This window comes from Kitasatospora setae KM-6054 (assembly GCF_000269985.1).
GTDB classification, from domain to species: domain Bacteria; phylum Actinomycetota; class Actinomycetes; order Streptomycetales; family Streptomycetaceae; genus Kitasatospora; species Kitasatospora setae.
This window is the reverse complement of record NC_016109.1, coordinates 3609779-3666250: the sequence shown is the minus strand read 5'-3', so window position 1 is coordinate 3666250 and position 56472 is coordinate 3609779. Positions and strand designations below refer to the sequence as shown.

At 70.8% G+C, this 56472-nt stretch carries 55 protein-coding genes and 3 tRNA genes (2 of these 58 only partly in view); 31 read left to right on the top strand and 27 right to left on the bottom strand.

Features of this window, described 5'->3' with window-relative positions; genetic code table 11:
- A protein-coding gene (gene dapF / locus KSE_RS16125) for a diaminopimelate epimerase (RefSeq protein WP_014136379.1) crosses the window boundary here: on the top strand, nucleotides 1-577 show its 3' portion. The gene continues 422 nt to the left of window position 1, outside the view; only the last 577 of its 999 coding nucleotides appear in the window; the start codon falls outside the window, past its left edge; the stop codon is at nucleotides 575-577.
- A gap of 52 nt (nucleotides 578-629) precedes the next feature.
- Nucleotides 630-1715: a fatty acid desaturase gene (locus KSE_RS16120; protein ID WP_014136378.1), complete on the top strand. Its 1086-nt coding sequence runs from the start codon at nucleotides 630-632 to the stop codon at nucleotides 1713-1715.
- 52 nt (nucleotides 1716-1767) lie between these two features.
- Here the strand turns inward: KSE_RS16120 and KSE_RS42155 are convergent, their stop codons facing one another.
- Nucleotides 1768-2628, bottom strand: a complete 861-nt coding sequence (locus KSE_RS42155) for a helix-turn-helix domain-containing protein (protein WP_014136377.1) — start codon at nucleotides 2626-2628, stop codon at nucleotides 1768-1770.
- Between the two features lie 271 nt (nucleotides 2629-2899).
- Between KSE_RS42155 and dapF (KSE_RS16110) the strand changes: the two genes are divergently transcribed.
- The 3 genes from dapF (KSE_RS16110) to KSE_RS16095 all read left to right on the top strand — a co-directional run bounded on the left by dapF (KSE_RS16110) (nucleotide 2900) and on the right by KSE_RS16095 (nucleotide 10061).
- Nucleotides 2900-3775 carry a diaminopimelate epimerase gene (dapF, locus tag KSE_RS16110; RefSeq protein WP_014136376.1) on the top strand — a complete coding sequence of 292 codons (876 nt, stop codon included), beginning with the start codon at nucleotides 2900-2902 and terminating at the stop codon, nucleotides 3773-3775.
- A 199-nt stretch (nucleotides 3776-3974) separates the two neighbouring features.
- Nucleotides 3975-7214 (top strand): DEAD/DEAH box helicase, encoded by a 3240-nt coding sequence (locus KSE_RS44745; RefSeq protein WP_033257743.1) that lies wholly within the window; start codon nucleotides 3975-3977, stop codon nucleotides 7212-7214.
- Nucleotides 7215-7307: 93 nt separating this feature from the next.
- On the top strand, nucleotides 7308-10061 hold the full coding sequence (locus KSE_RS16095; protein ID WP_014136374.1) for a hypothetical protein: 2754 nt from the start codon (nucleotides 7308-7310) through the stop codon (nucleotides 10059-10061).
- A 65-nt stretch (nucleotides 10062-10126) separates the two neighbouring features.
- On the opposite strand, the gene KSE_RS38495 is transcribed toward KSE_RS16095, so the two are convergent.
- The gene (locus KSE_RS38495; protein WP_014136373.1) at nucleotides 10127-11299 is read right to left on the bottom strand and encodes a hypothetical protein; all 1173 of its coding nucleotides are present in this window, start codon (nucleotides 11297-11299) and stop codon (nucleotides 10127-10129) included.
- A gap of 386 nt (nucleotides 11300-11685) precedes the next feature.
- Here KSE_RS38495 and KSE_RS16085 point away from each other — a divergent pair, with 386 nt between their 5' ends.
- The 6 genes from KSE_RS16085 (at nucleotide 11686) to KSE_RS16060 (ending at nucleotide 15549) form a co-directional block, all read left to right on the top strand.
- On the top strand, nucleotides 11686-11997 hold the full coding sequence (locus tag KSE_RS16085; RefSeq protein ID WP_033257742.1) for a hypothetical protein: 312 nt from the start codon (nucleotides 11686-11688) through the stop codon (nucleotides 11995-11997).
- A gap of 83 nt (nucleotides 11998-12080) precedes the next feature.
- On the top strand, nucleotides 12081-12989 hold the full coding sequence (locus KSE_RS16080) for a hypothetical protein (RefSeq protein WP_014136371.1): 909 nt from the start codon (nucleotides 12081-12083) through the stop codon (nucleotides 12987-12989).
- 178 nt (nucleotides 12990-13167) lie between these two features.
- Nucleotides 13168-13560, top strand: a complete 393-nt coding sequence (locus KSE_RS16075; RefSeq protein ID WP_407927470.1) for a YccF domain-containing protein — start codon at nucleotides 13168-13170, stop codon at nucleotides 13558-13560.
- 110 nt (nucleotides 13561-13670) lie between these two features.
- The gene (locus tag KSE_RS16070) at nucleotides 13671-13991 is read left to right on the top strand and encodes a YccF domain-containing protein (RefSeq protein WP_014136369.1); all 321 of its coding nucleotides are present in this window, start codon (nucleotides 13671-13673) and stop codon (nucleotides 13989-13991) included.
- A 31-nt stretch (nucleotides 13992-14022) separates the two neighbouring features.
- A complete protein-coding gene (locus tag KSE_RS16065) occupies nucleotides 14023-14664 on the top strand; it encodes an LbetaH domain-containing protein (RefSeq protein WP_014136368.1) in 642 nt (213 codons plus the stop codon).
- Between the two features lie 117 nt (nucleotides 14665-14781).
- On the top strand, nucleotides 14782-15549 hold the full coding sequence (locus KSE_RS16060) for a phosphotransferase (RefSeq protein WP_014136367.1): 768 nt from the start codon (nucleotides 14782-14784) through the stop codon (nucleotides 15547-15549).
- Here KSE_RS16060 and mug read toward each other — a convergent pair.
- Nucleotides 15546-16136: a G/U mismatch-specific DNA glycosylase gene (mug, locus tag KSE_RS16055; RefSeq protein WP_014136366.1), complete on the bottom strand. Its 591-nt coding sequence runs from the start codon at nucleotides 16134-16136 to the stop codon at nucleotides 15546-15548. The genes KSE_RS16060 and mug overlap by 4 nt on opposite strands.
- Nucleotides 16137-16325: 189 nt before the next feature.
- On the opposite strand from mug, the gene KSE_RS38490 reads away from it, so the two are divergent.
- The 3 genes from KSE_RS38490 to KSE_RS16040 all read left to right on the top strand — a co-directional run bounded on the left by KSE_RS38490 (nucleotide 16326) and on the right by KSE_RS16040 (nucleotide 19229).
- Entirely contained in the window at nucleotides 16326-16760 is a 435-nt protein-coding gene (locus KSE_RS38490; RefSeq protein WP_014136365.1) for a hypothetical protein, read from the top strand.
- Between the two features lie 514 nt (nucleotides 16761-17274).
- On the top strand, nucleotides 17275-18213 hold the full coding sequence (locus KSE_RS16045; RefSeq protein ID WP_014136364.1) for a hypothetical protein: 939 nt from the start codon (nucleotides 17275-17277) through the stop codon (nucleotides 18211-18213).
- Between the two features lie 32 nt (nucleotides 18214-18245).
- Nucleotides 18246-19229: a hypothetical protein gene (locus KSE_RS16040; protein WP_014136363.1), complete on the top strand. Its 984-nt coding sequence runs from the start codon at nucleotides 18246-18248 to the stop codon at nucleotides 19227-19229.
- 567 nt (nucleotides 19230-19796) lie between these two features.
- Here the strand turns inward: KSE_RS16040 and KSE_RS16035 are convergent.
- Nucleotides 19797-21461: a hypothetical protein gene (locus tag KSE_RS16035; RefSeq protein ID WP_014136362.1), complete on the bottom strand. Its 1665-nt coding sequence runs from the start codon at nucleotides 21459-21461 to the stop codon at nucleotides 19797-19799.
- Nucleotides 21462-21609: 148 nt separating this feature from the next.
- Between KSE_RS16035 and KSE_RS16030 the strand changes: the two genes are divergently transcribed.
- Nucleotides 21610-23406, top strand: coding sequence for a hypothetical protein (locus tag KSE_RS16030; protein ID WP_148283106.1), 1797 nt, complete (start codon nucleotides 21610-21612; stop codon nucleotides 23404-23406).
- A 79-nt stretch (nucleotides 23407-23485) separates the two neighbouring features.
- Nucleotides 23486-24301, top strand: a complete 816-nt coding sequence (locus KSE_RS16025) for a hypothetical protein (protein WP_041293893.1) — start codon at nucleotides 23486-23488, stop codon at nucleotides 24299-24301.
- A 103-nt stretch (nucleotides 24302-24404) separates the two neighbouring features.
- On the opposite strand, the gene KSE_RS16020 is transcribed toward KSE_RS16025, so the two are convergent.
- The 10 genes from KSE_RS16020 to KSE_RS15975 all read right to left on the bottom strand — a co-directional run bounded on the left by KSE_RS16020 (nucleotide 24405) and on the right by KSE_RS15975 (nucleotide 32740).
- Nucleotides 24405-24878 carry an NUDIX domain-containing protein gene (locus tag KSE_RS16020; RefSeq protein ID WP_014136359.1) on the bottom strand — a complete coding sequence of 158 codons (474 nt, stop codon included), beginning with the start codon at nucleotides 24876-24878 and terminating at the stop codon, nucleotides 24405-24407.
- 148 nt (nucleotides 24879-25026) lie between these two features.
- Complete coding sequence (locus KSE_RS16015) at nucleotides 25027-25503, bottom strand: NUDIX domain-containing protein (protein WP_014136358.1); 477 nt, start codon at nucleotides 25501-25503, stop codon at nucleotides 25027-25029.
- Complete coding sequence (locus tag KSE_RS16010) at nucleotides 25500-26279, bottom strand: phosphotransferase (RefSeq protein WP_014136357.1); 780 nt, start codon at nucleotides 26277-26279, stop codon at nucleotides 25500-25502. Before KSE_RS16010 ends, KSE_RS16015 begins: the two co-directional genes overlap by 4 nt.
- Nucleotides 26276-27076, bottom strand: coding sequence for a class I SAM-dependent methyltransferase (locus KSE_RS16005; protein ID WP_014136356.1), 801 nt, complete (start codon nucleotides 27074-27076; stop codon nucleotides 26276-26278). The genes KSE_RS16010 and KSE_RS16005 overlap by 4 nt, the downstream gene beginning before the upstream one ends.
- Nucleotides 27077-27113: 37 nt before the next feature.
- Complete coding sequence (locus tag KSE_RS16000) at nucleotides 27114-27623, bottom strand: P-loop NTPase family protein (RefSeq protein WP_014136355.1); 510 nt, start codon at nucleotides 27621-27623, stop codon at nucleotides 27114-27116.
- A 78-nt stretch (nucleotides 27624-27701) separates the two neighbouring features.
- Nucleotides 27702-28757: a glycosyltransferase family protein gene (locus KSE_RS15995; protein ID WP_014136354.1), complete on the bottom strand. Its 1056-nt coding sequence runs from the start codon at nucleotides 28755-28757 to the stop codon at nucleotides 27702-27704.
- Entirely contained in the window at nucleotides 28754-30472 is a 1719-nt protein-coding gene (locus tag KSE_RS15990; RefSeq protein WP_231873176.1) for a carbamoyltransferase family protein, read from the bottom strand. Before KSE_RS15990 ends, KSE_RS15995 begins: the two co-directional genes overlap by 4 nt.
- Nucleotides 30473-30477: 5 nt before the next feature.
- Complete coding sequence (locus KSE_RS15985) at nucleotides 30478-31446, bottom strand: thymidylate synthase (protein ID WP_014136352.1); 969 nt, start codon at nucleotides 31444-31446, stop codon at nucleotides 30478-30480.
- A 34-nt stretch (nucleotides 31447-31480) separates the two neighbouring features.
- Nucleotides 31481-32473 (bottom strand): NAD-dependent epimerase/dehydratase family protein, encoded by a 993-nt coding sequence (locus tag KSE_RS15980; protein ID WP_014136351.1) that lies wholly within the window; start codon nucleotides 32471-32473, stop codon nucleotides 31481-31483.
- A gap of 54 nt (nucleotides 32474-32527) precedes the next feature.
- Nucleotides 32528-32740, bottom strand: a complete 213-nt coding sequence (locus tag KSE_RS15975) for a hypothetical protein (RefSeq protein WP_033257737.1) — start codon at nucleotides 32738-32740, stop codon at nucleotides 32528-32530.
- Between the two features lie 307 nt (nucleotides 32741-33047).
- Here KSE_RS15975 and KSE_RS15970 point away from each other — a divergent pair, with 307 nt between their 5' ends.
- Together KSE_RS15970 and KSE_RS15965 are read left to right on the top strand one after the other, a co-directional pair.
- Entirely contained in the window at nucleotides 33048-34379 is a 1332-nt protein-coding gene (locus KSE_RS15970) for a hypothetical protein (RefSeq protein WP_014136349.1), read from the top strand.
- 31 nt (nucleotides 34380-34410) lie between these two features.
- Entirely contained in the window at nucleotides 34411-35496 is a 1086-nt protein-coding gene (locus KSE_RS15965; protein WP_014136348.1) for a UDP-N-acetylmuramate dehydrogenase, read from the top strand.
- 69 nt (nucleotides 35497-35565) lie between these two features.
- On the opposite strand, the gene KSE_RS15960 is transcribed toward KSE_RS15965, so the two are convergent.
- The 6 genes from KSE_RS15960 to KSE_RS15935 all read right to left on the bottom strand — a co-directional run bounded on the left by KSE_RS15960 (nucleotide 35566) and on the right by KSE_RS15935 (nucleotide 41172).
- Nucleotides 35566-36498, bottom strand: coding sequence for a hypothetical protein (locus tag KSE_RS15960; RefSeq protein ID WP_014136347.1), 933 nt, complete (start codon nucleotides 36496-36498; stop codon nucleotides 35566-35568).
- 349 nt (nucleotides 36499-36847) lie between these two features.
- Nucleotides 36848-37144 carry a hypothetical protein gene (locus tag KSE_RS15955; RefSeq protein WP_014136346.1) on the bottom strand — a complete coding sequence of 99 codons (297 nt, stop codon included), beginning with the start codon at nucleotides 37142-37144 and terminating at the stop codon, nucleotides 36848-36850.
- Between the two features lie 162 nt (nucleotides 37145-37306).
- Nucleotides 37307-37867 (bottom strand): plasmid mobilization protein, encoded by a 561-nt coding sequence (locus KSE_RS46345; RefSeq protein WP_014136345.1) that lies wholly within the window; start codon nucleotides 37865-37867, stop codon nucleotides 37307-37309.
- A 271-nt stretch (nucleotides 37868-38138) separates the two neighbouring features.
- Nucleotides 38139-39182, bottom strand: a complete 1044-nt coding sequence (locus KSE_RS15945; RefSeq protein ID WP_014136344.1) for a DUF2637 domain-containing protein — start codon at nucleotides 39180-39182, stop codon at nucleotides 38139-38141.
- Nucleotides 39183-39452: 270 nt separating this feature from the next.
- A complete protein-coding gene (locus KSE_RS15940) occupies nucleotides 39453-40667 on the bottom strand; it encodes a DUF3631 domain-containing protein (protein WP_014136343.1) in 1215 nt (404 codons plus the stop codon).
- A gap of 292 nt (nucleotides 40668-40959) precedes the next feature.
- Entirely contained in the window at nucleotides 40960-41172 is a 213-nt protein-coding gene (locus tag KSE_RS15935; RefSeq protein ID WP_014136342.1) for a helix-turn-helix transcriptional regulator, read from the bottom strand.
- A gap of 599 nt (nucleotides 41173-41771) precedes the next feature.
- On the opposite strand from KSE_RS15935, the gene KSE_RS15930 reads away from it, so the two are divergent.
- Entirely contained in the window at nucleotides 41772-43091 is a 1320-nt protein-coding gene (locus KSE_RS15930; protein WP_014136341.1) for a tyrosine-type recombinase/integrase, read from the top strand.
- A gap of 7 nt (nucleotides 43092-43098) precedes the next feature.
- Here KSE_RS15930 and KSE_RS38485 read toward each other — a convergent pair whose 3' ends face one another.
- Nucleotides 43099-43719 carry a hypothetical protein gene (locus KSE_RS38485; RefSeq protein WP_158413057.1) on the bottom strand — a complete coding sequence of 207 codons (621 nt, stop codon included), beginning with the start codon at nucleotides 43717-43719 and terminating at the stop codon, nucleotides 43099-43101.
- Nucleotides 43720-43726: 7 nt separating this feature from the next.
- Between KSE_RS38485 and KSE_RS15920 the strand changes: the two genes are divergently transcribed.
- Both KSE_RS15920 and KSE_RS15915 read left to right on the top strand, forming a co-directional pair.
- The gene (locus KSE_RS15920; RefSeq protein WP_014137296.1) at nucleotides 43727-44026 is read left to right on the top strand and encodes an IS3 family transposase; all 300 of its coding nucleotides are present in this window, start codon (nucleotides 43727-43729) and stop codon (nucleotides 44024-44026) included.
- Nucleotides 44023-44895 (top strand): IS3 family transposase, encoded by an 873-nt coding sequence (locus KSE_RS15915; protein WP_014136338.1) that lies wholly within the window; start codon nucleotides 44023-44025, stop codon nucleotides 44893-44895. Before KSE_RS15920 ends, KSE_RS15915 begins: the two co-directional genes overlap by 4 nt.
- A 37-nt stretch (nucleotides 44896-44932) precedes the next feature.
- Here the strand turns inward: KSE_RS15915 and KSE_RS15910 are convergent, their stop codons facing one another.
- A complete protein-coding gene (locus tag KSE_RS15910; protein WP_148283104.1) occupies nucleotides 44933-46540 on the bottom strand; it encodes a hypothetical protein in 1608 nt (535 codons plus the stop codon).
- Nucleotides 46541-46790: 250 nt separating this feature from the next.
- Nucleotides 46791-47279, bottom strand: coding sequence for a YajQ family cyclic di-GMP-binding protein (locus KSE_RS15905; protein ID WP_014136336.1), 489 nt, complete (start codon nucleotides 47277-47279; stop codon nucleotides 46791-46793).
- A 214-nt stretch (nucleotides 47280-47493) separates the two neighbouring features.
- Here KSE_RS15905 and KSE_RS15900 point away from each other — a divergent pair.
- Nucleotides 47494-47574: transfer RNA gene (locus tag KSE_RS15900), tRNA-Tyr, on the top strand.
- Nucleotides 47575-47649: 75 nt separating this feature from the next.
- Here the strand turns inward: KSE_RS15900 and KSE_RS15895 are convergent.
- On the bottom strand, nucleotides 47650-48903 hold the full coding sequence (locus KSE_RS15895; protein WP_014136335.1) for an amidohydrolase family protein: 1254 nt from the start codon (nucleotides 48901-48903) through the stop codon (nucleotides 47650-47652).
- 263 nt (nucleotides 48904-49166) lie between these two features.
- Here KSE_RS15895 and KSE_RS15890 point away from each other — a divergent pair.
- The 9 genes from KSE_RS15890 (at nucleotide 49167) to KSE_RS15855 (ending at nucleotide 54381) form a co-directional block, all read left to right on the top strand.
- Nucleotides 49167-49239, top strand: a tRNA-Thr gene (locus KSE_RS15890).
- Between the two features lie 42 nt (nucleotides 49240-49281).
- Nucleotides 49282-49354, top strand: a tRNA-Met gene (locus tag KSE_RS15885).
- 83 nt (nucleotides 49355-49437) lie between these two features.
- Nucleotides 49438-49602, top strand: a complete 165-nt coding sequence (gene rpmG, locus KSE_RS40020) for a 50S ribosomal protein L33 (RefSeq protein ID WP_006604855.1) — start codon at nucleotides 49438-49440, stop codon at nucleotides 49600-49602.
- Between the two features lie 101 nt (nucleotides 49603-49703).
- Nucleotides 49704-50162 (top strand): MaoC family dehydratase N-terminal domain-containing protein, encoded by a 459-nt coding sequence (locus KSE_RS15880; RefSeq protein WP_014136334.1) that lies wholly within the window; start codon nucleotides 49704-49706, stop codon nucleotides 50160-50162.
- Complete coding sequence (locus KSE_RS15875) at nucleotides 50159-50587, top strand: MaoC family dehydratase (RefSeq protein ID WP_014136333.1); 429 nt, start codon at nucleotides 50159-50161, stop codon at nucleotides 50585-50587. Before KSE_RS15880 ends, KSE_RS15875 begins: the two co-directional genes overlap by 4 nt.
- Nucleotides 50588-50768: 181 nt before the next feature.
- Nucleotides 50769-51356, top strand: a complete 588-nt coding sequence (locus KSE_RS15870) for a TetR/AcrR family transcriptional regulator (RefSeq protein ID WP_014136332.1) — start codon at nucleotides 50769-50771, stop codon at nucleotides 51354-51356.
- An 81-nt stretch (nucleotides 51357-51437) separates the two neighbouring features.
- The gene (locus KSE_RS15865; protein WP_014136331.1) at nucleotides 51438-52844 is read left to right on the top strand and encodes a DHA2 family efflux MFS transporter permease subunit; all 1407 of its coding nucleotides are present in this window, start codon (nucleotides 51438-51440) and stop codon (nucleotides 52842-52844) included.
- Between the two features lie 60 nt (nucleotides 52845-52904).
- Nucleotides 52905-53300, top strand: a complete 396-nt coding sequence (locus tag KSE_RS15860; RefSeq protein ID WP_014136330.1) for an antibiotic biosynthesis monooxygenase — start codon at nucleotides 52905-52907, stop codon at nucleotides 53298-53300.
- 52 nt (nucleotides 53301-53352) lie between these two features.
- Nucleotides 53353-54381 (top strand): UDP-N-acetylmuramate dehydrogenase, encoded by a 1029-nt coding sequence (locus KSE_RS15855; protein ID WP_202523861.1) that lies wholly within the window; start codon nucleotides 53353-53355, stop codon nucleotides 54379-54381.
- A 78-nt stretch (nucleotides 54382-54459) separates the two neighbouring features.
- Here the strand turns inward: KSE_RS15855 and KSE_RS15850 are convergent, their stop codons facing one another.
- The 3 genes from KSE_RS15850 to KSE_RS15840 form a co-directional block, all read right to left on the bottom strand.
- Nucleotides 54460-54654: a DUF1272 domain-containing protein gene (locus tag KSE_RS15850; protein WP_014136328.1), complete on the bottom strand. Its 195-nt coding sequence runs from the start codon at nucleotides 54652-54654 to the stop codon at nucleotides 54460-54462.
- A gap of 148 nt (nucleotides 54655-54802) precedes the next feature.
- Entirely contained in the window at nucleotides 54803-55831 is a 1029-nt protein-coding gene (locus tag KSE_RS15845) for an adenosine deaminase (RefSeq protein ID WP_014136327.1), read from the bottom strand.
- A gap of 93 nt (nucleotides 55832-55924) precedes the next feature.
- Nucleotides 55925-56472, bottom strand: partial view of a pyridoxal phosphate-dependent aminotransferase gene (locus tag KSE_RS15840; protein WP_014136326.1) — the 3' end only. The gene runs 691 nt beyond the window's last position; 548 of the gene's 1239 nt are visible here — the last part of the coding sequence; the start codon falls outside the window, past its right edge; its stop codon occupies nucleotides 55925-55927.

Below are 56472 nucleotides of genomic sequence, written 5' to 3'. Positions count from 1 at the left end.
CTCCCCGTTCGTCGGCCAGCTCTTGCCGGCCTACCACCCCGCGCTGCGGACGACCGCGGTGGCGATGCCGAACTCGCACCTGGTCAGCGTCGTGGACTCCTACGACCGGGCCGACCTGGTGGCGACCGGCAGCCGCGTCGCCGACCTGACCTCGGCGTTCCCGATCGGGGCGAACGTCTCCTTCGTCCAGCCCCTCGCCGACGGCGAGGTGTTCGTGCGCACCTTCGAGCGCGGCGCCGGGCTGACCCCCTCGTGCGGCTCCGGGAACTCCGCCTCCCGGGCGGTCCTCTCCCGCCTCGGCCTCGCCGAGCCCGGCCAGGCGGTGGTGATTCGCAACGTCGGCGGTCCGGCCCGGGTGTGGCTGCAGGAGAAGGCCGGGCAGTGGCAGCCCGTCCTCGAAGGCAACGCCACCGTCGTCTACGAAGTCGAGCTGGACTCCTCCGCGCTGCTGGACGACGCCCCGCTGGACCTCGTCCCCGGTCAGGCCGAACTCGCGGAAATCGCCGCGTTCGATCTGCTGTACAAGGACAATCTGAAGGCGTTGGAGGCCGCCGGGGTCGGCACGTCCGAGATCTAGGCGTCCGCCGACTCCGTTCCGGCCGGGCCGGAGCGAGGGGGAGGGGAATCCGATGGACGTCCAGGGCTGCCTGCTGCTGATCGCGGGGGCGATCGTGCTGCGCCAAGCCGACCGCTGGTGGTTCACCCCCGCACGGGGGGCCCGGGGGCGGGCCGGCACCCGCCGGGGCCTGATGGAGATCCAGCGGGAGCGGGCCAACGACGCCACCCCGGTCCTGCTGCTGGCCGGGCACGGGGCGGAGATCGCCGGCTGGTGGATGCTGGCCGGTGCGGCCGGGCCCACCGGATGGGTCGTGGCGGCGGTGGCGGTGGCGGTGAAGGCGCGCCACCTCCAGGAGGTCAGCCACTTCGCCGTCCACGGAGTCCTGACCCGTACCCCGAGGCTGGGCACGTTGCTCGCCGAGGCGTGCGTCCACCTGCCGATGGGCCTGGGCCCGGTGGAGGACCGCCGCCGCCGGCACGTGCGCGAGCACCACCCCAACGCCACCGTGGCCGGGCGCGACCCGAACTTGGCGGACCTGGAGCGGGCGGGGCTGCGTCCGGGGGTGGGCCGGGCCCGCTACGCCGCGGGCATCGTCTTCCCGCTCACCCCGGCGGGGGCCGCCGCCACCTGCCGTTCGATCGCGGCGAACCTGGCGCCCGGTGCGTACGGGTGGGGGCGGGCCGCTGCGTTCGTCGCAGTTCCGACCGCCGCCTGCCTGCTGGGCGGGTGGCCGGGGGCGGTCTTCGGGTACGTGCTCCCGCGGCTGCTCCTGTACCCGCAGCTGGCGTGGCTGTCACTGATCGTGGAACACCGCTGGTTCGACGCCGCACCGTCCACCGGTGGGCCGGTCGCGGTGGAGGCCGGGCGCTGTCTGCGGCTGTACCCTACCGGCCCGGCGGCGGCACTGTTCGCACGCGCCACCTGGCTGCCCTACGGCGACCTGTTCCACTTCGCGCACTCGGCGCACCCGGCGGTCAGGTGGAACTACCTGCCCGCGCTGGAACGGGTGCTGGGCATGCCGGAGGCCACGCCGTCCGGGCTGCTGGCCGGCCGCGGGGCGGTGGTCGCCCGGCACTGGCGGGCGCTGGCGTCGGCCGACTCGTCCGGGGCGCCGGGCACCCTACCGGGTGCGCGGGGAGTGCCGAGCGGGGTGTGAGCGCTGTCGGCAGCGGTCGGGCGGTGGCGGGTGCCGGGCCGGGAGCCCGTGCTCAGGTCTCCTTGGCGACCTGGTCGATGAACCGGAGGGACTCCTGCTGCCCCAGCGCGCGCCGACGGATCCGCTGGTAGGCGTCGGCGAGCTGGCGGACCTCGCGCTCGCCGTGCAGGAGGAGGTTGCCGGCCGGGGAGTCGACGTAGGCGACCGTCGGCTGGTCGCCGATGTCGAAGAGCGAGAAGGCGCCGGACAGGCCCGCGTGCGCACCGCTCGCGAACGGCAGGACCAGGACGGTGACGTTGGACAGGGCCTGGACGGTGGCGATGATCGCCCGCAACTGCTCACGCATGATCTTGGGACTGCCGACCGGCCGCCGCAGGGCGGCTTCGTCGAGGACGACCTCCAGGTTCAGCGGGTTCTCCGGCTTGTGGAGGACCTCGGGGCGGCGGCCGCGGAGGGCGACCAGGCGTTCGACCGCCGCCGGGCTGTGGAAGCCGGAGCCTTCGAGCAGAGCCCGGGTGTAGTCGGCGGTCTGCAGCAGGCTGTGGACGAGGAGCGTCTCGGGGGCGCGCTCACGGTGGGCGGCGGTCTGCATCCCGAGCACGGAGTCCAGTCCGGAGGGCATGACGTCCTCGTACGGGGCCCACCAGGCGGTGGTCTCGGATTCACTCAGCAGGCGTAGGAGGTCGTCCACGGCGGTCTCGTCGGTCACGCCGAACAGGACGGCGAGCCGCCGCAACTCGACGGGCTTGAGGACGGCCCCGGTCAGCTTGCCGTTCTCCAACCGGGAGATCCGGGAGTCGGAGCAGTCCAGGTGCTCGGCGACCTGGTGCATGGTCAGCCCTGCGGCACGGCGCAGCCTGCGCAACTCGTTGCCCAGCAGCAGGCGGGCCTCGAGCGGGTTGGTCAGACTCACTCGGCGGACTCCTTGGACGGGCTTTCCCTTGCGTGATGCAAGCGCGTGACGCAAGTCTGCCCGATAGGGGTTGGGGCCTGCCATGGGGTCCTTCCAGCGTTTGTCCTGCATCCGGGGGGAGAATCGCGACCACAGGCCCGCGCACTTGCGTGACGCACTTGCGTGGAACTTGCGTGAGGGACACTGTAGAGCCCGGCGCCCGCTCCGCGCAGGAGCCGACACCGGCCGACCGGCTCTCCCCGCCCCGCACGCAGAAAGCCCCGAGAACCACGTGACCCGCACCCTGACCTTCACCAAGGGCCATGGCACCGAGAACGACTTCCTCCTCGTGCCGGACCCTGACGCCGAACTCGGACTCACCCCCGCCGACGTCATCGCCCTCTGCGACCGGCAGGCCGGCATCGGCGCCGACGGCCTCCTGCTCGTGACCCGCTCCGCCGCCCACCCGGACGCCGCGGATATGGCCGACGAGGCCGAATGGTTCATGGACTACCGCAACCCGGACGGCACCACAGCCCAGATGTGCGGCAACGGCATCCGGCTCTTCGCCCGCTACCTCCTGGAAACCGGCCGCGCCCGGCCCGGTACCGTCCCCATCGCCACCCGCTCCGGTGTTCGGCAGGTCCACATCCCCGGCGGCGACCCCGACGGCCATCCCACCGTGGCCATGGGACGTCCCGCGTTCCCCGGGCCCGACGGCATCAAGGTCACCGCCAACGGCCGCACCTGGCCCGCACTCCACGTCGACGTCGGCAACCCCCATGCCGTCGTCCAGGTCGACGACCTCGCCGACCCCGGAGACCTGCGCACCCCGCCCACCGTCGAACCGGCCGGCGCCTACCCCGAGGGCGTCACCGTCGACTTCGTCACCACCCGGGGACCGGCCCACCTGGCCCTGCGCGTCCACGAACGCGGCGCCGGCGAGACCCGCTCCTGCGGCACGGGCGCCGTCGCCGCCGTCGCCGCCGTTCTCCACCGGGAACCCGGGGTGCCCACGGGCAGGTACACCGTCGACGTGGCCGGAGGCAGCCTGGCGGTCGACGTCGCCCCGGACGGTGACATGCACCTCTCCGGCCCCGCCGTCCTCGTCGCCACCGGCACCGGCTACCCCAACCGCATGGGCCGTCGGGAGGCCCCGCAGTCCTGACTTCCCCTGCGGGGCGAGTCCCACCCGGTCCCGTTCGGCGTCCATCGCGGGCTCCTCGCCGGGACCGTCACCGACCTCGCCCGCGGCACCCTCAGCGCACCGATCGGGGAGGGCCGACCACCCCGGCTCCGAGCGGGGAGGCTCCCTCCCCGCGCTGGCGCGGTTCGCATACGGTGGTGCCGACGATTCGGGAGGCGGCATGGCAGCCGGGGGCAAGCGGTCGGCGGCAGTGGTGGAGTTCTGGCGCGCGGTGGAGCTGTTCAGCGCCCAGACCGTGCCGGCGCCGAACGACCGGGAGCGGATCTACGACCTCGACGGTGCGGGGCGGCTCCCCTGGGAAGCGGGGCACCGGCTTCGGCAGGTTCCGCTGCCGGCGGGGTTCGTCTGGCAGCACGTGGTCTACGGCGGGCTCTTCCCGTTGGCGAAGGTCCGCGACACCCTGATGAAGGTGTTCGGCCGGGACCCCGAGAGCCACGACGGCAGGTTGGACAGCCAGAGCGCGCTGTTCGCCCTCACGGTCGACGACCGGGGGACGGTGGTGTCGGACTCACCGGTCATCTCGACCTGCGGCTGGGCGGTGGGCCGGGCCCTGACCCGGAACGTGGACCTCTTCGGCTGGCTGGTCGGCTTCGAGACGGACGAGGCGGCATGGCGGGCCCGCGCCGCCGAGCTGGGACACCCGCCCGAGGACGGAGAACTGCTGGAGCCAGAAGCTGACCCGGAGGAGGATCCGGAGGGCACCGACCGCAAGGTCGTCGACGCGGCGGACCTGCTGGCGTTCGTCACCGGCCTCTCCCGGGCCTGGGGCGTCGAGCAGGGCCTCGAACCCGCGGGGCTGAGGGTGCGCAGCGTCCAGGTCCGCAGGGACCGGGCCCAGGACGCCGACCAGCAGGACTTCCTCAACAGCTTCATCGCCGCGGACCTCGCGCGGGTCGCGGCTTCCCTCGAAGCGCGCCCTCCGGGCCGGGCCCTGGCCGAGTACCTGACCCCGCTGGGTGAGCGCAACCAGGACCTGCGGATCGATCTCCGCGAGCGTCCGCAGGTTGCCCTGGAGAGGGTCGAGCCCGGACGCTCCCCGGCGGGCCGCTGGCCGGCCGCAGCCAAGCACCCGCTGGCCCTCAGCCAGCAGTTCGCGGTCAACACGATCCACGCCGAACTCGTCCGTGAGGGCGGCGTGTTCTCGGTGAACGGCCCGCCCGGGACCGGCAAGACCACCATGCTGCGCGACGCGATCGCCGACCGGATCGTCGAACGAGCGCGGGCCCTCGCCGACCTGCGCATGCCGTCCGACGCCTTCCTGAAGACCCCGCTGAAGTGGAAGAGCGGCGAGCACACCCGCACGGTGTACCCGCTGCGGCCCGAACTGACGGGCTTCGAGATGGTGGTGGCCTCGGCCAACAACGGTGCGGTGGAGAACATCTCCAAGGAGATCCCCGCGCGCGCCGCGCTGGCACCGAAGTGGCGCGACGAGGTGGACTACTTCGCCGAGCAGGGCACCCGGCTGCTCAAGGGCACACCGGCCTGGGGCACGGTGGCCGCCCACCTGGGCAACAAGACCAACCGGATCGCCTTCGTCAACCGCCTGTGGCACGGCAAGTACCTGCCCGACGACCAGACCCTGCCCCAGGGGCCGGACCTGCCGCCGGTGAAGGGCAAGGGCTGGCAGGAGACCGGCCACGGGCTGTCCCACCTCCTCTCCTCCTACCGGAAGGAGTCGCAGACGGGGGTCTGGAGGAACGCGAAGGAGCGCTTCGTCCGGGCACTGGCCGAGGTGGACCGCCTCGTCGCGGAGCGCGCCGCCTGCGCCGCCGCGCTCGACGGCGCACCGGCCGCCCTCCACCAGGTCGAACAGGCGGAGCAGCAGACCACGGCCGCGGCCGGGCTCCTGGACCAGTGGCGGCAGGAACAGCGCGCGGCCGACAGCGAAGCGCGCGGTGCCCAGGAGCACCTCGGCGAGGTGGCGGGGCTCCGGCAGGCCCACCACGCGCGGCGCCCGGGGCTGGTGGACACCGTGCTCACCCTGGGGCGCGCGGTGCGCGACTGGCAGGGCCTCGACCGGCAGCACGGCGAACGCGAACAGCGGGCCCTGGAACAGGCCGACGCCGCGCGCGCACGACAGCAGCGGGCCACGACCGAAGCGGCCCGGGCGGAGAACGCGTACAGGCAGTCGGCGCGAGCCCTGGAAACGGTTCGGGTGCACGAGGCCGGGCTGCGGGAGGCGGTCGACCGGGGCCCCGCACGCTGGGGCGCGCACGTGCCCGATCCGGCGGACACGAGGGAGGAGGCTCGCGAACTGTCCTCGCCCTGGGCCGACGAGGAGATCTCCGAAGCCCGCACCGAGGTCTTCCTGGCCGCGCTCGACCTGCACAAGGCGCTCGTGCGGTGCACGGCCCGGACGCTGTGGGGCAACCTGCGCGCCGCGATGGACGTCGTGACGGGATCGGTCCCCGCGTCCGTCCCGGAACAGGCCCGCCTGGCGGCCTGGCAGAACCTGTTCCTGGTGGTGCCGGTGCTGTCCACCACCTTCGCCTCCCTCGACCGGGTGTTCACCGGCCTCGGACAGGACTCCCTCGGCTGGCTGTTCATCGACGAAGCCGGCCAGGCCAGCCCGCAGATGGCGGTCGGCGGCCTGTGGCGCGCCCGCCGGGCCGTCGTGGTCGGCGACCCGCTGCAACTGGAGCCCGTCGTCACCGTCCCGTTCACCGCGCAACAGGCACTGCGCCGGCAGTGCGGCGCCGGCGAGGAGTGGATCCCGGGCTGGACCTCCGTCCAGCAGGTGGCCGACCGGGTCACCCGCTACGGCACCACGCTGCCCGCCGAACTCCCCGACGGATCGACGGAGGTGTGGGTCGGCGCCCCGCTGCGGGTGCACCGCCGCTGCGAGAACCCGATGTTCACGGTCAGCAACGCCATCGCGTACGACGGCCTGATGGTCAACGGCACCCACTACCCCGACCCGTACGCCTACCTGCCGCACAGCTCCTGGGTGCACGTCGGCTCCGCGCACTCCGAAGGGCACTGGGTCCCGGACGAGGGACTCGCGCTGCACAGCATGTTCGAGAAGCTCCGGGACCACGGGATCGACCTCGACCAGGAGGCGTACGTCATCAGCCCGTTCCGGGCCGTCGTCGCCGGGGCCCGCCGGACGAGTCGGCCGTTCATGAAGGCCGACCGGGTCGGCACTGTCCACACCACCCAGGGCAAGGAGGCGAACGTCGTCATCCTGGTCCTCGGCACCGACCCCCGGTCCCCTGGCGCTCGGACGTGGGCGGCCAAGCGGCCCAACCTGCTGAACGTGGCGGTCAGCCGGGCCAAACGGCGGCTGTTCGTCATCGGCAACCACGAACTCTGGACCCAGGAGCGGTTCTTCACCGACCTCGGTGAACTCCTGCCCCGGTACGACTGGAGCGCAAAGCCGACCGGCGCCTCCGGAAGCTGAGCTCTGCCGAACCGCTTTCGGCTCAGCTCTCGCGACCGTCCCGGTAGTCGAGGACGATGTATTGCTGTCGGACGGGTGGGTCACACTGAGCGGATGAGTCTGGAAGCCGAACCGCCGGACCCCGAGCGGATCCACCACCGACCTCCGACCCCGGGTACCGAGAAGGCCCTCTACGGCACCGCACTCACTTGCGGTGTCCCTTCGTGCGGTGAGCCGCTGTACCGACGCATCCCGGACACGGGGAAGTTCCTGCTCAACAGCCGCGTGGCCCACATCAACGCACGGAGCGAGGGCGGCCCCCGGTGGGACAGGACCATGAGCGAGGAAGCCAACCGCAGTTACGAGAACCTGATCCTGATGTGCGAGCGGCACGCTTCCGAGATCGACACCACGCCGGGCCGCTATCCGCAGGAGCAACTGCTCGAATGGAAGCAGCGTCAGAGCGAGGAGTCCGAGCGGGCGGTGGCGGCCCTCTCGGCGACGAACGGGGCGGGGCTGGAGGGGAGTCCGGCGTTCCTGTCACTCGGTGAACTCATCGAGCGCCTGCAGAAGATGGTGCCTTCCTCCGTCAGCTCGCGGTCCCGGGCCGAGGCGTTGGAGATCGCGAGCCGGGAGTCGCGCGGCCGGAGCCTGGTGCGGCTGCGCAGTACGCCCGCTGAACGCAAGGACGCTGTCCTGGGATGGAAGGCGGGGCAGGCCGACCCGGTGGTGGAGGTCCCCGACGGCACGTTGCGGGTGCTGGTGGCTCCTATGGGGGCGGGCAAGAGCGAGACGGCGGAACGTTGGTGGGATCAGGGGCTGACCCATGCTTGGACGGACGACGAGGTGGCGATTCCGCTCTGGTGGCAGGCGGGAGAGGTCGGATCGTCGCTGTTCGTGAGACTGCGGGAGGCGTTGGGGGGCGATCCGGCGGGGCCGTGCCGGATCGTGCTCGACGACCTGGACACCCTGGACTTCCAGGAAGCCGATCGGCTGCTGGACGAAGCCCGGCGGTTGGTGCTGAATTGGCCGCAGGTCAGTGTGTTGGCGACCACGCGTCCGGGAGCCGGCACGGTGTCGGAGGAGGAACGCCTCGCCGTCGAGCCGTGGCCGGTTCAACGGGGACTGGACCTGCTGAGAGTGGTCATCGACGACGGACACATCGGATTCGGCGGGTCCGAGACGAGGCAATTCCTCACCAGTCCTCTCCAGGTCCACGCCCTGGCCAGTAGGCTCCGGGCAGGCCGCAACGCGCAGGTTTCCACCAGCGAGCTGCTGGCCGGCCTGGTGGACAGCATCCTCGAACGCGAACGCCCGGACACGTCCGCCGAGACGTGGGACGGTCTGGCCAGGCTCGCGGTGCGCCTCCTCGACTCCCGGAAACCGGTGCGGGCAGCCTCCTTCGCGGCGCACCAGCTGCTGTGGAAACTGGAGGACACCGGGCTGGTCGTCCGAGAGAACGGCTTCCTGCGCTTCGCGCTGCCGCTGTTCGAACAGCACTTCGGTGCCCAAGCGCTGAAGAACGGCGACGTGCGGTTCGACGCCGTGGCGGGGATGGGGCGCTTCCCGCGTTGGCGGTACGCCATCGCCTTCGCGGTGGAGACCTCGACGCCGGAAGCGGCGGACGGACACATGTCCCTACTCGCTCAGGCCAATCCCGCCGCAGCATCATGGGTGCTGGGGCAGCTCATGGAGGAGGAAACCGAGGAGTCCTTCTTCACGGAGGGGCCGGAAACGGATGGCCCGGAGCGGTCGAAGTGGGTGGCCGGCCACCTGCGTGCAGCGGTCGAGAGTTGGCTCGCCGGTCTGGGAGACCTGGGTCCCCACCTCGAACTGCACCACGGCGGGCGGATCGCGCCGTGGGCCGTGGCTGTTTCGGGTGACTGGATGAACCTCGGCCAGTCGTACGAAGGCGCCCTCCAAGACGACGTCGTGGCCTTGGACGGTCCGGATTTCTGGACCACGAACCGCCCGAAGTTCCGCACCCGAAGCGGATTCCTCCTCCCGGGAGGACGGCTGGGCCGCTGGCGCTGGGCCAGGGACCGTCTGCGCCGCCCCCTTACGGAACTCGTGCAGCGGCGGATCCTGCCGGTGGCGCACAGTTCCCCACTCGCAGCGGAACGCGCGTGGTACCTCAGCCAGATGGTCATGGCGATGACCGACCGGAAGTGCCCCACCGAGGAAGTACCGCTCGGCAGTCTGCGGCCCGTGGTCAACGACCTGGCGCGTCACGTGGCCCAGACCGCCTGGTCCCGCTGGAACTGCCCCGGGGGAGGGGAATTCGATTCCGGTGATGTCTGCTGGCTCTACGAACACCTCGAACGCCTCGAACACGAGCAGACGGAGTCGGTTCGGAACCCCCGGCCGGCCCCCGATCGTAGCCACACGGCCCGCAACTTCATGTGGCAGTGCTACTCGCCTGAACTGACCAAGGAGATCACCGCTGACGCGCTCCGCGATGCATTGATCGGGTACCGCGAACTCGTCGAAGCCAACTTCCCGGGCTACGCCGACTCCTTCGACCTCTATCGGGCGTTGCCGATCCGTATCCAGGGGACGGTCGTCATGCCCCACCCCGAGGACACCGAGGCTTGGTGCGCGACAGTCGAGTACCACCTGATCCAGGAGCCGGCCGGCGACCAGACGGCTCCCGACGTGCAGATCGACGTTGTGGAAGAACCCTACGACCGTCGGCTGTTCTGGATGTTCGACAGCACGGAGGATCCGGACCGTCTTCCCCTTCGCAGTACCGAACAGGTCCTTTCGACCAACCTGGTCCGCCAGGCGACGAATTGGGCCTACGGGTGGCTCGCCGCAGACCTGAAAGCCTTCGGCTGGTTGTCCGATGACATGCTGTACATCGACTGACGGGTGGACAGGTGTACTGAGTAGGGCTTGTCGGCGGGCCGTCAGCCGGACGCCGGGCAGACGGTTCAGTCGTCGGGGTTGTCGTGGTCGTCGCGTGGGTCGCGGTCGTCGAGGATGATGCGCGGCTGCCGCCCGGAGTCCTCGGCGCCGACGGGCTGCGTGGCGTTGACGACGGCGGCGATGCGTTCGTAACCGGTGACGGCGAGGGCCCAGGTCTCGATGCCGTTGTCGGTGGTCAGGCCGCCGTGCACGGTCTCGCGGAGCTCGTGGAGCAGGGCGATGGTGCTGCGGCCGGAGAGGACGATGCCCTCTTCGGAGTGTTCCGCGGGCTTGGAGAAGTGTTCGTTCTCCGCTACTCGGGAGGCCAGGAAGTCCCAGGTCTCGGGGTGGCAGGAGAGCAGGACGGTCTTCACGCCCGCCGCCTTCAGCAGGGTCGCGACGTGCTGCTCCCAGGCGAGGGAGGCGGGGATGAGCGCGCTGACGTCCCCGCCCGTTCCGGCGGGCGGCAGCGGTGCGACGGCCTCCGGTTCCTCGGCAGCCCGGTCCGCCGCTCCGGTGGCGGGGACCTCCTCGGCGGTGAGGGCTGCTCCGGGCTCGGTGCGGAGCAGGTCGGCGAGCTGTGCCGCGACCTCGGAGGCCAGGACCCGCAGTTGCTCGCTGCTGAGTTCCGGGGCACCAGCCGATTCGGCGGCTTGCTCGGGGGTGGGTGGCGCCTGTTCTTCGGGCGCCTGCTCGGTCGGGCGCTGCGTGCTCAGAGAGGCTGTCACCTCCGCCACGATCTGCCGGAGCTGGTCCGAGGGCAGGGCACCGGGGGTCGGTTCGTCGGCGGGGATCGGCTCGGACACGGTGGTCTCCTCGTGGTCGGCGGGCGCGGCCGGTTCGGTCGCATCGGTCGTGAACGCGGTCGCGGTCGGTTCGGCCGCGGAGGCGGGCCCGGACGGTTCGACTGCGGCCGATGCCCGGGCGGCCAGTTGGAGTTCCCGGACCTCTTCCTTCGCGGCGGAGATCTGTCGGTGCAGGCTGCGGTTCTCGTGGTTGGCCCGGCTCGCCTCCTGCTGGTGCTTGGCGATCGTCTCGAAGAGCTCGTCGCGGTGCTCGCTGAGCCCGGCCGCCAGCGTGGCGGTCAGTTCCGATCGCAGGTTGTCCGTGCTGTCACGGATCTCCATCAGACCGGACCGCAGGGTCGTGCCGACTTCCGCGCGCAGCAGTTCGACCTGGTGGGCTGTTCCTCGTGCCATATCCCCTCCCCATGCCGCGGGCCTGGTGGGCCGCGGTGGGTCCAGCGTGGCGGGTGCGGTGGCCGTGCGAGGAGCGGAGCCCGGTGTGTGACGGGATAGCGGCGGTCACTGTCCGAAATCACCTGGACACATTGAGCTGACGGTGGGTCAGGTTCGTTGAAGGTCGCAGGATGTCGGGGTGTGGTGCCGGTGCCTCGATCGCGCAAGCAGGGGTCGACGGGTGCTCAATGAGTTTGAATCCTGGCGTCCTGCACGCCCCACGGGTGGCCGCACTCGGTCGTATACGGGCACCAGGACGCTTCCGGGAGCCTTTGTCCGTTCCTGCTTCCGGGGGCTCGCTGTTCGGGCAGGCTGGGTCCTCAACCATGCCGACCCAGGGGGAATCAGTGGGCACCTACGATCCGACGTACCTGCTCAAGGACGCGGCCAAGTCCGTCAGCCGTACCGCCGAGGCCCTCGCTGGTGGCCAGGCGGCCTGGGACCGGCCGCGCGACATCTCCAAGTCCCTCGAACTGCTGCGTGACCTGGTCGGCGACCTCTCGCAGGTGCTGCTGCAGCAGGCTGGAGCCCTGCCGCGCATGACCGGGGACTCAGGTGCCCCTGCTGCCGGCCGACACATCGCCGAGGCCGCGGCCATCGCGGCCCAGCTCGGCAACCAGCTCCGCCGGGCCCACGACGCGACCGACGGTGTCCGCTGATGGCCGCTGCGGCAGGGGGGCCGGCGGTGACGGTGTCGCGGGCAGCGCGGCTGCGGGGGCGCTTGCGAAAACGGTGGCGGTTGATGACCTCGGCACCCGGAGGGGCGGCTGCACGCAAACTCACCCGGGAGGCACAGGACGCGCTGGATGCGGTCGCATCCGGGCGACAGCTGTCGCCCGGACTGCGGACCGAGATCCGGGCCGCGCACAAGCTCGAACCCTGGTTCAACTTCTTCTCGTTCGTGGCCATGCTCTTCGGCATGGCGGTCTTCCAGATCGAAGTCGGCCTCGTGAAGGAGGTGGGGCTCTTCGGCCGGCTGACCGTTCTTCCGAGTCGGGTTTCCGCCTTGCTGATGGCGTTGGTCCTTTACGGCATGCTCTTCGTGGCCGTATGGGCCACGAAGTGGACCGCGAACAAGATAGTCAGCACTCTGGACGAGAAGTGGCAGTCCCACCGGACCCTGGAACCCGTCCTTCGGGCACTCGCTGCCTGCGCCCTGGCAGAGCGCGTCGACGATCTTCCGCGGCTGCTGCGAGCCTGTGAACGAGCCGTTCGGCAAGCCCGGAACCGGCGCGGGACCGTACCCCGCTTCTCACACCGTCAGCGTGCGCTCAAAGACCACGCCGGCCGAGTGGTCGCCGCCCTCCGGGTGGCCGAATCAGGTCTGGACACCTATCCGGAGCTCGCGCGGTGCGACTTGGCGGCCAAACTGCACTCGATCGCCGAGGCGTACGTCGAGGGGCGGCTGGGAGCCCTGCTTCCCGAATCCGATCTCAAGGACGTCCAACCCTTGCGCGGGTTCGAGACCACACGACTGATCGCCCTCGCGGCGGCCTACCCCGTGCTGACGTGGACCGCCGGCACCGTCGGCCTGGCTGGAGAGGTGCAGGCCCAGACCGCGATGGTGGGCATGCTGATCGCGGCCGCCGGACTGTTCGGCCGCCGGGCTCTGAGCACGCTTCAAAAGCTCTGGGCGCTGTTCGGGCGCTGAGGCCAACGGCGGTCGGGGCGGGCGTAGCGGCTGCGTGGCCTCCACCCGTGCTGCGCGGCACGGTCCTGGGTTCGCGCTGAGCGCCCTGGCCACGGCTCCGGTCCGTCGATGCACTGTTCGACGGCCTGGTTACCGAGACGGAGGGAACGAGTCGTGGGAGGCTGGTGCGGTGAAGGTGATCGGGTTCGTACTCAATGTGCTCTGGCTGCTCTTCTGCGGCATCTGGATGGCCATCGGCTATGTGCTTGCCGGAATCATCTGTTGTGTCCTCATTATCACCATTCCATTCGGCGTTGCGGCCTTCCGGATCGCCGGCTACGTGCTCTGGCCGTTCGGGCGGACGACGGTGGAGAAACCGGACGCCGGTGCCCCGTCCTGTGTGGGCAACGTGATCTGGTTCGTCTTCGCGGGCTGGTGGCTGGCGCTCGGGCACATCGTCACCAGCATCCCGCTGTTCGTGTCGATCATCGGGATCCCATTCGGCTGGGCGAACCTGAAGATGATCCCGATCTCGATCATGCCGCTGGGGCGCGAGGTCGTCTCCACGGACGAGCAGTTCGGTGGACGCTGACCGCCGGTCCGGCGATGTACGGTCATCGCCGGACCCGAACCCGCGTCCGGGCTACCGGGGTCGGCGCTGCCCCGGTGCCGCAGTGACCGAGAGCCGGAACCGGAGCGGTCTTGCTGCGCGGAGCTGATCACCGAGCAACGATCCCGTTCGGCATCGCGTCCTTCCGCCTCGCGGGCTTCATGCTCTGGCCGTTCGGGCGCACCACCGTGGTCCGGGACGACGCGGGCGCCCCGTCCTGCGTGGGCAACGTGATCTGGCTGGTGTTCGCCGGCTGGTGGCTGGCCCTCGGGCACATCGTCACCAGCATCCCGCTGTTCCTGTCGATCATCGGGATCCCGTTCGGCTGGGCGAACCTCAAGATGGTGCCGATTTCGCTCACCCCGCTCGGCCGTGACATCGTCTCCACCGACCAGGGGTTCGGGGCCCGCTGATCCGGCGGGGCGGGGCGGGACGGGAGACGGCATGGGCAGCGGTGCGGACGGGTGGCTCGCCGAGCTGGACGCGGGACGGGAACGGGCCGGGCTGCGGACGGTCACCGAACTGCTGGAGCTGGCCCGGCACGGGACGGTGCTGCACGACCCGTTCTCGGCGCTGGTCTCCCGCCGGGTGGTCCTCGGCACCGGCAACACCCTCTACCCGGGCGTCACCCTGGAGTGCGACGAGGACAGCGTCTGCGAACTCGGCGACGGCAACGTGCTGCGCCCCGGCACGGCCGTGCTGGCCGCCGCCGGCGGGACGGTCCGGATCGGCTCCGGCAACCTGATCGGCGACGGCGGGGCCCGGCTCAAGGCCAACCGGTCCGACGCCGAGGTCCGGGTCGGCGACCGCACCAGGCTGGCCGGCGGCCCGGAGGTCGTCGGCCGCAGCCTGATCGGCGACGGCTGCCAGCTGATCGGCGCGATCACCGCCCAGTCCGTCCGGCTGGCCGGCGGCGGCGACCACACCCACCCCGACCCGGACGGCCGCGGCGCCGTGCTCAAGGGCTTCGGCCTGGCCCGCGGCCTGGTCCTGGAACGCGGCGAGGTGGTCAACGGCGCGGGCGACTTCGCCGCCGCGCCGGTCGAACGGCAGCGGGCCTACCACCCCGGGGCGCCCCGGCTCTGAACGCCGCCCCGGGCCGGTGCGGGGCGGCGGGCCGGCGGGCCGCCGGAAAACCGGTCGCGGAGCCGTCGGCGGCGGAGTACAACGGACCGGTTGCACGCGGATCGTGAGGAGCATCGGGTGGCGGACCACGAGATCATGGCCGGCGGGGTCAACCAGGTCGAACGGCGGGGCGACCGGGTACTGCGCCCGACCGGGCCGTGGTCGCCGGCCGTGCACGGGCTGCTGGCGCACGTCCGGGCGGCCGGGTTCACCGCCGGCCCGCGGTTCCACGGCCTGGCCGAGGACGGGCGCGAGGTGCTCGACTTCCTGCCCGGCGAGGTCTCCGACTACCCGCCCACCCCGGCCGCCGCCTCCCGCACCGCCCTGCTCGACGCCGCCCGCCTGCTGCGCGCCTACCACGACGCCACCGCGGGCTACACCGCCGACGGCTGGATGCTGCCCGCCCGCGAACCCGCCGAGGTGGTCTGCCACGGCGACTACGCCCCGCACAACTGCGTCCTGGACGGCGACCACGTGGTCGGCGTCATCGACTTCGACACCGCCCACCCCGGCCCCCGGCTCTGGGACGTCGCCTACGCCGCCTACCGCTGGGCCCCCACCACCGCCCCCGGCAACGCCGACGGCATCGGCACCCCGGACGAACAGGCCCTGCGGGTAAGGGAGTTCTGCGACGCGTACGGCCTCGGCCGGGCCGACCGGGAGGGCCTGGTCGACGCGATCGAGGCCCGGCTGCACGCCCTGGTCGCGCACATGCGGGCCGAAGCCGCCGCCGGGAGCGCCGCGTTCGCCTCGCACCTCGCCGACGGCCACCACCTGATGTACCTCTCCGACGCGGCGTACGTGGTGCGCGAGCGCGCCCGCTTCGAGGCCCGGCTGCTCGCCTAGCCCTCCCGCCGCTCCTCCAGGTGCTCGCGCAGGGCTCGGAACTCGTCCGCGATCCCGTCCAGCGTGTAGTGCGCGTTCAGCCCGCTCGGGTTCGGCAGCAGCCACACCTCGGTGTCGCCGATCGGTTCCGGCTGCGGCCCGACCGCCGCCCGCGGCCGGCCGAACGCCGCCCGGTACGCGCCGATCCCGAGCACCGCCAGCACCCGCGGCCGCAGCCGCCGCACCCGCGCCTCCAGCGCCCGGCCGCCCTCCCGGTACTCCTCGGCGGTCAGCTCGGCCGCCTTCGCCGTGGTCCGGGCCACCACGTTGGTGATGCCCAGCCCCAGCGCGAGCAGCTCCCGCTGCTCGGCCGGCCCCAACTGCCGCGGCGTGAAGCCGGAGCGGTGCAGGGCGGGCCAGAACCGGTTGCCCGGCCGGGCGAAGTGCTGTCCGGTGGCCCCCGACCACAGGCCCGGGTTGATCCCGCAGAACAGCACCCGCAGGCCGGGCGCGGCCACGTCCTCGATGGTGGTGTCCTGGGCGGCGGCGAGCTCTTCGGGCGTGGGCCTGGCGCCGGAGGCCGGGCGCTGCGGCGGAGTACGGGTCACCCCGCCCACTCTGCCGTACCGGAGGGCGCGCACGCCGTGTCGAGCGCCGACGAACCGTTTTCGGGACCTTGGTCCCGAAAGGGTGTTTCCGCAGCTCGGCCCGGGTGTGGCCGATGTCCGGCATATCGGATGGATAGTCAGTTCGATTGTTTTCCAGACCGGATGACTTCCGGGGCGGAGAATGGGGCGGTGTCATACGAACTGAACGCGCTGATCGCCACCGAGGAGCTGATCGCGGTGGTGGTGGCCGAGGTCCCGCTCGCGCACGCCGTGGCCCTCCCGCACGGCCTCGCGCTGGTGCCGATGACCGACGAGCTCCACGAGGCGCTCCAACATCCGTCCAACGCACCCGACTTCGGCTTCAAGCGGTTCCCCTCCGGGTTCGCCCTGCGGATCGCCGGCTGGTCCAAGGCCGCCCCGATCGCCTACGCCGAAGCCGACCCCGAACACCCCGCCGGCCGCCGCGCCGCCCTCTGGTACGACGGCCGGATCATCCTCGGCCCGCTCGCCCCCGCCGACGGCCCCCCGCTCGACCACGTCCTGCGCGCCCTCGGCACCCCCGCCGAGGCCGTCCCGGACATCACGGCCGCCCTCGCCGCCCACCGCGACGGCGGACCCGCCTGAGCGGTGGCGCCGGGCGGTGCGGCGCCGGATTCTCCACTGCGAACCGATTTTCCGTCCCCCGCAGTCCTTGGGGCATGCCCCGGGAAGAGTACGGATACTCATTTTCTGTCTCGACGGCCAATCGGCTGGACTCCGGCCCGGCGAATTGGTGTGGACGTTTCCGACTGAAGGATGGGTGGCGCCTCCCTGCCCTTGACCTGGCCTTCTTCGAGGTCGGGTGCTGTGGAGTGCGGGCGCAGATCCAGGGAAACGGAAGGATCGGTAATGTCCGAATCCTGCTAATTGGCCCTTCCGTGTACTCATGGCCCCGAGTTTCTCCGGGCTTTTCGATCGAATCGGACCCGGAAAGAAGTAGGCCGTGTAAAAATCTCGGAGGGGGGCTGCTCGAACGGGCGGGACGGTGATCGTGACCGAACCGGTCCCGCCGTCGAGGGCCGCGCACCGGCGGGGGCCGTCGTGACAGCACACGGGCCACACCCGGCCGGGCGTTCGTCCGAACGGAGGGGGCAGAGAAGTGGGAACACCCGCAACAGGCGGCCAGTTCAGCGTCGACATCGAGGCGATGAACCGCGCCCAGACGGCGCTGAACGGCATGGCCATGGACAGCAGGAACCTCGGCGCGGGCCCGGACGGGTCTACCAACGCCGCCGCCGGCGCGCACAGCGGATGGGAGACCGCAGGCGCGCTGCGCGACGCGTTGGCCGAATGGGACCGGCAGGCCGGCGACAGCATCAACGCCCCGCTGCGCCAACCGCTGGCCAAGGCCCTCGCCGACTACGTCGGAGACACCCACGAAGTGCTCGGCGGCGGCAGCGAGACGTACAGCGGGCACCAGGTGTACGGCCCGGTATGGAAGGACGGCGACACGGTCCGGATGGCTGTCGGAGAGGACAACCTGGTGCGGTTCATGCGCGGGTTGTCGGAGGACCCGGCTGCCTACGGTGCGCTGCACCGCGCCGCGACCGGTCGGATCGACCAGGATTTCGCCGGCATGGGTGCCGACGCCGCCCCGGAAGAGCGAAAGGACCTGATGGGCAGAGGCGGTGCGGTGCTCGGCGTGTTCGACGCCATTCGGGCCGACGTGGAGATGGACCACCGGGACGACGCGAACGCGCAGGCGGACTGGAAGGCCAAGGCCCTCTACCACATCGTCGGTGCCCCGATCACCGCAGTGCCCTTGGTCGGCGACGGTGCCCAGCGCCTGCTCGACACCTGGACCTACGAGGTCAGTCTTGGGGAGAAGGACCGAAACAACTCAGCGGCCATCGCGGCCATCGCGGACAACCGGCTGGCCGCCAGCGAACAGATGTCGAACATGATCGGCATCTGGGCCAGGGAACGCGGCATAGGCGCTGACACCCACGCCATCAACGCGCTCCAGCGGGACGCGCAATCCGATCTCAACACCAACCGGACCAAGGCCGATACCTACCTCGGTCGGGGCAACGCGTGAGGCGCGCGTCCGTTCGCCCCCGGTACGCGGTCGTGGGTGCCCTGCTGGTGCTGGTCGCGGGGGCCGGCCTGTGGTGGGCGTTCCGCGGCGGTGACGACTCCGACTGCTCGCGGCTTGGTGCCGACAACCGGGTCAAGGCCGTGCTGGGGGAGGGGTGGCGGTCCGACCTGTCGTGCGGAGAGGTGGGGGAGGGCTTGCGGGCCGCCGTGGTGGGGTCTCAGCCGGGGGTGCACACGGTCGCCCAGGCGGAGGCGATGCGTACGGTCGTCGTGGTCCTCGGGGAGCGCACCGCCATCCACCCCGCACTCCGCGCCCCGCTCGCCGCGGCCCTCGCCGACTACGCCGCGGACACCCACGAGGTCCTGGCGGCCATCGGCAACCCGTACGCAGGGTCCGCCGCACCCGGCCCGGTGCGGGAAGACGCCGGCACGGTCCGGATGTCCGTCGCGCCGGACGTCCTGGTGCGTTTCCTGCGGGGCCTCGCGGAGGCCCCGGACGCGTGGGGTGTCCTGTACCGGGCCGAGATCGGCCGGGTCGATCAGCAATTCGCCGACCTGGCGGCCGACTCCACCCAGAGTGAGCGGGGGAAGCAGTTGAACCGGGCGGGTTCCGCGCTCGGCGCGCTCTCCGCCGTCCGGACCGACGTGCTGCTGCACCTGCCGGGCGGCGAGAGAGCCAGAGCCGACTGGGCGGCCAAGGTTCTCCAGCGTGTCGTCGGCACTCCGGGGGACCGGATTCCCGGGATCGGCGAAGAAGTCCAGCACCTGGTGGACCTCTGGGCCGACTCGTTCGCCCAGAAGGAGAAGAGCCGGAACTCCTTCACGTCCAAGGCGGTGATGTCCGACGAACGGGAGGGGGTGGACTATCAACTGGTTGCGGTGAGCGGCATCTGGGCCACGGAACGCGGCATCGACCCTGACTCCAACGCGTTCAACGTGCTCCAGGATGACGCGCTGAACAGGCTCAACACCGCCTTGGCCAGCACCCGTTCCCACCTCGGCGGGGGTGACGCATGAGCGGCCTGGCTGTTCGGTGTTCCCGTGTGGTGGTCGCCGTCGTGGTGGTGTTGTCGGTGGTTGTGGGTGTCGGGTCGTGGTGGGTTCTGCGCTCCGATGGGCCGGACTGCGCGGGGGTGCGGGGCGACGGGCCGTTCCGGGGGAGGGGTTGCGCGCCGCCGGCGCGGGCAGGTGCCTGCGTTCTTCGGGGCGCGAGTCGCGGCCGTCCGTCCCGATCCGGCTCCGGAGGCGGTGTACGGGTTCGCGGACCGGCCTGGCGGACCGCCACCGGGGAGCGGCAGGACGTGCCCCGGGTGCGCGAGGCCGCCCGCCGGCCGCCGACCGGTGGCGTGAACGCCGGGAGGGCGCACCGTCGGCGGTGCGCCCTCCCGGGTGGCGGGACCTGGGTCCCGTCGCTCAGCGGTAGTTGACGTACTGCACCAGCACGGCGCTGACCTGCAATTTTTCGGCGATCATGGCGCTGACCTGGGAAAACTCATGTCACGAGTTTTCGCTGGTCAGCGCCGTTTTCCGCCCGCATGTGCCCTGGATGTGCCCTGGTGCCCGCTGACCTCTGGCGTGGTCGGGCTACCGGTTCGGAGCGTTCTCCTCTTCGCCAGGTGTTGGCTGTGTCTGCGCTTCGGCATGGTCAGCCAAGGCTTCGAGGGCGTCGGCAGTGCTGGTCACCAGCCGGATGAACTGCTCGTCTGGCTTGAGCTTGTCGAGGCCAGCCCGGGTCAGGATGACGGCCCAGTTCTTCGTCCGGGCGTGGGCCGCGCCGTTGGATCGCAGCCCTTGGAGCAAGCGCAGTGGGTCAACGAGGATGTCGGGGTCGCCGTTGGTGTGCTTCACCCAACCGTCGATGCAGTTGATGGTGGCGGCCTTGGGGTCGGCTCCTGGGAGCTGCCGCAGGGCCTTGGTGTCGAGGTATTCGATGACGCCCTTGGCGAGGGTGAGGATCTGGGTGTCGGCTTCGCTCTGCTCGCTGCTGGTGGGCGTGTGCAGGCCGGCGAAGGCGATCTGATCGGCGGCGTCCCAGGCGCGGTAGACCGGCTGGCCGACGACGGCATACAGCGCCGTACTGAACCGCTCGCGGGCGTGTGCCAACTGGCGCAGCGGATCGGTGGTCCCGTCGGTCCACTGGCCCAGGATGTCGCGGCGCTGGCGCTCCTGGTCGATACCGCCGCGGGGTTCGACGTTGAAGCTGAGCCAGTGGGTGCGCTCGGCGTTCGGTAGGTCGCGGCCGAGGTCGCCGAGGTACGCCTCCACCAGGCCCTCGTCGTTGCGGCCGATCGAGACACCCCACAGACCCAGACACGACAGCCGACTGGCGCTCACCTCGTAGCGGGAAGGCTCAGAGGTGTAGCGGCGTAGCACCTCGCGTCGGAAGTAGACGCGGGTCAGGTAGTCGGGGGTGCCGAGGTCGTTGAAGTGATTGCTGAGCCGGTCCGGATCGCAGGTAAAGGTGATGGGCTGGCCGGTGCCGGGATCGATGCCGATGGTGAACTCGGGGTACGACTCGGCGGTCGCATACGGGTAGGCGAGGTCCGCCGGCTTGGCGTCGATCGGCAGGATCAGGTGCTTGCCGCACAGGCGAACGAAGGCGGGTGATCCCTCGAGGCCGCTGTGGAAATCGAAGGTGCTGACCTGCGTGCGGTCGGTCGCTTTGATCCTCGGGGCGGGTGCGGAGTCGAGGTAGGTGATCCGCTCGTACTGGACGACGAGAAAGCGCTCGCGGATGGCCAGGTAGCGTCGCAGTGGCAGCGCGGCGACCTCTACGCGAAGGTCGGTGTCGCCGCGGTGGATGCGGACGAGCTCCTGGTCGCGGCCGGCGCCGTCGAGGTAGTACCAGCTGCCGTCGGGGCGCGGCACGGCGGCGAAGTACCACAGGAACGAGTAGGTGAACTCGATGGTGGGCTCGACTTCGGGCTGTTGGTGGCGTCGCAGCTGGACGAAGAACTCGGACCGCTCGGAGGTGTCGGTCAGGCCGTCGTGAAAGACGACCTCCTTGCCGTACTCAGAGACGTCGGTCTGGCCCACCCTGCCATCAGTCCAGTCGGTCTTGGAGAGGGCGTGCTCGCGGCCGACGAAGCTCGTCAGGTAGCTGCCGATCCAGAAGATCTGGCCGTCCGTGGGCTCCTGCAGGACCGTGACCCACCCGGTGGGGACGGGGTCGATCCCAGCCAGATAGGACTCTGGCCGAGCGTCCTCTGGCAGGCCGTCGCTGCTGCCGCTGCTGTACGTAAGCGCCATTTGGCGAGTCTAGGACCGGCCGCCGACAGCCTTCCACGGCACTACTGGGGTGGCCCGGCGCTTCCGGCGGAACCGGGTGAGCTGTGTCACTGTCGGTGGTTGCCGATACGGTGGTAAGTCCGATCCCGGATGGGCTAAAGGGGTGGCCATGGGCAAGCGGCAGCGGCGGCGTAATCGTGAAGGTGTGCGGCAGGCTGCTGCCCCAGCTCGAGTGTTGTACCCCACCGCCGATCAACCTCTGGTCGAGGTCCACGTCGCCCCAGGTACGGCGGCGGACCTGCGTGAGGTCTGTGAGCTCTACTGGGAGTTCGACGAGCCGGGGACCTGGGCGCGCAATGTGTCGGCAATTGGCACGAACGCCTCCAGGATCGTGAAGGAAGCGGCGGTTGCGTCCCTGTTGACGGTGATGTGCCCCGGCTGTCAGTCGCCGCTGACGGTGACCACGCGATCGGAGATGGCGGCCACCGGGTACTGGGGGCGCGATACCTTCCCGCTGACTCCTGTCCAAGGTCGGCAGCGGTGCCTGGACTGCGTGGAAGCGGCGAAGATCGCACGGGCCAGGGAGGTCGAGCACGCTCGTGCTGCCGAGAAGGAGCGCGACGAGCGGCGGGTGAAGAGCGCGTCGGAGTGGCTCACGCAACAGGCGGAAGTCAAAGAGGCCGACGACAACCCGGGCGTCCGGTCGACGTTGGTCTTGCTGGCCGCCGTCAACATGATGCACCGGACCGAGAAGGAGTCGTTCGGCCCGCTGCGGACTGCGAAGTACACCTTCACCGGGACGCTCGACAGGGACATCGAGGCGATCAAGGAGCTACACAGCAAGCGCTGGCTCGTACCGACATTCCCCGCGACGGTCGGCGACATCGTCTTCGATGACGATGACCGCGCGGTCGCTGTCTACGTGACCCAGATCCCGTGGCGGCTTCCCGCGTGGATGGGCATCGGGGCGGACGCGCGCGACATGGCCCGCGGTAGCGCGGACTACATCCTGGAGTACGAGACCGCCCTCGGTGACCTCCGTGAGGAAGTGCTGAACCTTGAGGCGGATCTGGTCGTCAGGTACTTGTCGGGCCTTCTGGCCCACAAGTACCAGGAGGCTCCGATCCCGGAGGACCGTCTCACCGAAGCGCACGACACTGCGAGGGACGCCCTCGAGTCCGGCTTCAGCGTCGGCCAGATGGTTGCGGTCGCCTGGAGCGCGGCTTCGCGGTCCGTGGCCTGGGGGGCTCGCACACCCTGGATCAAGCCCGGAATGGTCTCGGCTGCCGCAGTCACCAACTTGGGCAAGGGTGTCGGATACGCGAAGGATCGTCCGGTCGTCGAGTACGAGCTGCCGCACTGGCTGGCCGAGCCTGCCATCCTTGCGATCGGACGTCGGATACTTCGCGGATCCGAAGGCAGGCAGGCCGTACACGATGCTCTGCGTTCCGTACAGCAACGCATCAACGCTCGTGAACCGGTCGACCTTCACGACGCCCTCGTTGAGCCTGCGGACGATCTCGTCGTTGCCCCAGCTGATTCCGGCGGGCCGACCGACATGATCGATTTCATCGCGGCCCCGGAGTCGGACATTGACCGTAGCCCGCTGATCACCTGCGCCTTGGTCGAGGCGGACGGGAGCATGGAGTTCAAAACCATCACCGTTGATCAGATGAAGGAGCTCGCCGGTGATCCGTACGGAGTGGATCGGATCTTCGTAGATGGCACGCCCAGTATCAATGCATACTGCACCGAGTACGCCGACAACGCGATCCACGGCTTCAACTACGTTGCCGGTGAGATGCTGCGGCTTCTCGGAGGCGGAGTTGGCGCCGCTCGGGGATCGATCGCGTTCTTCCAGGTGCGGAAGGGCTCGCACATCCCGAGCAGTCTTGATCTGGAACACCAGGAACTGCTCAAGTTGGCGCACCGTGCCGTGACCGGAACTGGGGCCGAATCGCCCTGACCCCATGCGCCAACTGAGGTTGCCCCATGTGAGTGAACCTGGCGCGAGCTGAGGCACGGGCAGGTCCAGAATGCGCTCTATGGCCAAGGCTCCAGCACCGCCCGGCGTTCTATACGCCAAGGGCATCCCCTCCCGCGTCCACATGCCCGCGCAGATGGCGGCCGAGGCGGCGAGGCTGCTGACCAGCGCCAGCAGCCTCCTGGCAGCCTCGGATGCTGCGGCAGCTACCAGGTATGCCGAGGTACTGCGCGAGCTCCTCCGGCCGCGCTGTGGATACGGCTATGAGTTCAGGGGGCGGCGCTCAACGGCGATCGACGGCTGCATGGTCGAGGTGGCCGAACCGGGGATGAAGTGCGAGGAGCATGGCACCTGGCCTCGCCTCGATGGGCGCGATCCCGATCCGCAGCGCTGCCAGGGCGTGCCGCTGACCGGGAAGGGCACCTTGACGTGGGTGTCGCCGGCGGCCCCGGTGCGGGTCTGGGGTCGTACGATGACCCCGCCCGAAGCAGGCGGTCATCAGTCAACCCGGTGCCCCTATCCACGCCGCGAGGGCGGCCCGCTATGCGCGTTGCATGACCCTCGCCCGGACGAACTGTGCGGGTTCGTGGAATCGGCCGACGAGGAGCCGTGCGCGGAGGTTGTCGCCTACTACGGGTGCCGCGAGCACACATGGAAGATCTTCTCGAAGCGGAGGACGGAGATCGAGCTCTCGGTGCCCTGCCCGCTGCCGTCCTGCCAAGCGCCAGCGGGCAAGCCCTGCCGGTCCAGCCGCCTTCACGTCGGGCGCACCAAGGTGACGTCCCGAGCGGTCGAGGAGCTGAACCGAGTGCGGCCCTCGTGTCCGGATCCAAGGGTCTGGACCTTGGTGGAGATGGCCCCGTCCGACAACGACTGAGAGCACCACGTCCGCGCTGTGCCGGGATTGCTCAGCGTTCACCTGGCCGCGATCGCTGGTGGCGACACAGGGAGCCTCGAGCGGCTAATGCGAGGTCGTGGACCTACGGACGGGTCGCTCCGTGCTCCAGATAGACGGTCTCGGACCGCGTCCTGGCGGCACAGGCGGCGTCGACGCGGCGAGCGAGGCGTGGGATGAGGAGTTCGTCGAGCTGGGCGGTGGTGTGGAAGGCGTACCCGCCGACCTCGACCTGATCGACGGCGATGCGGTCGAGTTCGTGGGCCGGGAGGACGCCGCCGTCGAAGACGAAGAGGAGCTTGTCGCCCTCGGTGGGGTGGGGCGCCCAGTCGGCGACGAGCAGGCGGCCGATCGGCGGGGTGATGCCGAGCTCCTCCTTGACCTCCCGGGCCGCGCCCTCGCTCGGGGTCTCTCCGGCGTGCAGGTAGCCGCCGGGGATCTCCCAGCCAGGCTTGTAGGTCGGCTTCACGAGGAGGACGCGGTCGTCCTCGTCGAAGAAGAGCACGCCGGCGGCGGTGCGGGGCTGGGCTACGACCTCTTGGGGCTGCGAGTCGCTCATGGCGACGACTGTAGCCAGCGGACCGAGGTGGTCGCCGGGTGTCGACGGATGAAGTGACAGCGGATCTGCTCGGTGGCCAGTTCCTCGGCGGGCACGGCTGGGTGGGCTCGTCGAGGAGCATTCTCGACGAGCCCACCCAACCACGCCGTCATGCCGCTGCCGACTCCCAGCCGTAGCGCGAGAATGCGGGACCGCCAGCGCGGTAGGCGGTGAGCGCCTGGACGGCGGTGGGGAAGGCCGGCTCGGGGAGGTGGCCGGCGGGAACCCAGCGGGCGGTCAGGTGCTTGTCGGGTTCGGTGTTGGTGAGCTCGCCGGTCCACTTGTCGGTGGCGAAGACGAAGAGGACGAACTGGCCTTCCTGGTCCCAGCCCTGTTCGACGTGGATGACGTGGACGAGTTCGAGGTCCGCCGGGTCGACGAGCAGGCCGGTCTCCTCCTTGAGTTCGCGGGCGGCGGCCTCGTCGAGGGCTTCGCCCGGCTCCGCCTTGCCGCCGGGGACGGTCCAGGCGGGGTGCGGGGACCAGTTGCGGGCGGCGTAGTGCACGGCGGCGATCGTGTCGGTGCTCTTGTCGTGGACGATCACGCAGACCGAGTTCCGGCTGTTCATCACGCTGTTGTGCGTCACGGTGCGGACTCCTTGTCGAGGTACCGGAGGACGTCGGTGGTCCAGGACGGCCTGGTGGTGTGCCAGCTGAACCGGTAGCCGTTGGTGCCGAGATAGGGCGTGGTGAGGACGTGGTGGAACTCGCACCACGCGGCGAACTCGCGCCAGGAGCATCCGGGCAGGCCGCGCTGGCGGGGGTGATGGTTGTAGGCGTCCACGGCCCGGCGGATGGCGTCCTCGGGCAGCGGGCCGGTGGTCATGGCGGTGCTGACGACGAGCTTGGCGAGGTCGTAGCCGAATGGCGCGAGGGTGAGGGAGTCGAAGTCGATGACGGCCACATCGGCGTCGGCGATGAGGAAGTTGCGCGGGTTGGAGTCCTTGTAGAAGGCGGCCGGCATGATCGCGGCCTGCTTCAGCCAGTCGTCGGCGGCCTCGGGCGTCAGGGCCGGCTCCGGCACGGTGCCGGAGGCCAGGAGTCGGTGGAGGCGTTCGCGGCGGCCGTCGGCGAAGCCGGTGATGGTGATGGTGTCGTGGGTGTGCGGCGTGTCGAGGCGGGCTGCGTGCAGCTCGCGGGTGTGAGCGGATGTGTGCTGGTGTCCGAGGAGGTTGGCCAGGGCCACCAGGTCGTCGGGACCGCCGTGCCGTCCTTCGAGGTGCTCGAAGTCGATCTCGGTGGGGCGGACTTGGACGATCCGGGGGATGCGCACGTCGGGGTTTGTACGGGCGATCCACCGGTGGTGGGCCAGGGATTGCTGCTGGGCCTGGGCGCTCAGGTACGTCTTGGTGAAGGTCTTCATCGGCGGGTGGCCACGACGTAGGTGACGGTGGAGGTGGTCTCCAGCGAGCCGTTGCCGACGGTCTCCCGAAGCCGGCGGGCGATCTCCTCGACGCCACCACCGAGTTGGTACTTCGGGTTGGTGGCCGCGTACTCCGCGATGTGGTCGGCGTCGGCGAAGCGGAAGCGGTGTTCGTGGTGGACGACCTGCTGCACATCGAGGCAGGCGGCGACGGTCTCGGCCTGATTGTGGCTGTGGAAGGTCTCGTACAGGCTCGGCCGGCTGGTGGCCTCGGGGTCGAGGCCGCTGGCGGCGATCACCTCGTCCAGCGTGCGGTAGCTGTCGGGCGACTTGGTGACCGTGATCGACAGCCCGCCGGGCGCCAGGCAGCGGGCGATCTCGGCGATCACTGCCGCCGGCCGGGGCGAGTGGTAGAGGCAGAACGCGGCCACCGCGACGGCCACGGAGGAGTTGGGCAGGTCGATGGCATGGAAGTCGCCGCGCAGGAACTCCACGCCCAGGCGGCCGGTGAGCCGGCTCCGGGCCTCGGCGAGGAGGGCGGTGGACTGGTCGAAGGCGATGAGCCTCGGCGGGTCGAGCCGCTCGGCCAGGGCGAGCGTGGTCGTGCCGCGCCCGCAGCCGATGTCGAGGACGGTACCGCGCAGCCCGGTGGCGGCGAGGTCGGCGATGACGGTGGCGGGGTGGGGACCGGCGGTCTTGGCGCGGGACAGCGCGCCGGTGCGCTGGGCGATGCGGCCCGCGTCGGCGTACAGGTCGTGGCGGACGCGGTCGGTGTCGAGGAACGGGTTGGCGGTCATGGACAGGTGGAGCCTTCCCGGTGCGAAGTGGGTCAGGTCATGTCTGTGGAGGGACGGCGGCGACGAAGCGGCGGGCGGCCCGGCGGCTGGTGAGGGTGACGACGCGGGCGTGGCCGGCGTGCTCGGCGATCAGCGCGCGGACCTTGGGCCGCATCTGGCGCCGGTAGCCGAGGATGTAGCGGATGAAGCCCCAGGTGATGCGGTCGAAGACGCCCTGGGAGGTGTGCTGTCCGCCGCGGTAGCGCCAGCGTCGCTGCAGGATGCCGAGCAGACAGATGATCGGGGGGATGTCGAGGAAGACGACGGTGTCGGCCCGCTTGAGGCGGATCGGGAGGGTGGAGGCGTAGTTCCCGTCGATCACCCAGCGGGGCCGGGCGACGAGTTCCTCCTGGAGAGCAGCGAACTTCTCCTGCGGCAGCGGGTTCCAGTCGGCGTCGTAGTAGACGCCGTCGAGGTGGGTCAGAGGGGCATTGATCAGTTCGGCGAGCCGGCGTCCGACGACGGTCTTGCCGCTGCCGCCGCAGCCCATGATGGCGATCCTGTCCATGCCGCTACAGGCTAGCGAGCCGTGCGGTGGCTCGGACCCGGACTTCTTCGGGCCACTCGGGCGAGATCTCCAGCGTGGTCATGCGCGGCCTCCTTCGAGCAGCAGGGGCGGGATGGCTGTGCCGGCCAGCGCGGCGGTGAGGGTGCGGAGCTGGCGGGTGAGGCGGAACGGGTCGAGCCGGTCGATGCAGCGGGCGATCAGGTCGGCGTGGGCCTGGCTGCCCGCGATCCGGGCGAGCGCGGTGACGGTGGCCACGACGTCGGCCGCGCTCGTGACGACCAGCTCGCGCGGGACGACCGTCTCGGCTGCCCGCAGGGTGCGCGGGGCCAGAGGCAGACAGCCGGCGAGGACGGCCTCGAAGAGCCGCTGGGTGAACTGGCCGGTCCTCGCGTACCGGTCCGGGGCGAGGAGCACGGTGGCCACGGCGGAGCGGTAGGTGGGGGTGACCTCGTCGAAGGGGATACGGCCGGTGAAGTTCACCTCTGGCCAGCGGGCGGTGCTGTTCCACTTCCCGGCCACCCGGTGAGGCAGTTGGGCGGCGGCCGGGGCGAAGAACTCCTCGAAGGCGGTGTCGCGGTCGTACTGGTTGCCGATGTAGACGAGTGGCAGCAGGCGCTTCTCGGCCGCGAGGACGGCCGGGTAGGCCCGGTCGAGGACATCGTCGGCGACAGGGAAGAGCAGGCTGGCCGCCCCGGGTGACGGGTACAGGGCCGGCTCGCACACCTGCAGGTGCCGAACAGTCCGCAGCGGATCGTCGGCGGGCAGCTGCTGGTCCTTGTCCCACAGCACTGTGCGGACGGTGAGCCGGTGGGTGTAGTGGTCGAGGAGTTCCTGCTGCCGGTGCAGGTCGCAGGTGTGCCCCTCGGTGCCGCAGGCGGTGGTGTTGCGGCCGGGGATCGGCCAGCGCCACTCCAGGAACAGAGCGTCGATCTCGGGCAGGCCGCCGTCCCATCGGTAGGTGGCGGTGAGGTCGGTGCCGGCCTCGGCGAGATCGCGGTTGGTCTGGAGGAAGACGATCTCGTGTCCGGCGGCGATCAGGCCGTCCACCAGGGTGCGGCGGTGGCTTCGCCCGCCGTCGGGGGTGTCGGTGATCCCGGAGCCGAGGAAGCCCCAGTGGCTGTAGCCGATCCTCATGCCTTGGTCACCCACCAGTCCTCGATGAGGAGCGCGTCCAGCCCGGACTCGGCCAGGCAGTCCAGCGCCATCTTCGGGGTGCCGCAGATCGGCTTGCCCTTCACGTTCAGGGAGGTGTTGATCAGGACCGGCACGTCGGTGATCTCGGCGAAGGCGGTCAGGATGTCGGCCAGGAGCGGGTTGTCCCTGGGCGAGAGAGTCTGCACCCGGGCAGTGCCGTTGGCGTGGACGATGGCCGGGATCGCCTGGCGGGCCAGGTCGGTGACCGGGGAGGCCATGGACATGAACGGGGCCTCTTGGCCGAGGGTGAAGTAGTCCGCCGCCTTGTCGGCCAGGACCACGGGGGCGAACGGCCGGAACGGCTCGCGGAACTTCACCGTGGCGTTGAGCCGGTCGGCGACGCCGGGCCGCAGCGGCGAGGCGAGGATCGAACGGTGCCCGAGAGCACGCGGGCCTGCCTCCAGCTCACCCTGGAACAGGCCGATGATCGTGCCCTTGGCCAGCTCGCGGGCCGCGAAGCCGACCGGGTCGTCCAGGCGCTGGGCGGTCATCCCCGGCCGTGGCTCGGCCGGCAGCTCCAGGCCGGGGAAGGACGGGCCGAGGTAGCAGGCCCGCGCCAGCCCGGTCGGGAGGTCACCGTGCCGGTCGAGGTGGACCGTAGCAGCGGCGCCGATCGCGGTGCCGGAGTCACCGGGCGCGGGCGGCACGGCGACCTCGTCGAACAGCCCGGAGGCGATGATCTTCCCGATGCTGACGCAGTTCATCGCCACCCCGCCGCCCACGCACAGCAGCCGGGCACTCGTGCGTTCGCGGGCGATCCGCGCCAGGTGCAGCATCACCTGCTCGGTGCGTTCCTGGAGAGCGGCGGCGAGGTCGGCGTGGACCGGGGCGACTTCCTCTTCCGGTCGGCGGGGCGGGCAGGTGAGCGCGGTGAAGGCTGCGGTCAGCCGCGGGTAGCGGCGGTCCATGACCCGCAGGCCGATCAGCCGGTGATCGAGGGCGAAGCCGTTGGTGGTGAGCCGGACGGCCTTGGCGAACAGCGAGCGGAACCGCTTCGGGTCGCCGAGGGCGGCCAACGCCATGACGGTGCCCTCCTCGTCCCCGCGCCGCCAGCCGAGATGCTCGGTGACGGCGCCGTACAGGTAGCCGAGGGAAGCGGGGTCGTCGAGCGCGTGGACGATCCGGTATGAGCAGCCGGCCGCGCTCTGCCGCGCATGGCCGATGGTGGTGGTCTGGGTCTCGCCGAGGCTGTCCACCACCAGGATGGCGGCCTCCTCGTAGCCGGAGGCGGCGAAGGCGTACAGCCCGTGGGCGCGGTGGTGCAGGACGGGCTGCACCTCGGCGTCCGGGAAGATGTCGGCCAGGCGGGCAAGGCGTCGGCGGGTGTTGGCGGCGACCTGGGTGAACGAGCGGGCCCGGGGCAGGGCCCTGGCGGCCGTCGCCGGTCGCAGGGTGTGAGCGAGGGCGGAGGGGATTGCCCGGAGGTAGTGGTGCGGGGTGAAGTTGTACGCGACGGTGCCGATGTCGGCGATGGTCAGGCCCGCTTCGTCGAGGAGCCACTCCACGGCCTTGGCCGGGTAGCTCTTGTCGTGCTTGACGGCGCTGAGCCTCTCTTCCTCGACGAAGCCGACGAGTCGGCCGTCGACGAGCAGGGCGGCGGCAGAGTCGTGGGTGTAGGAGCACAGGCCCAGCACGATGTTGCGGTTCGCGGCCACGTTGGTCACCTCTTCACTGGGATCGCCGGGATGGGCATGGCCGCGAGCGGGATCCTCTGCTCGCGCTGGTCGTACCAGAGCGCCAGGGTCTCGGGCAGCGGCCCGGTCGCCTCGGCGGCCCTGGCACGGGCCTCGTCGCGGCGACCGGCCTTCCACAGCCGGTAGCTCGCCAGGACGGCGGCGAAGCCGTCCCAGACCGGGTGGCCGACGGCCTCACCCACCGTGACCTGCTTCAGCATCAGGTCGAAGTCATCCCACGGGATGCCGAGCGGCTGCCACGCGGGTGAGGCGGGCGCGTCGGCGGCGAGGCTCCAGGCCGTGTCCTGGTGCTGGGCGTACAGGTGCAGGGAGTCGACGTGATGGTGGTAGTCGCCGACCTCGGCGCCGAGCCATCCGGCCATCAGCTCGTGCAGGACGGTGGTGGTGATCAGGTCGTACGGCAGGCCGAGCCACACGTCCTGGCTCCGCATGCTGGTGTGCATCTCCAGGCGGCCCTCCCGCAGGTAGAAGCGGTATCCGAGGGTGCAGGGCACGTCCTTGTGGCCGGCAGTGTCGCGGCCGGGGTCGAAGATCTGGACGACGGCGCGGCGGCTCTCGTTGTCCCGGGTCAGCTGGCGGCGCACGTAGTCGAGCTGGTCCAACTGCCCATGCCAGCGCCGCAGGCGCGGACCGTAGGCACCCTGGAGGGCGCCGTGGTCGGTGAGGCCGGCCAGGCGGCTGTTGAAGTCGTGGATCCAGTCGGCGCTGGAGCCGGAGAGGATCCACACGGTCTCGGCGGCGGCGAACGCGGGGTTCAGCACCCGGTACGGGCCGAGGTGGACCATCCGGGCGGCCGGGTTGGTCAGCTTGAGGTAGGCACCCATGAGCTCGGCGGTGGCCATGCCGCGCGGTGCGACGCTGCGGCCCTGGCTCAGGATGGCCTTGCCGGCACGGGTGAACAGCGCGTTCGCGCTGTCCGCGGTGGTGACGAACACGATTCCTCCGGTGGGAACGACGGGGCAGGATCGTTCAGGCGCCCACGGGCTGCGGGGAGTTGGCGTTGAGGTGGGCGAGCTGGCGCGAGACGCCCTGGGTGAGGGCGGTGCGGGGCTTCCAGCCCAGGAGGTCCACCGCCCGGGAGTTGTCGGCGAGGGTGGCCTCGACGTCGCCGGCCTGGGTGGGTAGCCGGTTGACTGGCACGGGTCGGCCGGTCAGCTCCTCGACGGCGGCCAGCACGTTCAGCACGGTGGTGGTAACACCGGTACCGATGTTGAGGACCGTCGTGCCGATCGGGGCGGTCGCGGCGGCGATGGCGGCTCGGACCACGTCCCCGACGTAGGTGAAGTCCCGGCGCTGGCTGCCCTCGCCGTAGAGGTTCAGGGCGGGGCCGCCGAGCGCCGCCGTGAGTGCGCGGCCGATCAGCATGTCATCGCGCTGGCGAGGGCCGTAGACCGTGAACAGGCGAAGTGCCACCGCGGTGACGGTGGAGGTGGCCTTGCCCGCGTGGGCCAGGCAGAGCTGTTCGCCGGCAAGCTTGCTGATCGCGTACGGCGACTCGGGGTTCGGCACGATCTCCTCGCCGGTCGCGCCGCCGCTCGTGGTCCCGTAGACGCTGGAGGAGGACGCGTAGACCAGCCGGGGAACGCGGACGTCCTCGCAGGCGGCCAGCACGCGCTCGGTGGCGAAGACGTTGCAGGCGGTGTACTCGGCAAACCGCTCGCCCCAGGAGCTGCGGACGCCCGGCAGCGCCGCGAGGTGGAAGACCGCGTCGGCCTGCAGGAACAGTGCCGTGAGCGGGCAGGTCCTCAAGTCGGCGGCGACGAAGGTGAAGCCGGGGTGGTCGAGGGCTCCCGCCAGGTTCGACGCCGCACCGGGGTCGGTGCGAGGGTCGCGGCGGTCCACGCCGATGACGGTGGCACCCTCGCCAAGGAGGGCGTCGACCAGGTGCGAGCCGATGAAGCCGGCGGCTCCGGTGACGACCGCCCGCGTCGGGGCGCGTCCTGGTGTTGCCTTTTGCTCCATTGAAGTCCCCCCAAGGGTCTTGTCGTTGATGTCTGGATCGACGGCGCCGGACGGTCAGGACGTGTGCGGCGTGCGCGGGTGGGTGCCGTCGAGCGCCGTGGTGTGGCTGAGGGCCGACGTGGCGAGCTGGTGCTGGACGGCCGTCCCGAGCAGGGCGAGGCACAGGACATGGCCGAGGGCCCACAGGCCGGTGAGAGCCGAGCCGATCGGGTCACGGGCCGCACTGCGGCGTCGTCGGCCCCGCGTTCCGCCCAAGATGTGGATCATCACCTTCTCCTCGAAGTTCCGTGCGCGGCCCCGAAGAGCCACGGCTGTCGAGTGCGAACGACATGAGATGCGCGCAGATCAAGGCGCGCTGCCCAACGGTCGGCCGGTGGCGAGGCTCGTCGCCTTGGCGGCCGGGGCGTGTCGAAACCATCACGCACCGCAACCTCGGCCGGGAAGGGCTGGTGATGGTCAGTCAGGTCAGGTGTTGGTCAGAATGGTCAGATTCACCCAATGACGGAGGGCGGCTCCGAGGGCTGCTGTACGTTGGCGTCGAATCTCTCAGCCGCATCGGACTTCGAGGTCACCTGTGGACGAAGGGTCTGTTCTCGGCGACTGCCTCAAGCGACTCGGCTGGTCGCCCGACAAACTGGCACGCGAGATCAACCGCGTGCGCCCGAACAGCATCAGCCCGAAAGCGCCCTACGGCTGGCTCAAGGGCTCCACGCCACGCGGATCGCTTCCGCAGATCGTCGCGTCGATCCTCTCGCACCATCTGAGGGAGACGATCACCGCCGAGGCCCTGTGGCCGGCGAAAGCCACCGCGCCTGGTGCCGACGGCTGGCTGCAGCAGCCGTGGTCGCAGGGCGGTACCTGGGAGGGACTCGGAGCGTTCACGGCGGGCCCCCTCCGTCCCGGCCTCGGTGTGTCGCCGCCCTTGTCCGGTCAGGGACTCATCGGCCCGGCCGTCGACTGGCTGACGACACCGGACGCGCCGGTTGCAGGGCGGCCCATTGGCGAGGCGATCAGCCCCCAGGCGATCGACGTCCTCGCTGACCGCGTCGCCCAGCTCCGTCGGCTCGACGATGCCCAGGGCGGCCCGCTGGTGCTGGACTGGATCACCCAAGACCTGAACTGGGCTGCACACTTGGCCCGCAACGGCACCTACGATCCGGCCATAGGGCAACGCCTCCACAGCGTGCTCGCCGAACTCGCCCAGCTGGCCGGCTGGCTCGCCTGCGACCTCGGTCGCAACGCCCTCGGCCAGCGCTACCTCCTCTTCGGACTCCGCGCCGCGCACACGGCCAACAACCGCGCGCTCGGGGCGAACATCGTCTCCTGCCTGAGCTACCAGGCCACCTGGCGCAGTGCGCACGACGAGGCGCTTCGCCTGATCAAGATCGCCCGTCAGGGCGTCGGAGGCGCACCCGGCGGCGCGGTCCACGCCCTCCTCGCCACCAGGCAGGCCCGTGCCCATGCCCAGCTGGGCCACCTGGACGACTGCGCTCGGACCCTCGACGAGGCGGCTGCCCTGGTCGAGTCCGCAGCAGACAGCGGCACACCCTCGTGGGCCTACTGGGTGACACCGGCTGTCCTGGCCGCCGACGCCGGCCGCGCATGGCTCGAGCTCGGCCGTCCCGAGGTCGCCGAACGCCACCTGTTGCGCGGCCTGCAGTTGTTCGGTGACGAGCAGCCCCGGAACCGGCTGCTGCACACGATGTCCCTGGCAGAAGCCCGGCTGCGGCGGCACGACCTCGACGGTGCCGCCGAGGCCACCCGCCAGGCCCTCGATCTCCGCTCGTATCTCGATTCCGGCCGCGCCAGACAGCGGCTGGCCGGCCTACGCGACGAGTTCGAGCACTCCGACAGCCCATTGGCGCACGACGTCACAGACGAGATCGGCGCCGTCCTGGCCGCGTAGCCTGGACTTCCGCACGCACCCGAGGAACCGCATGTACGTCCGCACACAGGTCCCGCTGGCTCCGCTCACCACACTCGGCATCGGCGGCAACGCCGTAGTCCTCGCCGAGCTGACCGACCCCGCCGACTTCCCCGACGTCGTTGGCCTGGCCCGTCGGGAGGGCGCCCGGCCCTTGGTCCTCGGAGGCGGCAGCAACATCCTCGTGGCCGACGCCGGGTGCGGCGTGCCCGTCGTACGCATGGCCACCCAGGGCGTGGCGTTCGAGCGCGGTGAAGACAGCGAGGCGGTCACCGTCACCGTCCAGGTCGGCCACATGCTCCAGGACCTTGTCGAGGAGACCATCTCCAACGGCCTGACCGGCATGGAGACGCTGATCGGCATTCCCGGCACCGTCGGCGCCACCCCGGTCCAGAACGTCGGCGCCTACGGGCAGGAAGTCGCGGACATCCTCGTGCGCGTCACCGCCTGGGACTGGGTCACCGGCCGCGAAGTCACGCTCTCGGCCGAGGACTGCCGACTCGGCCACCGCACCAGCATCTTCAAGCACTCCACCCGCTGGACGCTCCTCACGGTGACGTTCCGGCTCCGGCGGTCCGAGCTGAGCACCCCGATCACGTATGGGATGGTCGCCAGGGTCCTCGACGTCCCCAAGGGAACGCCGGTCCTCCTTGCCGACGCGGCTGCCGCCGTCCTGACCGTGCGCCGCAGCAAGGGCATGGTCCTCGACCCTGGAGACAGCGACAACCGCAACGTCGGCAGCGTCTTCCTCAGTCCTGTCGTCGACGAGAAGCAGGCCGAGAAGCTCCGGGCCGAACAGGCGCCCGTGAACGCCTTCCCCGACGGCCTGACCAGAGTCAGTGCCAGCTGGCTGATCAAGGCCGCCGGGTTCGCTCTCGGCCAGCCGATCGCCCATGGCATCCGGATGTCGACCAAGCACTTCACGCTCGTCGCCGAGGGCCACGCCACCGCCGGCGCGTTCGCCGAGGCATCCAGGACGGTCGCCGAGAGCGTGCAGGAGGTCACGGGTATCCAGCTGACCCCCGAGCCCGACCTCTTCGGCGACGAACCCGTGTACCTCCGCCTCAAGCAGAACGCGCTCGCTTCAGCAGCACTCTGACGGGGCTGGCCAACCCGGACGGTCGCTTCGCAGGCCTGGCCTGGCACTCCTCCCCGGTGAAGATGCTCCCTACCCGGCGGTGGCCAGGCCGCCCAGGTTCAGGCCGACCGTCTTCGCTGTACGCAGTGCCGCTCGGGCGCGTGCGGCACCGTTGCGGGTCACCGCTTCGCCTCCGCCGACGGTGAGCATGCGGGTTGCGAGGCCCGCACAGGGGCGGCAGATGCCCGGCTGGGGCACGGGGTCGTGGCACTTGGCGCACTCGGCGTACCGGGCCGCTACCGGGCGCACAGGGGCCGGTACGGGTGGCATCTTGCGCTCCAAGCGGTTGCGCAGCACCGCCACCGGCGAGTGGACCGGGATGGGCAGGCCGAGCAGGAGGGCAGCGGCAAGGTCGGCGTGGGTCGCGCCGCGCTCCAGCCACTGGACGACCAGCGGCGCAAGCTTGCGCGCTTCGGGCTCGCCGAGGTGCAGGCGCGGCTCGGTCCGGATCACCCGGAACAGCGTGGCGACCGCCTCGCTGGCCTGCTCGTCCGGCACCGCCGGAGGGTTTTTGGCGTCTTGGTGCTCCTCCTCCCGCCCTCCCAGCTTCTCGCCCGCCTGGTCGGCGGTCGCCTGGTCGTTCGCGGGGCCGGTGGGGAGGGAGGGTTCTTTGTGCCGGGTACTTTCAATTAGGGCGTCAGCATCACCGGTGGTCGCCTCACCGGAGACCGGACGGGTGGCACCCGGCAGTGCGAGCTGCGGGGTGTCATAGACGTGGGTCTCGGTGCGGATGGTGCCGTCGGGCATGCGGATCTTCTCGACGCGGTAGAAGCCGGCGTCGGTGAGCTCCTTCAGGGCCTTGCGGATCGCGCCGCGTCCCTGGGGGCTGGTGTCGGCCATGTGCCGGCCGTCCTCGCGCCAGCCGTCGGGGCGGGAGAGGAGGTCCGCGAGCAGGCCGCGGGCGGTGTAGGACAGCTGCCGGTACTGCAGCATGGCGTTGGGCAGCACGGTGAAGTTGCGCACGTGGGCGCTACGATGGACACGCATCGGGAGTTACCGCTCCTGGTGCCGGACCCCGGGGTGTTGGAGCACCGCCGGGGTCGCCTATTTTCGGTTGGATTACGGAACGTAGCACACGCTCCGATCGAAGATCGATGCAATCGGCGAGCGATCAGCATCACGCCTCAAGCGGTCAGACTTGGCCGCCGAAGGCCCCCAAGTGGCAGTTATGGAAGGCCACTTGGATGCATCCCCGCCGCTCGACGGGTGGGCCGAGTGCAGCCAGCCTTCGATTCGAGGTTGGCGGTCGTGGTCAGGTCCCCGCAGAGCCCGGCTGACCTGCGCGTCAGCCGGGGGCGCGGCGAGCGTCCCGTTAATTCCACATCACTCCGGCGAGAAGGCCGTCGAATGCGAGCGCCCGCATGGCGGTGTTGAAGTCGTCCCACTCGTTTTCAGGGTCGGTGAAGTGCTGATCGAAGTAGTCGCGGGTGAGGTCGGGCTCGTGCCATTCGTGGGCACAGCGGCATCGAACGAACACGTGGGCGCGGATGTTCAGGAGGGGCCAGTCGCGGGCGGCGTCGCACAGTGGGCAGGCGATGGTGATGCCGAGCGGGTTGAGCGGGTCGGGGTGGGGGACGGCGCGGATCACGGGACGGGCGGGGTTGGGCACGGGCGCCTCCAGGGGGCTGGTCGGTGGGAACCGACACAAGACACCCCTGCGCGGGAATGTTCCCAATCACCGAGATCGACATCAAATCGACATCAACTGCTTTAACTGCCAGAGGGGTTACGTTGCGCGGTGGCGGTGCTCTCGACGTTTGCCTCCCGGCGCCTATCGCCCCACGAGTTCGCCAGCGGTGGTGTCGACCTGGGAGACAGCTCGCCGGATGAGGCCCAGGGTCGCGTCGAGTTCGGCGGGGCGGAGGAAGCCGTTGGCGTTGAGGGCGAAGGCGATCTGGTTCAGGTTGTTGCCGATCCGGGCCAGTTGAGCGCGGCTGGCGGCCAGTTCGTCGACGGCGCGGTCGAGGCGGTCTTGCGGGTCGCCGGCACTCAGGCCGCGGGCGTCGTTGAGGGTGCTGGTGGCGCAGAAGCGGGCGATGGTCTGGCTGCGGTCAGCGGCGGCTCGGCGGATCTCTTCGAATTCGGCGGCGTTGTATCGGACGGTCACTCGGTGCGGGCGCTGCTGCGGGTCACGGTGGCGGCGACGCGGCTGGCGAGTGGGGTGGCTCGGGGCGATGTTCTCAAGGCGGTCGCTCTCTTCCCCTACCTCGCTCGGCGCCCCCTGGTGCCGAGCTGCCGGTGACGAGTCGAGCGCCCCCGCTCGACTCGCCGCCGGCTGTCCCTCGCCGGCCGGCGAGGGACCTGCGTGGGACTGCCCCTGGGGCGGTCCCACGCAATAGCTTGCTCCGCCAGCGGCGGTCAGTTCGGACGCCTTCTGCGGATCACCGTTGGGAGTAGGCGAGTTGAGGAGCGCTTCCAGGCCACCGTCGGGGCTGTCGGTGTGCCCGGGGTCGGACTGGTGGATCGTCAGGGGGGACTCCAGGGGGTGCGTGGGGATGGTGGGCGGGACCAGACCGGGCCTGGTCTGGATCACGGAGAGGGGACCCGGGTGCCTCGCGGGACGGTGCCGAGCGAGGCACCCGGGGTGAGCGGAAGTACCGGGATCAGATGCCGGCGGCGGGACCGTCGCCGTCCGGTTCGTCCGGACGGACCATCTTCATGACCGCGGTGAGGCGTTCGTCGGACAACGTGAGTCCCTGGGCGCGTACCGCGTTGCGGACGACGGACCGGCTCAGCCTCCCGGTGTCCGTCCACGCCCGGACGGCGATGCCGGCCAGATCCTCCAACGGCGCGCCCGCCGGTCGGCCGACGGGCCGAGGCTCTGGGGGCTGTCCGGCAATTCCGCTCGGCCCTTGGCCTGCGGCCTTTTGGGCCACGGTGTCGTCGGTCCGGGCGTGCTCCGCGCGGTCTGGGGCTGTCCATGGGAGGTCCTCGCCTGCGAACGGACGGTCTGAGCGGAATTGCCCGTCCGGTTCCGGGTCCGGTCCCGGACAACGGTCCCTGCCCGGTCCGTCCGCAGGCCGCAGCGATCCGGCGGTCCGGTTGGCGGTCCGGTTGGCGGTCCGGTTCGGTCCGGTCTGGTGGACCTCCATGGTCTGGTCCGGTCCGTCGGACCGTCCGTCGTCCGGAGACCGTCCGGTCCCAGAAGAGGGGACAGGGGCCGAGTTGCGGACCACTGGTTCGCCGCTCGACTGGACGACGGGCCGGATGTAGCGGGTGGTGTGGATGCCGAGGTGGACGGCTCCAGCGAGGGCGAGCGGGGAGATGGCGGACAGGACGCCGACCGCCGTGTCGCTCAGGTGCAGGTGCCCAGCGGTGGCCAGGGTCAGCTGGTTGAGTCGGACGGCGTGGAGGGTGTTGGCCCAGATGCTGGCGGCGGTGGAGGTGCCGAACAGCAGCCACACGTACGCGCGGGCGGTGAGCGGGGCGGTCCGCAGGAGCAGAAGGGCGCGGACGCTGTAGGCGACGAACCCGTCGACGATGAGCGGGAACAGGTAGGCGAGCTGGGCGCGGATCTGGATGGCGAGGGCCATCTGGCGCAGGGCGTCGTAGGAGAGGGCGAAGCCGGCGGCAGCGAGCAGGCCGATCGCGGCGAAATCCCAGACGGTCACACGGCTGGTGCGGGCGGCGCGGTCCGTGGTGGGCATGTGGGTGGTGGTCCTCCTTGGGGGCGGTCGAGGTGTTGGTGGCGGTGGGCCGTTGCATCCGTATTGGGCGTCCATGGCCCTTGTCCCGCTTGGCCGGTCGAGCCGGCAGTGACGTCCCGCCCGCCGTCCTAGCGGTGTACGCCGAGCCCTGCGGCAAGCGGGGGCGATACGGACGGCGTGACGGCGGGAGGGGAATGCCGTCCCAGCTGTGGCCTTTGGGACATGGGATGCAACGGCGGGGACGGGGCCTACCGCTTCTGGCGGGTGGGGTCAGGCATCGGTCGCGGGCGCGCGGGGCGGGAGCGGGTGGACCTTGGGGCAGTAGCGGCGCCATGAGTCGGCGAACTTGTTGAAGGTGTAGCCCTTGCGCTGGGTGCCGTCGGGCAGGCGGATGTTGGCGGAGGAGATCTGGTAGTCCTTCAGCAGTCCGGAGAGCGCTCGGGCGGTGAGGCCGCCGCGTCCGTGCTCGGCCCACGGAGCTTCCGGGTCGTCGTTCAGCGACGCGAGGAGGGCGGTGGTGGGCAGGGTCTCCGGGTCGCCGTGGGCGAAGAAGATCCGGCGGACGTCGGCGAGGATCCTCGCTCCGCCGCAGCTGTCCTCCTCGATCACCTCCTCCGCAGCGACCATGCGCACGCACGCCTGGCGGGCCCGGCGCGGCCAGGAGCCGCCGGCAAGGTCGGCGACCGCGATCAGGGGCTCCCAGGTGTCGGCGGCCCGGTCCTCGACCGGCATGTCCGGCTCCAGCACCTGAGCCTGCTCGGCCACCTGGCCTGCCCACAGGGAGAGCTTCGCGCGGGTCTCCCGAAGGAGGACACCGTCTCGGCGGTCGCGCAGCGGCGCGACGACCTCGCCGTCGGCGCGGCGGCGCATGCGGATCACGATTGACCGATCCATGATCGTGTCCGGCAGATCGCCGATCCCGGCCAGGGCGGCCATGGCGAAGGTCTCGAACTCCCGGGCCTGGTGGTCGTTGCCAACCGCTCGGGTGACCGGGCGGTTGCGTTGGTGCCCGGCGTTCAGCAGGCCACGGATGTCCTCGAACTTCTCGGCGGTCCTGGGGTTGCCGAAGATGGTGTCGACCTCGTCGACCAGCAAGGTGCGGGGCCGGTCGCTGATCGTGCGGTAGATGGCCGCCGCGCTGGTGTTGACCGTGATCAGCGGGTCGTGGACGGTCTCGACCAGGACGTCGAGCAGGCGGGACTTGCCGCACCGGCGGGCGGGAGCCACGATCGCCAGGCGCGGCGCGTGGTGCCACACCGCCTGCAGGTGCGTCGCGGCAGCCCACAGCGTGACCGCGTCCAGGGCCTCCGCTGACGGCAGGACCGCGTACCGGCGGATGTGGGTGTGCACCTCAGTCAGCAGCACGGCACCCGGCGACTCCGGCATGTCCGGAACCGCGGTGGAGCTCGGCAGGTTGGCGGTCTCGCTGCCGACGGTGGCCGGCTCTTCACCAGCGATGGACTCCGACAGCGGCTGGTCGGACACGTGAACGCCGGGGTGGCCCGGCTGGGCAACCGGCGGCCACGAGGCCGCCAGAACAGGCAGGTTGGGCAGGTTGGACGTGGGGGTGATGGGGGACTCCAGACTGCGGTGCGGCGGCGAACCGCCGCACCGCTCAGGGGGCAAGGAAGGAGTGCCGCCTCGCCATTCGAGATGCGAACCGGGGCTGCGGCGAGGACGGTACGACTGCGCGGAGCCAAGATCCACCGCACGGCGGCAAGTCAGCCGACGGCAGACAGGAGCGCTCCTCGGCTCAGATGCGGTGAGGCGGGTGCGATCAGGCGGCCTGGTCGGCGCTCTGGCTGTCGAGCCAGGCTTCCACCTCCGTCCAGCGGTAGCGCAGGTGCCGGCCGACCTTGATCGCCGTCGGGCCCTGGCCGCGGTGGCGCCAGGCGTAGACGGTCCCCAGCGGGACACCGAGGTACGCGGCGAGCTCCTCGGCACTGGCCAGCGGACGGCGATCGGCGGTGGCACGGGAAATCTTGGACAAGAGGTCTCCGGCGGGTAGGGGATAAGGGGAATTCGGGCAGGTCGGCGAAGGCCCGCGAGGGGCAGGTGCGTTTCCGTGTGGAGAGAAGTCTGCGCGCGGCCCGGCCGGAAACCTAATAAGGACCCCAGCCCGCCTTCCTGCGACCCCGGGCGGAGTCGTGGCCTGCCCGGCGGGGCGACGTGCGAAGCATTCTCCATGCGACCCGGCTCGCAACCTAAAACGGCCCCGGATCGGCTCACCGGCCGCCTCCGAGGGCAGAGGTCCGCCCAGCCTTCACGGCTCTACGGCAGGCCACGTGCAAGCTCGACCGCGTCTTGCTGCGGATCAGCGTCACGATCGTGCCCGCCAGGCGAACGCGCTGCTGAATAGCTGGGACGATCCGGCACGATCGGACACTATCGGGCACGGAAATCGCCGTACGGGAAACTCGCACTTGACAATCGGCTGCCGCTCGATCAATATCCAACACCCCGCCAAGAGCAGGTGCTGAGAGCGCTTCTGCCTGCGCGGTCCATTCGGCGGCAGACCTTCCCGCCGCCACCTACATCCGACTGCCGGCCAAAGGCCGTAATTCCCCTTACCCCGACCCAAGGAGCCGAATGGCGACCGTTTACGACACCTGGCACAAGACCCACCCCCGCCCCACCGACAAGCCCTGCCGTGAGCACAAGGGCAAGTACCCCACCGCCGACCACGGCAAGGGCAAGCGCTGGCAGGTCCGCTACCGCGACCCCAGCGGCGAGCAGCGCAAGCTCAACTTCGCCCGGCGGGCCGACGCCGACGCAGAGGCTTCGCGCCTCGACAACGACCTCAACCGCGGGGCCTACATCGACCCCACCCTCGGCAAGGAGACGTTCCGCGAGGTCGGCGAGCGGTGGCGCGCGAGCGCCGTCCACGGGTCGAGCACCGTAGAGCGCGTCGATCGGGCGCTTCGCCTGCACATCTACCCGATCCTCGGCGACGGGGCCATCGCGGGCTTCAAGACCTCGGAGATCCAGGCGTGGGTCAAGGACCGCTCGAAGATCCTGGCGCCGTCGACCCTGCGGGTGCACTACAGCTACGTGACCGCGATCTTTCGCGTAGCGGAGCTCGACCGCCAGATCCCGTTCAACCCGACGAAGGGGGTGAAGCTGCCACCCCCGCCGCGCAAGGAGATCGTCCCGCTCGCCGTCGAGGTCGTGGCTGCCCTGGTCGACGCTGCTCCTGGCTGGTACCGGATGCTGCTGCTACTGGCGGCGGCCTCGGGGCTGCGGCAGGGCGAGCTGTTCGGGCTTGAGCTGGCGCACATCAACTTCAAGCGCGGCACGGTCCAGGTGAAGCAACAGGTGGTCGGCCCGGATCGGGGCGAGCCTTACCTCGCGCCGCCCAAGACCCACGAGAGCTACCGGACGGTCCCGGTGGCCAAGCCCGCGATGGACGCGCTGGCGGCGCATCTGGAGAAGTACCCGGCTCGCCGGGTCGATATCGAGGACCGCACCGACCCGCGCCCCTCCAAGTGGAAGCGGCGGAAGGCGCTGCTCGTCTTCACCAACGAGCGCGGTGAGGCGATCCGCCGTGCGGCCTGGGCGTCGGTGTGGGAGACCCTCGTGCGGGTTGCCGACAAGGCCCTGCGGAAGCAGTACGAGGGCGCGCTCAAGAGTTGGGAACGCCGTGGCCGGCCGGCCGACGCGGAGCCGACGCTCCGCCAGGTGCCGGACGACGCCACGATGCACGACCTCCGGCACTTCTATGCCTCGGTGCTGATCAAGCACCGCGAGAGCGTCAAGACGGTGCAGAAGCGGCTCGGCCACGCCAAGCCGTCGATCACGCTCAACACCTATACGCACCTGTGGCCGGACGAGGAGGACACAACGAGGGCGGCGATCGAGGCGGCCTTCAGTGCTGTGCCCTCGCTAACTCTTTCCGGCATGAGGACGTGAGAGGGCTCTACCAAGCCGCTTCCGAGTTGGGCCGGAAGCGCTCGATCCGGTCCCGCACGGAGGACAGGTGGATCTGCTCTGGACGGCCGGCGAAGAGATAGAACAACGACTCCGGAACGTAGCCTGGCCGACGGAACCAGTTGCGAACCTGGTCTCCTCGACCCTGTTCATCAGCGATCTCTCCTAGGACCTTTTCGGTGTCCGCGTAGATGTGGGCGAGACGTATCTGCCCTGCCGACCGGTGGAGCATGAACTCCTGTAGCGGAGGCAGACCACTTGGCCCCGGTGTCCTGCCCCATTCCCTAAGCGCGGGCGTGGCCGTGAGGATGTCGTTGATGACATTGGAGGTTTGGACGTGGTGCCACACTTCCAACAGCGTCGCGCTTCGGCCTGGGTTGACCACGTGATCGGCAAGGTTGGCCAGTAGCCGACCCATGAGCATCAGATTGCGGCGGACATCGACTGGCACCTGCGTCCCGAGTACGGCCAGTGCGCCCTCGCGGAGCAAAAGGTCGGCAATGCTGACGACGCCGGCACCACGAGGGGCAACGTGGCAGGCTGGGCTTGATCCGCTTTGACGGACACTCCTGATCAGGGGCTTCGGCCCCGGAAGGATGATGTCCATCATGGAGAGCATGGGGAAGAAGAAGCCGCGCCCTCGCCGCTCGTTCACGCCGGAGTTCAAGGCCGAGATCGTCGAGCTGTGCCGACGCGGCGACCGTTCGGTCGGCCAGGTCGCCAAGGACTTCGATCTGACCGAGACCGCGGTGCGTGACTGGATCAAGCAGGCGGAGGTCGACGCTGGCCAGCGCGATGGCCTGACCAGCGACGAGCGCGAGGAACTGGCGAGGCTGCGGCGGGAGAACCGCCGTCTGCGGGAGGACGTCGACATCCTCAAGCGCGCCACGGCTTTCTTCGCGAAGGAGACCCGGTGACGGTGCACCCGTTCATCGAGGCGGAGAAGCAGGCAGGTCACAACGTCAAACGGGCGTGCGAGCTGCTCAAGGTCTCCCGTGCCGCCTTCTACGCCCGCCGCACCGTCACCCCCGGCCCGCGCGCGGTCCGGGACGTCGAGCTGACCGAGAGGATCACGGAGGTCCACGCGACCTCGCGCGGCAGCTACGGTGCCCCTCGGATACATGCCGCACTCCAACGCGGCGGCGAGCGGTGCGGCCGCCGAAGGGTCGCCCGGCTAATGCGGCAGGCCGGACTGCAGGGCCGGCACCGCCGACGGCAGCAACGCACCACCATCCCCGATCCGCGTGCTGCCCTGCGGCCGGACCTGGTCCTGCGGGACTTCCAACCCGACCCGACCGCCCTCGATGCACGGTGGTGCGGCGACATCACCTACATCCCGACCGACGAGGGCTGGCTCTACCTCGCCACCGTCATCGACATCGCCTCCCGCCGCGTGGTCGGCTGGGCCACAGCCGACCATCTGCGGACCGAACTCGTCGCCGACGCCCTGCGAGCCGCCTGCCACCAGCGGCACCCGAACGGGCCGGTGGTCTTCCACTCGGATCGCGGCTGCCAATACACCGGTCGTGAATTCGCCGATCTGGCAGGCAAGTTCAACATTCAGCTGTCAGTCGGCCGGACCGGCCAGTGCTGGGACAACGCACTCGCCGAGTCCTTCTTCGCCACCATCAAACGGGAGCTGATCGGCGACCGGCCCTGGCCCAGCCGATCCGCTGCCCACAGCGCGATCTTCGAGTGGATCGAAGCCTGGTACAACATTCGCAGGCTGCACAGCAGCCTCGGCTACCGCAGTCCCGCCGAGTACGAGACCGTCCTCGCGGCCTGATCACCACACCGCGGGTGTCCGTCAAAGCGGAGCAAGCTCAGGCACTGAGCAGGATGACCGGCGGTGACTTCTCCAAGCCAAGCTCGACGTACGGCTGACCCCCAATGACGAGGGCCGCTGCGGCGCCTGCAATCGTGCCATGGGCACTGATGATCAGGATGTCCGGGTTGTGCTCCCTCACAGCCCGGCGAAGCGCTTCCAACGACAGGGTGTCTGCCAGATGGAGTGTGAGGCCCTCAACGTTGGCGTTCCTCTGCTGCACAAACGTCCAGCCACGTCGGGATTCCGCTCCGACGGGGTCGCTCGCGGGAATGCACTCGGCTACCAGCACGCTGATGCGATTGTTCCAGTCGACGATGGGCGAAGTGGCAGCTCTCTGGACCGTACGGGTTAGCGGGAGTAGTGGCTCGTAAGTGATGGGCAGGCGAGCTGCCAGCGGGGCGGTGTCCCCAGGCATGGTTACGAGGCCCAGCGGGAAGTTGGAGAAGATCGTCAAGGAGGAGGCGCTACGGACCGCCTCGACGACGGCCTCGGTGAGCAATGGCCTGACGGCGGCGTCGAACCTGCTTAGCAGTTTCCGTACCGAGCGTGGACGATCTTGGGTTGCATCCCTGAAGTGCCTCTCCAGCTGTGCGAGGAGGGTGAACGCAGTCGGGGGAACGGACGGCATCATTAGGCCTGGACCCCCGTTGGCGACTGCCCGCCGGGTGAGAACGAACTCCATCGCGGCCCGTTCGAGCAGGGCGTCAGGCCGCTCCCCGATCCTGGGCGACCAGGTGTCGTCTACATCAAGATCAGCCATCGGGCGCAATTGCGCCCTCAGCTGGGCAGAGTAGGCGCGGCGGACGTAGGCGGGAGGCACGCCGGGAAGGGCTAGAGATGTGGAAATTTGCCGGCGGCTGGCCGTCTCCCTGACAGCCTCGGCGAGGTTCAGATCCGGCGACTCGAATGATTCCCCTCGACGGTCCAGCTCGGCTGCGGCAGCGACGAACAGGCGATCATGGATGGATCGGCGAACCAACGCGACAGGTTGGGCGTCGGGTTCGGGTTGTTCGGATGGCCGACCGAGTCTGCGCATCAGCAGGCGGTGCGGTAGATCGACAGCAGCTAGATCGAGGCGGCGGGTGAGCGCTGGCACGCCTCCCAACATGGGTCTACCGAACGAGAACCGCTCGTGGATGGCTCCCCAGTGGGCGTTGATGCTGTCGTCTGACAGGGCAGAGACGGGCGAGGCCGGCAGCACGAAGTTGAGGTCGCCAGCACGCTTTGCGGTCCGGTCGAGCAGGTGGTCGGGGCACACTGCGAGAACTGGTTGCCACAGAGGGCCGAGGGCGCGCTTCTCGAAGAGGTCGATGGGCATGAGCAGGATGTTGTGGCCCATCGAGAGCTGATGCGTTCCTTGCAGCAGCCAAGGCTCCATCTCAACCAGGTCAAGACGAGACTGGGGCAGATGGAGGCAGTACCACAGGCCCGGAAGCGCTGTAGCGACATCGCGTGCCAGGCCGTGAGGTATGGCTGTGCCCGCAGCGCTGTTGAGTGGTGCCGATATGACGGGGGGCTCGTGGACGGACTCGCCGCCATCAGGTTCGAACACCGCGCAGTACAGGAACGGTTGATGGATCGTTGGCTCCTGCTCCGCTGTCACCCCGGGAGGGTACCGCGACCGCATTGCCTGGCTGCGGGCTTCGATTGATCACGTCAGCGCTGCTGCGATGATCCGCAAGGGAGGTGCAGCCCTGGGTGTTCACCCGGCGCACCATCGGAATCGCGCGGTGAGGTTCCGGCGCACAGGAAAGGCGCATCGAGGGCGCTGATCTTGGCTGGCTTCAGCGTTGTGCCCTCGATGTGCCCTCCCGGGCCGAAAAGCTAGCGTTCCCGCAGGTCAGCGGGGTTTGCTAGCGGTAGTTGACGAACTGGAGCGCGAAGTCCAGGTCCTTGCCCTTGAGCAGGTTCTGCACGGCCTGCAGGTCGTCGCGCGACTTCGAGCTGACCCGCAGCTCGTCGCCCTGGACCTGCGCCTTGACGCCCTTGGGGCCCTCGTCGCGGATGATCTTCGCGACCTTCTTGGCATCCTCGGTGGTGATGCCTTCCTTGATGTCGGCGAAGATCTTGTACTCCTTGCCGGACAGCTGCGGCTCCGCCGCGTCCAGCGCCTTCAGCGACAGCCCGCGCTTGACGAACTTGGTCTGCAGCACGTCCAGGATCGCCCGGACCCGCTCCTCGCCGTTGGCCTTCATCTCGATCTTCTCGCCGGACCGCTTGATCTCGGCGCCCACGTTCTTGAAGTCGAACCGGGTGGCGATCTCGCGGGAGGTCTGGTTGATCGCGTTGTCGACCTCCTGCCACTCGACCTTCGAGACGATGTCGAAACTGGAGTCGGCCATGGGTGTTGGTCTCCTTGCACTACAGGCTGCACGGTCGCGTCGCCCGCCACCGGCGGGCGACGCCCCAGCCTATCCAGCCCCCCGGGCCCCCGCCCGCAACAGCCGCGCGCCGACCTTGATCACCGGGTGACGTAACCAGGTGGCGGACCACCCCCCAACATCAGGTATCGTTTACGACGTCGAACGGGGCAGTGCTCCGCGAGACACCATCCCTGGCTGGTTGCCCGAGCGGCCAAAGGGAGCAGACTGTAAATCTGTCGCGCAAGCTACGCAGGTTCGAACCCTGCACCAGCCACTGGATAGTGAAGAAGCCCCCGGGCCGCGGAAACGCGGCCCGGGGGCTTCTTCGTTCTTCCGGCGTGCCCCGGGCTCAGCCCGGGTGGTTCTGGCGGGGGAGGGCCAGGGTGACGGTGTCGGCGAACTCGCGGACGGCGCTGGTGCGGGAGACGATGCGGCCGCAGTGGACGACCAGGCGGGAGTGGCCGCCGGAGAGGGCGCCGGTCAGGCTGTCGCCGCGGATGGCGAGGAGTTCGGCGGGGAAGCCGGCGTCGACCCGGACCGGGGGGAGGCCGAGGGCGGTGCGGGCCTGGGCGGAGACGGCGTCGTAGGCGGCTTCGGGGGAGAGCGCGCCGCCGGCGGCGAGCAGTCGGGCGGCGTCGAGGGGGTCGGCGCGGCCGACCGGGTTGGAGGCGTCGCGCAGGCCGCCGCCGCCGGCGCTGAGGGCGACCCGGGCCTGCGCGAACTCCCGGACGAGGGTGGGGCGCAGGCCGATCGGCGGGCCTTCGAGGCCGGTGCAGCCGCCGTTCTGCGGCAGGCAGACCACCCGGACGCCGGCGCCGGCCAGCAGGTCGGCGCCGCCGGGCGGCAGTGCGCTGCACGGGCCGAGGGTGACCCGGGGCCGGTGCGGGGCGAGCGCGGTGACCAGGCGGGCGAGCTGGGTCGGGTCGGCGGCGTCGGTGTGCAGGTCGACCGGGCAGTCCGCCTCGGCGGCGGCGTTCAGCAGGACCTGCGCGTAGCCGACCGGGTCCGGGTCGAGGTCGGGGCAGCCGCCGGCCGCGTCGGCGCCGAGTTTGAGCGCGTCCCGGAGCAGGGCCCGCCCGTTCGCCCCGGCCCGGCCGGTGAGCAGCCGGGGCATCGCGACGGCCTGCAGGTCGGCCAGTCCGCGCAGCGCCTGCCGGGCGGTGAGGACGGCTTCCAGCCGGCTCAGGCCGTGCGCGTCGCCGATCCGGACGTGGGTGCGCTGGGCGGTGGCGCCGTAGCCGAGCGAGGTGAGCGCGGACTCGGTGGCCCGGCGGACCAGTTCGGCCGGCCCGTCGGCGGGCGGCGCGGGCAGGGCGGCGGAGAACGCGCTGTCGTAGTGTCCGTGCGGTTCGGCGGGGGCGGGCAGCAGCAGGTAGCCGGACAGGTCGATCCGGGCGCCGGTGGTGACGGTGGGCTGGCCGGGCAGCGCGGGCATCGGTCCGAGGCTGCCGACCGTGCCGACGGCCTGGATCCGGTCCCCGCTGATCCGGACGTCCACCACCCGCCCGTCCAGCAGTCGCGCCCCGGTGAGCAGCAGGACCGGCCCGTGCCCGAGCGGGTTGGCGGCCGGCGGCGGCTGGGCGCCCTCGCTGCGTTCGCTCATCGGCCCGCTCCTCCAGTCCGGTCGACCGCCCGGCGCCCCCGTGGACGGGGCGTCCGGGAGATCACTGACGGTCGAGCCTAGGCCGGGTTCGGGCGGGACGGTCGGAGGCGGGCGTCGGGACGTGTCGGGCGCGTTCCGGTTGCGGCGGCGGTCGAACGGGTGTCGGGTGACGGCTCGTCAGTGCGGGCCTGCCGACCTGCGGAGATCCGGCGCGGATACGGATTTCACCTCTGGCCCGGAACCGTGTAATCTCTTCCTCGTTCGCCCCTATAGCTCAGTCGGTAGAGCGTCTCCATGGTAAGGAGAAGGTCTGCGGTTCGATTCCGCATGGGGGCTCTGGTGAAGAGTTCCTCGCTCCGGTGAGGTTCCGATCATCAAAGCGGTGTAGCTCAGTTGGTAGAGCAAGCGGCTCATAATCGCTGTGTCACCGGTTCAAGTCCGGTCACCGCTACCCCGCGTAGTCGATCGGGGGGAACACTCCCGATCGGCTACTCTTGTCTGTGTTCTTATTCGTTGTCCCAGGAAGGCACTCCCGTGGCTGCCACCGACGTCCGCCCGAAGATCACGCTGGCCTGCGTGGAGTGCAAGGAGCGGAACTACATCACCAAGAAGAACCGGCGTAACGACCCGGACCGTCTTGAGATGAAGAAGCACTGCCCGCGTTGCAACTCTCACACGGCGCACCGCGAAACCCGCTGACTTTGCCTCGACTCCAGGCCGCACCCCGTCACGGGGTGCGGCCTGGAGTCATTTCCGCATGACGGAGCCGGTCGCACCGGACGGACCTGAGGAGTTGCCCCATGCCGCTCGACCCCTCGTTCATCGGGCGGACCTACCCGCCCACCGAGCCGTACGAGGTCGGCCGGGAGAAGATCCGCGAGTTCGCCGTCGCGATCGGTGACGCGAACCCGGCGTACGTCGACCAGGAGGCCGCGAAGGCGCTCGGGCACCCGGACGTCATCGCCCCGCTGACCTTCCCGTTCATGCTGAGCTTCCGGGCGGCCGCGCAGGTCGTCGAGGACCCCGAGCTCGGGCTGGACTACAGCCGGGTGGTGCACGGCGACCAGAAGTTCGTCTACACCCGTCCGGTCCGGGCCGGCGACCGGCTCTCGGTCACGATCTCGATCGACGCGATCAAGTCGCTGGCGGGCAACGAGGTGCTGACCATCCGCGGCGAGGTGGGCGACGTGAGTGGCGAGCACGTGGTGACGTCGATCATGACGCTGGTGGCGCGCGCCGCCGAAGCCGGAGGGGAGTGACCGTGGCGGTCCGTTTCGATGAGGTCCAGGTCGGCACCGAGCTGCCGGCCCGGTCGTTCCCGGTCACCCGGGCGACGTTGGTGCAGTACGCCGGTGCCTCCGGGGACTTCAACCCGATCCACTGGAACGAGAAGTTCGCCCTGGAGGTCGGCCTCCCGGACGTCATCGCGCACGGCATGTTCACCATGGCCGAGGCCGTGCGGGTGGTGACCGACTGGGTCGGCGACCCGGCCGCGGTGGTCGAGTACGGCGTCCGGTTCACCAAGCCGGTGGTCGTCCCCAACGACGGCGTGGGCGCGACCATCGAGGTCGCCGCGAAGGTCGCCGCGCTGCTGGAGGACAACAGGGTGCGGGTCGACATCGTCGCGACCAGCGCGGGGCAGAAGGTCCTGGGCATGGCCCGGGCGGTCGTCCGGCTGAGCTGAGCCGAACCGAGCCGAGTCGAGTCGAGCTGATCCGGGGCGCGCGTGCGTGCCGCGGCGTACGGGGTCGGGGGCTTCGCCTCCGGCCCCTGCGCCGTTCCCGGGCGGGCCGGAAGCGGGCCCGAGCTGGGCGCTTGCCAAGTTATTGGCCAATCACTAATCTCTGGGTGTGGCCAGGAACAGCATGCGGATGTCCGCCGAGGAGCGTCGCGAGAGCGTCGTCCGGGCGGCCATGGTGGAGTTCGCCCGTAGTGGCTACCGGGGGACGTCCACCGAGGCGATCGCCCGCCGGGTGGGCGTCTCGCAGCCGTACCTGTTCCGGCTCTACCCCAACAAGCAGGCGATCTTCGAGGCGGCGGCCGAACACTGCATGGAGGAGACCTGGCGGGTCTTCGACCGGGCGTCGGAGGGGTTGTCGGGGGAGGCGGCCTGCGAGGCGATGGGCGAGGCGTACCTGAGCCTGGTCGAGGACCGCGAGCAGGTGATGATGCAGATGCAGATCTACGTCTCGGTGTTCGCGGCCGAGTCGGCCGGCGACGGCGGGGTCGGGGAGATGGCCCGGGCGGGCTGGTCCCGGCTGTTCGAGCGGATCGAGGGGCGGATCGGCGACCGGGCCAAGGCCGCCGAGTTCATGGCCCACGGGATGCTGATCAACACCCTGGTGGCGCTGGGGTACCCGTTCGAGGACCGGCTCTGGACGGCGTTCCTGGAGCTGAACGGCAAGATCGCGGAGCGGGAAGAGCAGCAGCAGGCGGGGGCCGGGGAAGGCTGAGGCGCTCCGTCGACGGCGGCGGGCGCCCTTTTTTCGGCCCACAAAAGTTATTGATCAATCACAACCTTGGGGGAAGCGCAGATGAACAGGCAAGCCGTCTGGACCCTGGTGGTCGTCAGCGTGGCCAGCTTCATGGCCGGACTCGACAACCTGGTGGTCACCACCGCACTGCCCGCGATCCGCACCGACCTGGGCGGCGCGCTCGCCGACCTGGAGTGGACGGTCAGCGGGTACACCCTGACCTTCGCGGTCCTGCTGATGCTCGGCGCCGCCCTCGGCGACCGCTTCGGCCGCCGCCGGATGTTCCTCGTCGGGCTGACCGTCTTCACCCTCGGCTCGGCGTCCGCCGCGCTCGCCCCGACCATGGGGACGCTGATCGCCGCCCGCGCCGTCCAGGGCGTCGGCGCGGCGATCACGATGCCGCTCACCCTCACCCTGCTGACCGTCGCCGTTCCCGCCGCCCGGCGCGGCATGGCGTTCGGCATCTGGTCCGGGGTCAGCGGCCTCGCCGTCGCCACCGGACCGCTGATCGGCGGCAGCCTCACCGAGCACTTCTCCTGGCAGTGGATCTTCTGGGTGAACGTCCCGGTCGGCCTGCTCCTGCTGCCGCTCGCCCGCGCCGTGCTCGCCGAGAGCCGCGGCGAGAACCCCCGGCTGGACCTCCCCGGCACCCTGCTGGTCAGCGGCGGCCTGTTCGGCGTCGTCCTCGGCCTGGTCCGCGGCAACCCCGACGGCTGGACCGACCCGCTGGTGCTCACCGCGCTGACCGCCGGCGTCCTGCTGCTGGCCGCCTTCGTCGGGTACGAGATCCGCTGGGCGAAGCGGCCGATGCTGCCGATGCGGCTGTTCCGCAGCCGGGCGTTCAGCGCCGTCAACGCGGCCAGCCTGCTGATGTTCCTCGGCATGTTCGGCTCGATCTTCCTGATCAGCCAGTACTTCCAGGGCGTCAACGGCTACACCGCCGAGCAGGCCGGCGTCCGGATGCTGCCGTGGACCGCGATGCCGCTGCTGGTCGCCCCGTTCGCCGGGATCCTCACCGACCGGATCGGCGGCCGCTCCATCGTCGTCACCGGACTCGTCCTGCAGGCCCTCGGCCTGCTCGGGCTGGCCCTGCTCGCCGAGTACTCCGAGGGGTACGGGCCGCAGGTGCCGGTCCTGATGGTCTGCGGCGTCGGGATGTCCCTCTACTTCGCCCCCACCGCCAACCTGGTGATGGCCAGCGTCCGCCCCGCCGAGCAGGGCATCGCCTCCGGCGCCAACAACGCCATGCGCGAGGTCGGCGGCGCGCTCGGAGTGGCCGTGCTGTCCGCGGTCTTCTCCGCCCGGGGCGGCTACGGCAGCACCGCGGCCTTCACCGACGGACTGGTCCCCGCGCTGCTCGTCGGCGCCGGCGCGATCGGGGCCGGCGCGGTCGCCGCCGCGCTCGTCCCGCGCCGGCACGGCCTCCGCCCGGCCGGGGCGGTCCGCCCGGAAGCCGTACCGGCCTGAACCGCCGCGCACCGGCCGGACACCACCGAGCACCGACCGAGTAGATAGAGGAGAACCACCGTGTTCGCCCTGACCCTGCCCTGGACCCCCGGGCCCGCCGCGCCGCTGCCGCCCGAGCGGCCCGTGGTGATGGCCGCCGAACTGCGGGTGCGCGGACTGCGGCACGTGCCCGGCTTCCTCCGGCAGTCCCTGAAGGTCCGTGCCCAGGCCCGCCGGGCCCCCGGCTCGCTCGGCGTCGCCCTGCGCACCGCGCCGCTGCGCCGCACCTTCTGGGTGCTCTCCGCCTGGAGCGACCGCGAGGCGCTCACCGCGTTCGTCCGCTCCGGGACCCACCAGCGGGCGATGACCGGGCTGCGGCCCGTCATGGAGCACTCCGCGTTCACCAGCTGGCGCGCCGACACCCCGGCCGCGCCGGACTGGGCGGAGGCGGGCCGGCGGCTGGCGGACGCCGCGTAGCGGTCCGCCGGGAGCCCGCCGGCTGGCATACGCTGGGGCGGTGATCGAGGAGATGGATGTGCCGCTCGCGCCGTTGACCACGCTGCGCTTGGGCGGCCCGGCGCGGCGGCTGGTGACGGCGCGGACGGACGCCGAGGTGGTCGCCGCGGTGCGGGCGGCGGACGAGGCGGGCGAGCCGCTGCTGGTGCTCGGCGGCGGGTCGAACCTGGTGATCGGGGACGCCGGCTTCCCCGGCACGGTGGTCCGGATCGCCACCGAGGGCTTCGCGCTGGACGGCCCGCTGCTGGAGCTCGCCGCCGGCGAGGTCTGGTCGGACGCGGTGGCCCGCACCGTCGCCGCCGGGCTGGCCGGGATCGAGTTCCTGGCCGGGATCCCCGGCTCGGCGGGCGCGACGCCGGTGCAGAACGTGGGCGCGTACGGCCAGGAGGTCGCCGAGACCATCACCGAGGTGGTCGCCTACGACCGGCTGCTCGGCGAGAGCGTCACGCTGTCCGGCGCCGACTGCGCCTTCTCGTACCGGCACAGCCGCTTCAAGGCCGACCCGGACCGGTACGTGGTGCTGCGGGTGCGGTTCCGGCTCGCCGACGAGGGCGGGCTGTCCTCGCCGGTCAAGTACGCCGAGGTGGCCCGCTCGCTGGGCGTCGGGGCGGGCGAGCGGGTGAAGCTGTCGGAGGCGCACGCCGAGGTGCTGCGGCTGCGGGCCGGCAAGGGCATGGTGCTGGACCCGGCCGACCACGACACCTGGTCGGCGGGCTCGTTCTTCACCAACCCGGTCCTGACGGACCGCCAGTTCGCCGCGTTCACCGCCAGGCTGGGCGACCTGCGGGCGCCCAGCTACCCGGCGGGGGAAGGCCGCACCAAGACCTCCGCCGCCTGGCTGATCGACAACGCGGGCTTCCGCAAGGGCCACGGCAGCGGCCCGGCCACCCTCTCCACCAAGCACACCCTCGCCCTCACCAACCGCGGCTCGGCCACCACCGAGGACCTGCTGGCGCTGGCCCGCGAGGTGCGCGACGGCGTGCGCGCGGCGTTCGGCGTCGAACTGGTCAACGAGCCGGTGATGGTCGGCGTCAGCCTCTGAACCGCCGGGGCGCCGGACGCCGTCCGGCGCCCCGCCCGGCGCGGGGACGGGAACCGGGACCGCGGAGGGGCCTCCGGCTCAGGACCCGCCGTCGGCCCGGGCGCGGCGCGGCCGCGGCAGGAGCTCGCCGCCGCAGTTGGGGCACACGTGCCGCATGGCATCGCTGCAGGCCGGGCAGAAGGTGCACTCGTACGAGCAGATCCGGGCCGACGCGTCCGGGGGCAGCACCGCGGTCTCGCACCTCTCGCAGCGGTCGCGCATCGTCAGGGCCATCGTTGCCTCCACGGATTCCGGGCGTCCGCCGGCGGCCGGACCGGCGCCCATCCTCGGTGCAGGGGGTCTCGGGCGGCAAGTACCGCCGCGGCCGGACCGCCGCGAGATCCTGCCACCGCCCGCCCGCCCGCCGCACGGGCCGGAACACCTAGGCCGGCTCCTCCACCAGCCAGGCGTCGATCTCGCCCAGCAGTTCCTTCAGCACGTGCTCGGGGGCGCGCGAGGAGCGGATCGACTGGCGGGCCAGTTCGGCCAGTTCGGCGTCGGTGAAGCCGTGCGCCGCGCGGGCCAGCAGGTACTGGTCGGCGAGCCGGGAGCCGAACAGCAGCGGGTCGTCGGCGCCCAGCGCGAGCGGCACGCCGGCCTCGAAGAGGGTCCGCAGCGGGACCTGCTCGGGGCTGTCGTAGACGCCGAGGGCGACGTTGGAGGCCGGGCAGACCTCGCAGGTCACCTGCCGGTCGGCGAGCCGCTGGAGCAGCCGCGGGTCCTCGGCGGCGCGCACGCCGTGGCCGATCCGGGTGGCGCCCAGGTCGTCCAGGCAGTCCCGGACGGAGTCGGGGCCGGCCAGCTCGCCGCCGTGCGGGGCGGCGATCAGGCCGCCGCCGCGGGCGATGGCGAAGGCCCGGTCGAAGTCCCGGGCCAGGCCGCGGCGCTCGTCGTTGGACAGGCCGAAGCCGATCACGCCCTGGTCGGCGTAGCGGACGGCGAGCCGGGCCAGCGTCCGGGCGTCCATCGGGGACTTCATCCGGTTGGCCGCGACCAGCACCCGGATGCCGACGCCGGTCGCCTCGGACGCCTCCCGGACGGCGTCCAGCACCAGCTCCAGGGTCGGGGTCAGCCCGCCCAGCAGCGGCGCGTACGAGGTCGGGTCGACCTGGATCTCCAGCCAGCGGGAGCCGTCGGCGCGCTCGTCCTCGGCGGTCTCCCGGACCAGCCGGCGGATGTCGGACTCGTCGCGCAGGCAGGAGCGGGCGGTGTCGTACAGCCGCTGGAAGCGGAACCAGCCGCGCTCGTCGGTGGCCCGGAGCTTGGGCGGGTGCTCGGAGCTGAGCGCCTCGGGCAGCCGGATGCCGTGCTTGTCAGCGAGTTCGAGCAGCGTCGCGGGGCGCATCGAACCGGTGAAGTGCAGGTGCAGATGGGCCTTCGGCAGGCTCCGGACATCACGCTGGCGATCCATTCACCGATCCTGCCGCAAAACCCCCCGAAACAGGAACCGCCCCCCGTACCTCGCCCGATCGGGTGAGGTACGGGGGGCGGTGCTGACGGGAGGTCAGTCGCGGGCCTCGCCGAGCAGCTTCTGGATCCGGCTGACGCCCTCGACCAGGTCGGTGTCGCCGAGCGCGTAGGAGAGCCGCAGGTAGCCGGGGGTGCCGAAGGCCTCGCCCGGGACGACCGCGACCTCGGCCTCGTCCAGGATCAGCGCGGCCAGCTCGGCCGAGGTCTGCGGGCGCTTGCCGCGCAGCTCCTTGCCCAGCAGGCCCTTCACCGACGGGTACACGTAGAACGCGCCCTCCGGCTCGGGGCACAGCACGCCGTCGATCTCGTTCAGCATCGCCACGATGGTGCGGCGGCGGCGGTCGAACGCGGTCTTCATCTCGTCCACCGCGGCCAGGTCGCCGGCCACGGCGGCGATCGCCGCGCGCTGCGCCACGTTCGAGACGTTCGAGGTCGCGTGCGACTGCAGGTTGGCGGCGGCGGCCACGACGTCCTTCGGGCCGATCAGCCAGCCCACCCGCCAGCCGGTCATCGCGTAGGTCTTGGCCACGCCGTTGACCACGATGCACTTGTCGGCCAGCTCGGGCAGCAGGGCCGGCAGCG

Bases quoted from the DNA above. Each gene is read 5' to 3' on its own strand.
- KSE_RS16120 (WP_014136378.1), top strand. From the start codon at position 630: ATGGACGTCCAGGGCTGCCTGCTGCTGATCGCGGGGGCGATCGTGCTG.
- KSE_RS44745 (WP_033257743.1), top strand. From the start codon at position 3,975: ATGGCAGCCGGGGGCAAGCGGTCGGCGGCAGTGGTGGAGTTCTGGCGC.
- KSE_RS16095 (WP_014136374.1), top strand. From the start codon at position 7,308: ATGAGTCTGGAAGCCGAACCGCCGGACCCCGAGCGGATCCACCACCGA.
- KSE_RS38495 (WP_014136373.1), bottom strand. From the start codon at position 11,299: ATGGCACGAGGAACAGCCCACCAGGTCGAACTGCTGCGCGCGGAAGTC.
- KSE_RS16080 (WP_014136371.1), top strand. From the start codon at position 12,081: ATGACCTCGGCACCCGGAGGGGCGGCTGCACGCAAACTCACCCGGGAG.
- KSE_RS16065 (WP_014136368.1), top strand. From the start codon at position 14,023: ATGGGCAGCGGTGCGGACGGGTGGCTCGCCGAGCTGGACGCGGGACGG.
- KSE_RS16035 (WP_014136362.1), bottom strand. From the start codon at position 21,461: ATGGCGCTTACGTACAGCAGCGGCAGCAGCGACGGCCTGCCAGAGGAC.
- KSE_RS16030 (WP_148283106.1), top strand. From the start codon at position 21,610: ATGGGCAAGCGGCAGCGGCGGCGTAATCGTGAAGGTGTGCGGCAGGCT.
- KSE_RS16025 (WP_041293893.1), top strand. From the start codon at position 23,486: ATGGCCAAGGCTCCAGCACCGCCCGGCGTTCTATACGCCAAGGGCATC.
- KSE_RS16020 (WP_014136359.1), bottom strand. From the start codon at position 24,878: ATGAGCGACTCGCAGCCCCAAGAGGTCGTAGCCCAGCCCCGCACCGCC.
- KSE_RS16010 (WP_014136357.1), bottom strand. From the start codon at position 26,279: ATGAAGACCTTCACCAAGACGTACCTGAGCGCCCAGGCCCAGCAGCAA.
- KSE_RS16005 (WP_014136356.1), bottom strand. From the start codon at position 27,076: ATGACCGCCAACCCGTTCCTCGACACCGACCGCGTCCGCCACGACCTG.
- KSE_RS16000 (WP_014136355.1), bottom strand. From the start codon at position 27,623: ATGGACAGGATCGCCATCATGGGCTGCGGCGGCAGCGGCAAGACCGTC.
- KSE_RS15995 (WP_014136354.1), bottom strand. From the start codon at position 28,757: ATGAGGATCGGCTACAGCCACTGGGGCTTCCTCGGCTCCGGGATCACC.
- KSE_RS15980 (WP_014136351.1), bottom strand. From the start codon at position 32,473: ATGGAGCAAAAGGCAACACCAGGACGCGCCCCGACGCGGGCGGTCGTC.
- KSE_RS15975 (WP_033257737.1), bottom strand. From the start codon at position 32,740: ATGATCCACATCTTGGGCGGAACGCGGGGCCGACGACGCCGCAGTGCG.
- KSE_RS15965 (WP_014136348.1), top strand. From the start codon at position 34,411: ATGTACGTCCGCACACAGGTCCCGCTGGCTCCGCTCACCACACTCGGC.
- KSE_RS15945 (WP_014136344.1), bottom strand. From the start codon at position 39,182: ATGCCCACCACGGACCGCGCCGCCCGCACCAGCCGTGTGACCGTCTGG.
- KSE_RS15930 (WP_014136341.1), top strand. From the start codon at position 41,772: ATGGCGACCGTTTACGACACCTGGCACAAGACCCACCCCCGCCCCACC.
- KSE_RS38485 (WP_158413057.1), bottom strand. From the start codon at position 43,719: ATGATGGACATCATCCTTCCGGGGCCGAAGCCCCTGATCAGGAGTGTC.
- KSE_RS15920 (WP_014137296.1), top strand. From the start codon at position 43,727: ATGGGGAAGAAGAAGCCGCGCCCTCGCCGCTCGTTCACGCCGGAGTTC.
- KSE_RS15905 (WP_014136336.1), bottom strand. From the start codon at position 47,279: ATGGCCGACTCCAGTTTCGACATCGTCTCGAAGGTCGAGTGGCAGGAG.
- KSE_RS15895 (WP_014136335.1), bottom strand. From the start codon at position 48,903: ATGAGCGAACGCAGCGAGGGCGCCCAGCCGCCGCCGGCCGCCAACCCG.
- KSE_RS15880 (WP_014136334.1), top strand. From the start codon at position 49,704: ATGCCGCTCGACCCCTCGTTCATCGGGCGGACCTACCCGCCCACCGAG.
- KSE_RS15870 (WP_014136332.1), top strand. From the start codon at position 50,769: ATGCGGATGTCCGCCGAGGAGCGTCGCGAGAGCGTCGTCCGGGCGGCC.
- KSE_RS15865 (WP_014136331.1), top strand. From the start codon at position 51,438: ATGAACAGGCAAGCCGTCTGGACCCTGGTGGTCGTCAGCGTGGCCAGC.
- KSE_RS15855 (WP_202523861.1), top strand. From the start codon at position 53,353: ATGGATGTGCCGCTCGCGCCGTTGACCACGCTGCGCTTGGGCGGCCCG.
- KSE_RS15850 (WP_014136328.1), bottom strand. From the start codon at position 54,654: ATGGCCCTGACGATGCGCGACCGCTGCGAGAGGTGCGAGACCGCGGTG.
- KSE_RS15845 (WP_014136327.1), bottom strand. From the start codon at position 55,831: ATGGATCGCCAGCGTGATGTCCGGAGCCTGCCGAAGGCCCATCTGCAC.